The organism is Streptomyces sp. CAI-85 (assembly GCF_013363615.1).
GTDB lineage: Bacteria > Actinomycetota > Actinomycetes > Streptomycetales > Streptomycetaceae > Streptomyces > Streptomyces antibioticus_B.
The window spans coordinates 53,848-109,548 of the sequence record NZ_JAANNX010000013.1; the positions used below are offsets into that span (position 1 = coordinate 53,848).

53 protein-coding genes are annotated in these 55,701 nt (G+C 71.8%); 29 read left to right on the plus strand and 24 right to left on the minus strand.

Going from position 1 to position 55,701, the window contains the following annotated elements; genetic code table 11:
* Positions 1-41: 41 nt before the first annotated feature.
* On the minus strand, positions 42-1,313 hold the full coding sequence (locus G6W55_RS17490) for a threonine/serine exporter family protein (protein WP_175521773.1): 1,272 nt from the start codon (positions 1,311-1,313) through the stop codon (positions 42-44).
* A 149-nt stretch (positions 1,314-1,462) separates the two neighbouring features.
* Here G6W55_RS17490 and G6W55_RS17495 point away from each other — a divergent pair, with 149 nt between their 5' ends.
* Genes G6W55_RS17495 through G6W55_RS17505 form a run of 3 tightly spaced genes read left to right on the plus strand, consistent with a single transcriptional unit; the run spans position 1,463 to position 4,730 of the window.
* Positions 1,463-2,920, plus strand: coding sequence for an APC family permease (locus G6W55_RS17495; protein WP_175521774.1), 1,458 nt, complete (start codon positions 1,463-1,465; stop codon positions 2,918-2,920).
* On the plus strand, positions 2,917-3,354 hold the full coding sequence (locus G6W55_RS17500; protein ID WP_175521775.1) for a hypothetical protein: 438 nt from the start codon (positions 2,917-2,919) through the stop codon (positions 3,352-3,354). Before G6W55_RS17495 ends, G6W55_RS17500 begins: the two co-directional genes overlap by 4 nt.
* A 5-nt stretch (positions 3,355-3,359) precedes the next feature.
* Positions 3,360-4,730 carry a dipeptidase gene (locus G6W55_RS17505; protein WP_175521776.1) on the plus strand — a complete coding sequence of 457 codons (1,371 nt, stop codon included), beginning with the start codon at positions 3,360-3,362 and terminating at the stop codon, positions 4,728-4,730.
* A gap of 40 nt (positions 4,731-4,770) precedes the next feature.
* On the opposite strand, the gene G6W55_RS17510 is transcribed toward G6W55_RS17505, so the two are convergent.
* Positions 4,771-5,457, minus strand: coding sequence for an MOSC domain-containing protein (locus G6W55_RS17510; RefSeq protein ID WP_175521777.1), 687 nt, complete (start codon positions 5,455-5,457; stop codon positions 4,771-4,773).
* A gap of 211 nt (positions 5,458-5,668) precedes the next feature.
* Between G6W55_RS17510 and G6W55_RS17515 the strand changes: the two genes are divergently transcribed.
* Complete coding sequence (locus tag G6W55_RS17515; RefSeq protein ID WP_175521875.1) at positions 5,669-6,376, plus strand: DUF4142 domain-containing protein; 708 nt, start codon at positions 5,669-5,671, stop codon at positions 6,374-6,376.
* Between the two features lie 18 nt (positions 6,377-6,394).
* Here G6W55_RS17515 and G6W55_RS17520 read toward each other — a convergent pair whose 3' ends face one another.
* Positions 6,395-8,071: a glycoside hydrolase family 13 protein gene (locus G6W55_RS17520; RefSeq protein ID WP_175521778.1), complete on the minus strand. Its 1,677-nt coding sequence runs from the start codon at positions 8,069-8,071 to the stop codon at positions 6,395-6,397.
* A gap of 236 nt (positions 8,072-8,307) precedes the next feature.
* Between G6W55_RS17520 and G6W55_RS17525 the strand changes: the two genes are divergently transcribed.
* Positions 8,308-9,261: an LAETG motif-containing sortase-dependent surface protein gene (locus tag G6W55_RS17525; RefSeq protein WP_175521779.1), complete on the plus strand. Its 954-nt coding sequence runs from the start codon at positions 8,308-8,310 to the stop codon at positions 9,259-9,261.
* Positions 9,262-9,309: 48 nt separating this feature from the next.
* Here the strand turns inward: G6W55_RS17525 and G6W55_RS17530 are convergent, their stop codons facing one another.
* On the minus strand, positions 9,310-10,287 hold the full coding sequence (locus G6W55_RS17530) for a nucleoside hydrolase (protein ID WP_175521780.1): 978 nt from the start codon (positions 10,285-10,287) through the stop codon (positions 9,310-9,312).
* A gap of 214 nt (positions 10,288-10,501) precedes the next feature.
* Between G6W55_RS17530 and G6W55_RS17535 the strand changes: the two genes are divergently transcribed.
* On the plus strand, positions 10,502-11,281 hold the full coding sequence (locus tag G6W55_RS17535; RefSeq protein WP_175521781.1) for a hypothetical protein: 780 nt from the start codon (positions 10,502-10,504) through the stop codon (positions 11,279-11,281).
* Between the two features lie 22 nt (positions 11,282-11,303).
* Here the strand turns inward: G6W55_RS17535 and G6W55_RS17540 are convergent, their stop codons facing one another.
* The 4 genes from G6W55_RS17540 to G6W55_RS17555 form a co-directional block, all read right to left on the minus strand.
* Positions 11,304-12,002: a GAF and ANTAR domain-containing protein gene (locus G6W55_RS17540; RefSeq protein WP_175521782.1), complete on the minus strand. Its 699-nt coding sequence runs from the start codon at positions 12,000-12,002 to the stop codon at positions 11,304-11,306.
* A 620-nt stretch (positions 12,003-12,622) separates the two neighbouring features.
* A complete protein-coding gene (locus G6W55_RS17545; protein WP_175521877.1) occupies positions 12,623-13,309 on the minus strand; it encodes a TIGR03943 family putative permease subunit in 687 nt (228 codons plus the stop codon).
* The gene (locus G6W55_RS17550) at positions 13,306-14,307 is read right to left on the minus strand and encodes a permease (protein ID WP_309243748.1); all 1,002 of its coding nucleotides are present in this window, start codon (positions 14,305-14,307) and stop codon (positions 13,306-13,308) included. The genes G6W55_RS17545 and G6W55_RS17550 overlap by 4 nt, the downstream gene beginning before the upstream one ends.
* A 93-nt stretch (positions 14,308-14,400) precedes the next feature.
* Complete coding sequence (locus tag G6W55_RS17555) at positions 14,401-15,744, minus strand: tetratricopeptide repeat protein (protein WP_175521783.1); 1,344 nt, start codon at positions 15,742-15,744, stop codon at positions 14,401-14,403.
* A 138-nt stretch (positions 15,745-15,882) separates the two neighbouring features.
* On the opposite strand from G6W55_RS17555, the gene G6W55_RS17560 reads away from it, so the two are divergent.
* Positions 15,883-16,044, plus strand: a complete 162-nt coding sequence (locus G6W55_RS17560; RefSeq protein WP_167797224.1) for a hypothetical protein — start codon at positions 15,883-15,885, stop codon at positions 16,042-16,044.
* Positions 16,045-16,057: 13 nt separating this feature from the next.
* Here the strand turns inward: G6W55_RS17560 and G6W55_RS39580 are convergent, their stop codons facing one another.
* On the minus strand, positions 16,058-18,175 hold the full coding sequence (locus tag G6W55_RS39580; protein WP_375372455.1) for a hypothetical protein: 2,118 nt from the start codon (positions 18,173-18,175) through the stop codon (positions 16,058-16,060).
* A 153-nt stretch (positions 18,176-18,328) separates the two neighbouring features.
* On the minus strand, positions 18,329-19,534 hold the full coding sequence (locus tag G6W55_RS17575; protein ID WP_175521784.1) for a PP2C family protein-serine/threonine phosphatase: 1,206 nt from the start codon (positions 19,532-19,534) through the stop codon (positions 18,329-18,331).
* A gap of 152 nt (positions 19,535-19,686) precedes the next feature.
* Here G6W55_RS17575 and G6W55_RS17580 point away from each other — a divergent pair, with 152 nt between their 5' ends.
* Positions 19,687-20,127, plus strand: coding sequence for a hypothetical protein (locus tag G6W55_RS17580; RefSeq protein WP_175521785.1), 441 nt, complete (start codon positions 19,687-19,689; stop codon positions 20,125-20,127).
* Between the two features lie 80 nt (positions 20,128-20,207).
* Here the strand turns inward: G6W55_RS17580 and G6W55_RS17585 are convergent, their stop codons facing one another.
* Positions 20,208-20,753, minus strand: a complete 546-nt coding sequence (locus tag G6W55_RS17585) for an SH3 domain-containing protein (RefSeq protein ID WP_175521786.1) — start codon at positions 20,751-20,753, stop codon at positions 20,208-20,210.
* Positions 20,754-20,936: 183 nt separating this feature from the next.
* Between G6W55_RS17585 and G6W55_RS17590 the strand changes: the two genes are divergently transcribed.
* Positions 20,937-21,821: a hypothetical protein gene (locus G6W55_RS17590; protein ID WP_175521787.1), complete on the plus strand. Its 885-nt coding sequence runs from the start codon at positions 20,937-20,939 to the stop codon at positions 21,819-21,821.
* 155 nt (positions 21,822-21,976) lie between these two features.
* Here the strand turns inward: G6W55_RS17590 and G6W55_RS17595 are convergent, their stop codons facing one another.
* Complete coding sequence (locus G6W55_RS17595) at positions 21,977-23,290, minus strand: PLP-dependent aminotransferase family protein (protein WP_175521788.1); 1,314 nt, start codon at positions 23,288-23,290, stop codon at positions 21,977-21,979.
* Between the two features lie 89 nt (positions 23,291-23,379).
* On the opposite strand from G6W55_RS17595, the gene G6W55_RS17600 reads away from it, so the two are divergent.
* Entirely contained in the window at positions 23,380-24,165 is a 786-nt protein-coding gene (locus tag G6W55_RS17600; RefSeq protein ID WP_175521789.1) for an alpha/beta fold hydrolase, read from the plus strand.
* Between the two features lie 35 nt (positions 24,166-24,200).
* Positions 24,201-25,151 carry an endonuclease/exonuclease/phosphatase family protein gene (locus tag G6W55_RS17605; RefSeq protein ID WP_175521790.1) on the plus strand — a complete coding sequence of 317 codons (951 nt, stop codon included), beginning with the start codon at positions 24,201-24,203 and terminating at the stop codon, positions 25,149-25,151.
* Positions 25,152-25,167: 16 nt separating this feature from the next.
* Here G6W55_RS17605 and G6W55_RS17610 read toward each other — a convergent pair whose 3' ends face one another.
* A complete protein-coding gene (locus tag G6W55_RS17610; protein ID WP_175521791.1) occupies positions 25,168-27,240 on the minus strand; it encodes a PhoX family phosphatase in 2,073 nt (690 codons plus the stop codon).
* A gap of 736 nt (positions 27,241-27,976) precedes the next feature.
* Here G6W55_RS17610 and G6W55_RS17615 point away from each other — a divergent pair.
* The 5 genes from G6W55_RS17615 to G6W55_RS17635 all read left to right on the plus strand — a co-directional run bounded on the left by G6W55_RS17615 (position 27,977) and on the right by G6W55_RS17635 (position 31,997).
* Positions 27,977-29,080, plus strand: a complete 1,104-nt coding sequence (locus tag G6W55_RS17615; protein WP_375372456.1) for a VWA domain-containing protein — start codon at positions 27,977-27,979, stop codon at positions 29,078-29,080.
* Positions 29,081-29,198: 118 nt separating this feature from the next.
* On the plus strand, positions 29,199-30,914 hold the full coding sequence (metG, locus tag G6W55_RS17620; RefSeq protein WP_175521793.1) for a methionine--tRNA ligase: 1,716 nt from the start codon (positions 29,199-29,201) through the stop codon (positions 30,912-30,914).
* Between the two features lie 21 nt (positions 30,915-30,935).
* The gene (locus G6W55_RS17625) at positions 30,936-31,154 is read left to right on the plus strand and encodes a type II toxin-antitoxin system VapB family antitoxin (RefSeq protein WP_175521794.1); all 219 of its coding nucleotides are present in this window, start codon (positions 30,936-30,938) and stop codon (positions 31,152-31,154) included.
* A 163-nt stretch (positions 31,155-31,317) separates the two neighbouring features.
* Positions 31,318-31,695: a type II toxin-antitoxin system RelE/ParE family toxin gene (locus G6W55_RS17630; protein ID WP_175521795.1), complete on the plus strand. Its 378-nt coding sequence runs from the start codon at positions 31,318-31,320 to the stop codon at positions 31,693-31,695.
* On the plus strand, positions 31,692-31,997 hold the full coding sequence (locus G6W55_RS17635; RefSeq protein ID WP_175521796.1) for a helix-turn-helix domain-containing protein: 306 nt from the start codon (positions 31,692-31,694) through the stop codon (positions 31,995-31,997). Before G6W55_RS17630 ends, G6W55_RS17635 begins: the two co-directional genes overlap by 4 nt.
* A gap of 13 nt (positions 31,998-32,010) precedes the next feature.
* On the opposite strand, the gene G6W55_RS17640 is transcribed toward G6W55_RS17635, so the two are convergent.
* Genes G6W55_RS17640 through G6W55_RS17650 form a run of 3 tightly spaced genes read right to left on the minus strand, consistent with a single transcriptional unit; the run spans position 32,011 to position 33,271 of the window.
* Positions 32,011-32,193: a DUF397 domain-containing protein gene (locus G6W55_RS17640; RefSeq protein ID WP_175521797.1), complete on the minus strand. Its 183-nt coding sequence runs from the start codon at positions 32,191-32,193 to the stop codon at positions 32,011-32,013.
* The gene (locus tag G6W55_RS17645) at positions 32,190-32,399 is read right to left on the minus strand and encodes a DUF397 domain-containing protein (RefSeq protein ID WP_175521798.1); all 210 of its coding nucleotides are present in this window, start codon (positions 32,397-32,399) and stop codon (positions 32,190-32,192) included. The genes G6W55_RS17640 and G6W55_RS17645 overlap by 4 nt, the downstream gene beginning before the upstream one ends.
* Complete coding sequence (locus tag G6W55_RS17650) at positions 32,396-33,271, minus strand: helix-turn-helix transcriptional regulator (RefSeq protein ID WP_175521799.1); 876 nt, start codon at positions 33,269-33,271, stop codon at positions 32,396-32,398. The genes G6W55_RS17645 and G6W55_RS17650 overlap by 4 nt, the downstream gene beginning before the upstream one ends.
* A gap of 153 nt (positions 33,272-33,424) precedes the next feature.
* On the opposite strand from G6W55_RS17650, the gene G6W55_RS17655 reads away from it, so the two are divergent.
* The 6 genes from G6W55_RS17655 to G6W55_RS17680 all read left to right on the plus strand — a co-directional run bounded on the left by G6W55_RS17655 (position 33,425) and on the right by G6W55_RS17680 (position 36,904).
* On the plus strand, positions 33,425-33,970 hold the full coding sequence (locus G6W55_RS17655; RefSeq protein WP_175521800.1) for an ATP-binding protein: 546 nt from the start codon (positions 33,425-33,427) through the stop codon (positions 33,968-33,970).
* Positions 33,971-34,115: 145 nt separating this feature from the next.
* Positions 34,116-34,982 (plus strand): helix-turn-helix domain-containing protein, encoded by an 867-nt coding sequence (locus tag G6W55_RS17660; RefSeq protein ID WP_175521801.1) that lies wholly within the window; start codon positions 34,116-34,118, stop codon positions 34,980-34,982.
* Between the two features lie 104 nt (positions 34,983-35,086).
* Positions 35,087-35,434: a hypothetical protein gene (locus tag G6W55_RS17665; RefSeq protein WP_175521802.1), complete on the plus strand. Its 348-nt coding sequence runs from the start codon at positions 35,087-35,089 to the stop codon at positions 35,432-35,434.
* Positions 35,431-35,688 (plus strand): hypothetical protein, encoded by a 258-nt coding sequence (locus tag G6W55_RS17670; RefSeq protein ID WP_175521803.1) that lies wholly within the window; start codon positions 35,431-35,433, stop codon positions 35,686-35,688. Before G6W55_RS17665 ends, G6W55_RS17670 begins: the two co-directional genes overlap by 4 nt.
* Before the next feature lie 142 nt (positions 35,689-35,830).
* Positions 35,831-36,196: a PH domain-containing protein gene (locus G6W55_RS17675; RefSeq protein ID WP_030781620.1), complete on the plus strand. Its 366-nt coding sequence runs from the start codon at positions 35,831-35,833 to the stop codon at positions 36,194-36,196.
* A 39-nt stretch (positions 36,197-36,235) separates the two neighbouring features.
* Positions 36,236-36,904, plus strand: a complete 669-nt coding sequence (locus G6W55_RS17680; RefSeq protein WP_175521804.1) for a hypothetical protein — start codon at positions 36,236-36,238, stop codon at positions 36,902-36,904.
* A 79-nt stretch (positions 36,905-36,983) separates the two neighbouring features.
* On the opposite strand, the gene aspS is transcribed toward G6W55_RS17680, so the two are convergent.
* Positions 36,984-38,747: an aspartate--tRNA ligase gene (gene aspS / locus G6W55_RS17685; protein ID WP_085211023.1), complete on the minus strand. Its 1,764-nt coding sequence runs from the start codon at positions 38,745-38,747 to the stop codon at positions 36,984-36,986.
* Between the two features lie 175 nt (positions 38,748-38,922).
* Here aspS and G6W55_RS17690 point away from each other — a divergent pair, with 175 nt between their 5' ends.
* Positions 38,923-41,115, plus strand: a complete 2,193-nt coding sequence (locus G6W55_RS17690; protein WP_175521805.1) for a SpoIIE family protein phosphatase — start codon at positions 38,923-38,925, stop codon at positions 41,113-41,115.
* On the opposite strand, the gene G6W55_RS17695 is transcribed toward G6W55_RS17690, so the two are convergent.
* Positions 41,046-42,131, minus strand: a complete 1,086-nt coding sequence (locus G6W55_RS17695) for an AI-2E family transporter (RefSeq protein ID WP_175521806.1) — start codon at positions 42,129-42,131, stop codon at positions 41,046-41,048. The two genes, G6W55_RS17690 and G6W55_RS17695, sit on opposite strands and share 70 nt — an antisense overlap.
* A 175-nt stretch (positions 42,132-42,306) precedes the next feature.
* Between G6W55_RS17695 and G6W55_RS17700 the strand changes: the two genes are divergently transcribed.
* Entirely contained in the window at positions 42,307-43,209 is a 903-nt protein-coding gene (locus G6W55_RS17700) for a Bro-N domain-containing protein (protein ID WP_175521807.1), read from the plus strand.
* A gap of 72 nt (positions 43,210-43,281) precedes the next feature.
* Here G6W55_RS17700 and G6W55_RS17705 read toward each other — a convergent pair whose 3' ends face one another.
* The 3 genes from G6W55_RS17705 to G6W55_RS17715 all read right to left on the minus strand — a co-directional run bounded on the left by G6W55_RS17705 (position 43,282) and on the right by G6W55_RS17715 (position 47,015).
* Positions 43,282-44,262 (minus strand): pirin family protein, encoded by a 981-nt coding sequence (locus tag G6W55_RS17705; RefSeq protein WP_175521808.1) that lies wholly within the window; start codon positions 44,260-44,262, stop codon positions 43,282-43,284.
* 124 nt (positions 44,263-44,386) lie between these two features.
* On the minus strand, positions 44,387-46,357 hold the full coding sequence (locus G6W55_RS17710; RefSeq protein ID WP_175521809.1) for a YncE family protein: 1,971 nt from the start codon (positions 46,355-46,357) through the stop codon (positions 44,387-44,389).
* A gap of 190 nt (positions 46,358-46,547) precedes the next feature.
* Positions 46,548-47,015, minus strand: coding sequence for an SseB family protein (locus G6W55_RS17715; protein ID WP_030781597.1), 468 nt, complete (start codon positions 47,013-47,015; stop codon positions 46,548-46,550).
* A gap of 185 nt (positions 47,016-47,200) precedes the next feature.
* Between G6W55_RS17715 and G6W55_RS17720 the strand changes: the two genes are divergently transcribed.
* The 3 genes from G6W55_RS17720 to G6W55_RS17730 all read left to right on the plus strand — a co-directional run bounded on the left by G6W55_RS17720 (position 47,201) and on the right by G6W55_RS17730 (position 50,864).
* On the plus strand, positions 47,201-49,027 hold the full coding sequence (locus G6W55_RS17720) for an acyl-CoA dehydrogenase (protein WP_175521810.1): 1,827 nt from the start codon (positions 47,201-47,203) through the stop codon (positions 49,025-49,027).
* 169 nt (positions 49,028-49,196) lie between these two features.
* A complete protein-coding gene (locus G6W55_RS17725; protein WP_175521811.1) occupies positions 49,197-50,501 on the plus strand; it encodes a M18 family aminopeptidase in 1,305 nt (434 codons plus the stop codon).
* Positions 50,502-50,618: 117 nt separating this feature from the next.
* The gene (locus G6W55_RS17730; RefSeq protein ID WP_175521812.1) at positions 50,619-50,864 is read left to right on the plus strand and encodes a DUF6458 family protein; all 246 of its coding nucleotides are present in this window, start codon (positions 50,619-50,621) and stop codon (positions 50,862-50,864) included.
* 23 nt (positions 50,865-50,887) lie between these two features.
* Here G6W55_RS17730 and G6W55_RS17735 read toward each other — a convergent pair whose 3' ends face one another.
* Both G6W55_RS17735 and G6W55_RS17740 read right to left on the minus strand, forming a co-directional pair.
* A complete protein-coding gene (locus G6W55_RS17735) occupies positions 50,888-52,750 on the minus strand; it encodes an NHL domain-containing thioredoxin family protein (protein ID WP_175521813.1) in 1,863 nt (620 codons plus the stop codon).
* 59 nt (positions 52,751-52,809) lie between these two features.
* Positions 52,810-53,202: a cupin domain-containing protein gene (locus tag G6W55_RS17740; protein WP_175521814.1), complete on the minus strand. Its 393-nt coding sequence runs from the start codon at positions 53,200-53,202 to the stop codon at positions 52,810-52,812.
* Between the two features lie 51 nt (positions 53,203-53,253).
* Between G6W55_RS17740 and G6W55_RS17745 the strand changes: the two genes are divergently transcribed.
* Together G6W55_RS17745 and G6W55_RS17750 are read left to right on the plus strand one after the other, a co-directional pair.
* A complete protein-coding gene (locus G6W55_RS17745; protein ID WP_175521815.1) occupies positions 53,254-54,264 on the plus strand; it encodes a GlxA family transcriptional regulator in 1,011 nt (336 codons plus the stop codon).
* On the plus strand, positions 54,261-54,746 hold the full coding sequence (locus tag G6W55_RS17750) for an LURP-one-related/scramblase family protein (RefSeq protein ID WP_175521816.1): 486 nt from the start codon (positions 54,261-54,263) through the stop codon (positions 54,744-54,746). The genes G6W55_RS17745 and G6W55_RS17750 overlap by 4 nt, the downstream gene beginning before the upstream one ends.
* A 45-nt stretch (positions 54,747-54,791) precedes the next feature.
* Here the strand turns inward: G6W55_RS17750 and G6W55_RS17755 are convergent, their stop codons facing one another.
* Positions 54,792-55,586: a carbon-nitrogen family hydrolase gene (locus tag G6W55_RS17755; protein ID WP_175521817.1), complete on the minus strand. Its 795-nt coding sequence runs from the start codon at positions 55,584-55,586 to the stop codon at positions 54,792-54,794.
* Positions 55,587-55,701: the final 115 nt, after the last annotated feature.

Here is a 55,701-nt window from a genome sequence, read left to right on the forward strand (position 1 = left end):
AAGAAGACATCCATCAGCCCCAGACACACCCTCACCCCCCCTCACACCCCCTCATCCCTCCGTCCCCCCAGCGCCGCCCCCGTCACCAGTCCCACCGCGATCGCCGTCACGATCGTCACCAGTTTCAGCAGGTCCGTGAAGCCCGCCACCACGTGGCCGCCGGCCAGGGTGGTCAGGCCGCGCATGCCGAGGGAGCCGACGGTGAGGGTGAAGAAGCCGGGGAGCATCAGGATCAGCGCCGGGGGGCGGTCCGGGCGGCGGCCGATCACCGTGGCCGCCGCCCCCAGCGCCACCGCCGCGAAGAACGTCCCGCCGGTCTCCCCGATCGCCTTGGTCACCAGGGACTGCACCGCGACCGTCAGATAGACCAGCAGCAGCAACGGCCAGAACATCCGCAACGGGATCGCGAACGCCAGCACCGTGCCCAGGGTGAACACGATCCAGCCCAGGAACAGCGCCCAGCGCGGCAGATCCGACTCGGCGGTGACATCGAACAGGGTGCGGGTGGACGTACCGGTGATCAGTACGCCCAGCAGGACTCCCACATAGAGCTGGATCAGCAGGAACGCCGCGTAGACCAGGCGGATCGCGCCCGTCGTGATCAGGCCCGCGGCCAGCTCCGCGGAGGCGGCGCTCAGATAGTCGCCGGGGACGAAGTAGAACAGCGCGGGCAGCATCAGCAGCACCGGACCGCCGTGCGCGGGCGTGCCGGCGAACAGTTCGATCGTGACGACCGAGACGGCCACCGACACGGTGAGCGGGAGTACCAGTGCCAGGCCCCTGAACCGGTCCGCCGCGACGGCGAGCGCGGCGGTGAGGGTGCCGAGCACGGCCGTCGTCCCCACCTCGTACCAGGTGGCCTGCATCAACGGCGCGAAGCCCAGCGCGAACAGCACGATCCCGATCAGCTTCAGCCACCAGGGGTACGGCGGCGGCGCCTTCTCGATGGCGCGCAGTCGGCGGTCCGCCTCCGGCAGGTCCACCTCCCCCCGGCCCACCTCCGTGAGCAGCGGTTTCAGCGCCGCGTCCCGGTCCAGGCGGAACACCTCGGGGAAGCCCCGGACCGTGACGGTCCGGCTCGTGCCGTCCGCCGCCGTCACGGTGACCACCGCGGCCTCCGGCACGAGCAGCACGGTCGCCTCCGCGCCGTAGGCCCGCGCGGTCCGCGCGACCGTCCCCCCGATCAGATGCGCGCCCTCTCCCGAGGACTTCAGGAGGAGCGCGGTGAGCCGGGCGAGGAGGGCCGCGAGATCGGCGGCAGAGGCGGCGGAGGCCGGAGGGCCTGGAGGTACCGGAGAAGCCGGGGGCTGCACAACAGCCAGCGTGCCGCCCCGTCAGCCCCATCGCACCCCGGGCCGACCGGCACCCCCACCCCCCTCACCCGTACGGCCCACCCGCCCTGCGCTCCGCCCCCGCCCGCCACACGCTGGCAGCAGCCGAACCCAGAGATCGGGGAGGACGCATGGCGTCGATGGACGTACCCGCCGGCGGGAAACCGGCCGCCGCGGAGAAGACCCGGGCGAGAACGGTCGATGCCCCCCGGCTGACCTGGCTCACCCTGGCGCTGATGACGACCGCCTCGGTCGCCAGCCTGCGTGCCGCGCCCACCATGGCCGTGTACGGCCTGGCCTGCGTGTTCCTCTATCTGCTCCCCGCCGTGGTGTTCCTGCTGCCGACCGCGCTCGTGTCGGCCGAACTCGCCTCCGGCTGGAACGGCGGTGTCTACCGGTGGGTGAGCGAGGGGCTGTCGAAGCCGCTCGGATTCCTCGCCGTCTGGTGCCAGTTCGCGATGACGATCTTCTACTACCCGAGCCTGCTGGCCTTCGTCGCCAGCACGATCTCGTACGTCATCGACCCCTCCCTCGCCTCCAACGGCGTCTACACCGCCATCGTGATCATGGTCCTGTACTGGACGGGCGTCTGGGTGTCGTCGCGCGGCACCAAGGCGCTTGCGGGGCTGTCCAGTTGGGGTCTGGTGATCGGCACGCTGGTGCCCGGCACGATCCTGGTCGTCCTCGGCATGGTGTTCCTCGCGCAGGGCAACCCGTCCGCCGCGCCGATGACCGCGAGCCATCTGCTGCCGCAGTGGACCGGTCTGGCGAGCCTGGTCCTCATCGTCAACAACTTCCTGTCGTACTCAGGCATGGAGATGAACGCCGTGCACGTGTCCTCGCTGAAGGACCCGGCGAAGGAGTACCCGAAGTCGATGTTCCTGGCGATGGGTCTGGTGCTGCTGATCTTCATCCTCCCGGCGCTGGCCATCAGTTGGGTGGTCCCCGCCGACCAGACCAGCCTCACCGCCGGTGTGATGCAGGCGTTCCACGCGTTCTTCTCGTACTTCCACATCGGCTGGATGACCCCGATCGCCGCCGTGATGCTGATCTCCGCCTCGCTGGCCGGCATGCTCACCTGGCTGGCCGGGCCGTCCAAGGGTCTGCTGGAGATCTCCCGCAGCGAGGGCTATCTGCCGCCGTTCCTCCAGCGCCTCAACAAGCACGGTGTGCAGCAGAACATCCTGGTCACCCAGGGTGTGGTGACCACCGCCATCGCGCTGATGTACGCGCTGATCCCCGGCGTCTCCAACGTCTACTGGATCTTCTCGACCATCACCACGCAGGTGTATCTGATCGTCTATCTGCTGATGTTCGTGGCCGCGGTGCGGCTGCGCAGGAACCAGCCCGAGCACCCGCGCGGCTACCGCGTCCCGGCCCTCACCCTGGTCTGCACGGTCGGCTGGCTGGCCTCGGCCGCCGCGCTCGTCATCGGGTTCGTGCCGCCCTCGCAGTTCGGCGGCAACAGCGTCGGCGCCTATGTCGCGATCGTCGGCGGCGGACTGGTGCTCCTCGGGCTGATCATCCCGGGCGCCTTCCTGAAGTTCCGCAAACCGTCCTGGCGTACGGAGGGCGGTGACGCGTCATGAGCCCCACGAAGTTCGCCTCCGAGCACCGGTGGATCTACGTCGGCGCGATCGTGCTGCTCGTCGCGCTCGCCGTGATCGGGATCATCAACTACGAGAGCGTGAAGAAGACCAACCAGGCCACGGAGAAGGCGAATCAGCTCGCCGACGCGGCCGTCGACGCCGGTTACCCCCGACCCGACACCGACACGATCGTGCGCGCGCTCGGCACCGACGGCGGCATCGTCTGCGAGAACCCGGGCAGCGCCCTGAAGTCGGCGCTGTGGAAGATCAACGTCTCCAACGGGGCCGCGTTCGTGGGGGCCAGGCCCGTCATCGGCGACGGCGCCGCGCTGCGCGCCGAGGCCAAGATCCTGGAGATCTACTGCCCCGACAAGCTCGACTCCTTCCAGGACCGGCTGAACGACCTCAAGACCGACGACACCGTGAGGCGGTGACGACCATGAGCGAACCGTCCGGAAACGGTCAACTGGCCGAGAAGATCGCCGCCTTGATGCCCCGCGCCAAGGCCGACCTCGCCGAACTCGTCGCCATCCCCTCGGTGGCCGACCCCCGCCAGTACCCGCCGGAGGAGTGCGTCCGGGCCGCGCGCTGGGTCGCCGACGCCTTCACCGACGCCGGGCTCAGGGACGTCCACCTGGCCGAGACCCCGGACGGCAGCCACGCCGTCCTCGGCCACCGCCCGCCCCCGCCCGGCGCGCCCACCGTGCTGCTCTACTGCCACTACGACGTGCAGCCGCCGCTCGACGAGGCCGCCTGGAAGAGCCCGCCGTTCACCCTCACCGAACGGCCCGACGGCCGCTGGTACGGGCGGGGCGCCGCCGACTGCAAGGGCAACATCGTCATGCACCTCACGGCGCTGCGCGCGCTCGGCGACGACCTTCCGGTGGGCGTGAAGTTCGTCGCCGAGGGCTCGGAGGAGCAGGGCACGGGCGGTCTGGAGGCGTATGTCACCGAGCACCCCGAGCAGTTCCTCGCCGACGCGCTGCTGGTGTGCGACACCGGCAACGCGGAGGTGGGCACCGGCACCGCCACCGTCAGCCTGCGCGGTCTGACGACCGTCGTCGTCACCGTCGAGACCCTGCGCGGCGAGATCCACTCCGGCATGTTCGGCGGGCCCGCGCCCGACGCGCTGGCCGCCCTGGTGCAGATGCTGTCCACGCTGCGCGACCCGGTGACCGGCTCGACCCGGATCACCGGCCTGGACGGCGACGGCCGCTGGCCCGGCGTCGGCTACGACGAGGAGCAGTTCCGCGCCGACGCCGGGGTCCTGGACGGCGTCACCCTCACCGGCACCGGCACGGTCGCGGACCGGCTGTGGGCGCGGCCCGCCGTGACCGTGCTCGGCATCGACTGCCCGCCGGTCGTCGGCTCGGCGGCCGCCGTCCCGGCCACCGCGCGGGCCCGGGTCAGCCTGCGGATCCCGCCGGGCACGGACCCGGACCTGGCGACCTCGGCCCTCGTCCGGCACCTCACCGAGGCGGCGCCCTGGGGCGCCCGGGTCACCGTGGAACCGGAGGGCAGCGGCTCGCCGTTCCGCGCCGCGACCGACGGCCCCGCCTACGCCGCGCTGGCCACGGCGGTCCGGCAGGTCTACGGCAAGCCGCTCGCGTTCCTCGGCCAGGGCGGGTCGATCCCGCTGTGCAACGTGCTGTCCGCGGCGTTCCCGCGCGCCGAGATCATCCTCATGGGCGTGGAGGAGCCGCGCTGTCTGATCCACGCCCCGGACGAGAGCGTCGACCCGGGCGAGATCGAGCACATGGCGCAGGTGGAGGCGCTGTTCCTGAAGGAGTTCGCGCGGGCCCGGACCTGAGTGCGGGCCCGCACCTGAGGAAGGGCATGAGGCCGACCGCTCACGCCCGGACGCCCACCTCGTCCCCCACCGACACCTTCCCCGGCCGCAGCACCCGGAAGTAGGCGCCGAAGACGACCCCGCCGTCGGCCCGACGATGGCCGGCCAGGGTGCGCAGGGGCTCCGGGCCCGCCTTGCGGCCGGTCTCCTGGTCGACCATGGTGACGGCGCACCGCACCGTGCGCTCGGTGAGGGCCAGTTCGACACCGCCGACGGTGAGCACGGACGCCTCGTCCTCGGTGTGCGGGGCCTCCCAGCCGTCGATCACGAGGTTGGGGCGGAAGCGGTTCATCGGCAGCGGGTCCGAACCGGCCGCGGTCAGCCGGGCGTTGAGGTCGTCGAGGCTGGCCCGGGAGACGACGTGCAGCCGCCCGTGGTTGCCGGCCGGCGGCCGGATCAGCCGGCTCGGCCGCCCCAGGACCCGGGTGAGCCAGGCGTCGACGTCGTCGTGCCCGGCCCGCACCGGCTCATGGCCCGGGAAGCGCAGGGTCAGTTCGCCGTCGAGCAGTTCGGGGGCGACGAGGGCCAGGCGGGGATCCGCGCCCTGCCAGCGCAGCTCGCCGTTCCCGTCGGCGACGGCGTAGCGGCGGTCGTCGGTGAGTCCGGTCGGGGTGACCGCCGCCTCCGTGAGCGTGACCCCCGCGCACCCCTTCACGGGGTAGTACGTGATTCCGGTCAATCCGGCCATTTCATTCCCCCTCGTCGTGCCCCCGGTCACCCCGGCGACCCCGCGCTTCCGCACGTCCCGACAAGTTTTTACGATTCCCTGTGAATCACACGAGGTTCCCGTCCGTACTTCTCGATGTCCGACCACGCCGGGGACCCTCCACCGGCCTGCTCGCCGACCGGACCAAGGAGGAACGGTGCCACTTTCGCGGAACACGATGGGAACCATCTTCGTGGGTGGAGCCATGTCTCTGACATTGGCCGCGCTCGCGTACCCGTCGATGCTCGGACTGGACACCGTGTCGTCCTCGAACGACAGGATCATCGCCAACACCCAGTGGGGCCCGCTGACCGAGGGCGACCGTGACTTCGTGGTGAAGGTGCGGGCGGCCGGTCTGTGGGAGTACCCGCTGGGCCAGGTCGGGCTCCAGAAGGGGCAGAGCAAGGAAGTCCGCACCGCCAGTGAGCATCTGATCGACGGGCACGCGGCACTGGACGAGAGCACCCGCAAGATCGCGCCGATGCTGAACATCACGCTGCCCAACGTGGCGAGCCCGCAGCAGGAGGCGTTCGTCGTCCAGCTCAAGGCGGAGAGCGGCAAGCAGTTCGACGTCGACTTCGCCAACATCCTGCGGATGACGCACGGCTCGATCTTCAACACCATCGCCAAGGTCCGGTCCACGACCAAGAACAGCCTGGTCCGCGCCCTCGCCGACCAGGCCAACGACACCGTGCTCGACCACATCACCGTGATGGAGAAGACCGGTCTGGTCGACTACGACTCGACGATCTTCCAGCAGACCACCCCGCCGAAGCTGCCGCAGTCCGACATGACCCCGCCGGCCCCGCCCGCGGGCCAGCCGCAGGTCGTGCTGACCGCGCCGCCCACCGCGACGTCCACGCCCCTGGACCTGAGCGCCGCGGTGAACCAGAAGCAGTAGCACGGCCGGGGGCGGGCCCTAGGCCAGCCACACCGTGGTGTCCGGCTCCAGATGTCCGTCGTCGCCGAGGGGCGCGCTGCTCAGCAGCACCTCCCCCGGCGGCAGCGGCACCGGCGCGGCCGACAGGTTGGCGACACAGCGCCAGGCGTCGGAGCGGGCGAAGGCCAGCACTCCCGCCGGGGTGTCCGGGTGCCAGACCAGTTCCTCGCCGTCGAGCAGCTTGCGGCGCAGCCGCAGGGCCGTGCGGTAGAACTCCAGGGTCGAGCCCTCCACGCCGTCCTGCGCCTGGACGGCGTAGCGCGCGAAGGACGGCGGCTGCGGCAGCCAGGCCCCGGCCGCGCCGAAGCCGTACGAGGGTCCCGTCGTCGTCCACGGCAGCGGCACCCGGCAGCCGTCGCGGCCCTTGCGGGTGCGCCCGGTCTGTTCCCACACCGGGTCCTGGAGGACCTCGACGGGCAGATCGGCAACCTCGGGCAGTCCCAGCTCCTCGCCCTGGTAGACGTACGACGATCCGGGCAGCGCCAGCATCAGGAGCGTGGCGGCGCGGGCGCGGCGCAGGCCGGCCAGGTCGTCGAGGGGCGGGGTGCGGCCGTCGGCGAGCAGCCAGGCGTTCTCGTCGGTGCCGGGCGGCAGGGACAGGCGGGAGGCGTGGCGTACGACGTCGTGGTTGGAGAGGACCCAGGTGGCGGAGGCGCCGACGGCGCGGGCCGTGGCGAGGGAGTCGGTGACGACCCGGCGGATCGCCTCGGCGTCCCAAGGGGCCTGGAGATACTCGAAGTTGAACGCCTGGTCGAGTTCGTCGGGGCGGGCGTACAGGGCGCGGCGGGCGCCCGGCACCCAGGCTTCGGCGACCGCGGTGCGGGGCGGGGAGTAGGCGTCCAGGACGCGGCGCCAGTCGCGGTAGATCTCGTGGACCTCGTCGCGGTCGTAGAACGGGTGGGTGCCCGGGGGGAGTTCGGCGAGCGCGTTCTCGCCGGTGAGGGGGCCGAGGTCGCGGAGCGGTTCGGCGAGGTCCTTGGCGAGGGCGTGGGCGACGTCGACGCGGAAGCCGTCGACGCCCCGGTCGGCCCAGAAGCGCAGGGTGGTGCGGACGTCCTCGCGGACCTCCTCCAGGCCCCAGTTGAGGTCGGGCTGTTCGCGGGCGAAGAGATGCAGGTACCACTGGCCGTCAGGGACCCGGTGCCAGGCGCTGCCGCCGAACACGGACTGCCAGTCGGTGGGCGGGAGTTCACCGGACGGACCGCGTCCGTCACGGAAGACGTAGCGCTCGCGGGCCGGGGACCCGGGTCCCGCGGCCAGGGCCTCCTGGAACCAGGGGTGCTGGTGGGAGGTGTGGTTGGGGACGATGTCGACGATCACCTTCAGGCCGAGGCGGTGGGCCTCGGCGGCGAGCGCGTCGAAGTCGGCGAGGGTGCCCAGGCGCGGGTCGACATCGCGCGGGTCGGCGACGTCGTAGCCGCCGTCGGCCAGTTCGGAGGGGTAGAAGGGGCTGAGCCAGAGCGCGTCGACGCCGAGCGCGGCGAGGTGGGGGAGGCGGTCGGTGACACCGCGCAGATCGCCGAGGCCGTCCCCGTCGGCGTCGGCGAAGCTGCGGGGGTAGACCTGGTAGACGACGGCCTGGCGCCACCAGTCGGGGTCGCGGGACGACAGGTCGGTGAGTGGAAGCGTCTTCGGATCTGCCTTGGGAAGTGCCATGGGGAGAAGACTGTCCACATTGCCGGGAAAGCGAACGTCCGCACGCTGCGGAGTGAATCGTTCCGCACGTGATGAAAACGTGAGGAAAACTTGAACCACCCGGCGTTTGGCTCGTGTTGACAGCCGGTTGTCCAGGACACGACGATGAGCGCACATCGTGGCGCCTGTGCATCCTGGGCCCCGTGTTTCCTGTGATCTGACCAATCACCCCTGGCATTCGCCAAGATGGGATCCGCATGTCCATAGCGAGTCGTGTCACCGTGCGTCGCCTGCTGGGGACGAGCGCCGCGACGCTCACCCTCTGCGCCGCCTCCGTCGCCGCCGCCTCCGGCGCCTTCGCCCACGGCACCCCGGGCGGGGACGGCTGGAAGTCAGGCGGGCACTACAAGCCCGGCACCGGTGCGGGAACCGAGACGGCGACCGACCGCTGCCAGTTCTCGCTCGACGGCAAGAACTTCTTCGACTCCGTGCGGGTCGACGACCAGAACCTCAAGCCCGGTGAGGACGGCAAGGTCCACATCGCGGTCCGCACCGCGCACCGCGCCGACGGCTGCACCGCCTCCCTGGCCTCCTACCTCGCCCACGGCGCCACCTTCGCCACCTCCGGCGAGCAGGTGTTCGTGGACTTCGACTCGGTGACCGTGAAGCCCGGCAAGACCGAGACCCTCGACATCTCCGTGCCGGACGCCGGCTGCTTCGCGCAGATCGACCTCTACCGGGGCGCCGTGAAGTTCGACGGCAAGCTCGACGCGCAGGACGGCTTCGAGCACGGCGAGCTGCCCAAGGGTCCGGACCGGCCGGTCATCAAGGACAAGCTGATCGCCGCCTGGAACGGCGGGACGAAGGACTGCACGGTCACCGAGCAGCCGCCGACGACCCCGCCGGCCGACGACGAGTCGCCCTCGGCGCCGTCCTCGTCGGAGCCGCCCGCCGAGACCCCCTCGGACACCCCGTCCGACACGCCGTCGGACACCCCCTCCGGGTCCCCCTCGGAGTCGCAGCCGGCCACGCCGACGCCGAGCGAGTCCGGTGACGCGCCCGCGCCGACGCCCAACGGCGGCGGCGGTGGCCTCGCGGAGACCGGCGCCGACAGCAACACCCCGGTGATCGCCGGTGGCGCCGCGGCGCTGCTGATCGGCGGAGCGGCGATCGTCGTCGCGACCCGCCGCCGCAAGGCGAACCGCGCGTAACGCCCTTTCGACGCCCTCCCCCACCGCGGGGGAGGGCGTCGACGTGTCTCAGGGGCGACGGCCCTCGACCGCGGCCAGGTACAGCTTCACGTACCGCTCTACGTCCACGTCCAGGGCCACGTCCACCAGGTGACGGTCCCGGGTGCCGTGGTGGAGTTCGTCCTCGCCGGGACGGGGGCGGCGGTCCACGACCGTCTGCCCGCGGGCCGGGCCGGGCGCGAGGGACACCTCCACCGGCAGCGCGGCCGTCGTCAGACCCGCCGGGTCGACGACCGCGCAGACCGCGCCCGCGTCCCCGAGACCGCCCCGCGGATCGTCGCCGTCCGGCTCGGGGGCGGAAGGGCGGTGGGCCAGCAGGTCGCCCGCCAGCCGGGCGCCCGGCTCCGCGCTCGCCCGCAGCCGGCGCACGTCCGCGCCGGGGACCGTGACCCGCTGGAAGACGTCCAGGCCGTACATGGTGATCGGCACCCCGGCGGTCAGCAGGATCGCGGCCGCCTCCGGGTCGTGCCACACGTTGAACTCCGCGACCGGCGTGGCGTTCCCGGTGGCCACCGCGCCGCCCATGAACACGATCCGCTCGATGTTGCGGGTGACTTCCGGATGGGTGCGCAGCAGCAGCGCGATGTTCGTCAGCGGGGCCGTCGGGATCAGCGTCACCGGGTGCGGAGAGGCGAGGATCTCGCGGCGCAGCAGGGTGACCGCGTCCACGTCCGCGGCGGCGCGGGCCGGCGCCGGGAGACCGGGGATGTCGCCCATGCCGTCCTCGCCGTGCACATGGCGGGCCGAGCGGGCCGGTTCGATGAGCGGGCGTTCGGCGCCGCGGGCCACCGGGACGTCCCCGGCGCCCGCGATCTCCAGGACCGTCAGCGTGTTGCGGACCACCCCGGCCACGTCCGTGTTGCCGGCCACACAGGTCACCGCCCGCAGGTCAAGACCCGGATGGCGTACGGCGAACAGCAGGGCGAGGGCGTCGTCGACCCCGGTGTCGCAGTCGATGATCACGGGGACGGGCCGGTCGTCGCTCACCTGGGGCTCCTTCTGCCGTGCACGGTCCAAAGAGGCGCAGTGCCGTCGTGCCGACCCTATGCGCGCCGCTCGTTTTCCACCGCCCGCAGCAACGGCCGTAACCCGTACGGACCGCCGCGCTGGTCAGGTCGGGCGGGTGGTGTTGCGGTGAGAGCACGCGCACGGGCCCGTGCCCGTACGCCCCCGTCCGCGCGCGCTTCAGGAGGCAGCCCCGATGACCCGTCGCACCCTCCTCACCTGCGTCGCCCTCGGACTGCTCACCCCCCTCACCGGCTGCGCCACCCTCGGCCTCGAACACCCGCCGACCGCGACGCCCGCCGCGCCCACCACCTCGGCCCCGCCCGGCCGGTCCGTCGCGCCGACCACCCCGTCCGTGCTCACCGAGGCGCAGGCGCGGGAGGCGCTCATCACCGACACCGACCTCGGCGCCCCCTGGACCCCGACGCGCGGCGCCGCGACCTGGCGGGACGAACTGCTGAAGGCGACGACCGACGCGCCCGAGTGCCGGAAGCTGCTCGACGCGCTCTACACCGACGAACTGCTCGGCGCACCGGCGCGCGCGGCCGTCGGGCTCGACGACCCCGTCACCGGCGCCCAGCTCCGCTACCAGCTCGCCGACCGGCGGCCCGCCGACGCCGACCGGGCGCTGGCCTGGCTGCGCACCCTGCCCGGCACCTGCGCCCGCTTCACCGCCCGCGCGCCGCACGACACCGTCCTCGACGTGCAGGTCTCCGAACTGCCGCTACCCGAGGTCGGCGACGCCCGCCAGGGTCTCCGAATCTCCCTGACGAACTGGGCCACCACCGAGGACAACCCCGACGGCGAGCCCACCGCCCTCACCCTCGACGTGGCCGCCGTCCGCGCCGGCGAGGACGCGTTCGCGCTGACCAACGGCGGCCTCGGCGACGTACCGAACGAGGCCACCCAGGCGGCGGTCCAACTCGGCGTACGACGGCTCGCGGACGTGCGGAAGCAGGGGCGGGTACAGGTCTGAGGACTCCGGGGGTGTCCGGGTCTCAGTCGGGGTCCAGACGCAGACGGCGGGCGAGCAGCTCGCGGGCCACGGCCGGCACCGTACGGCCACGCGCGAAGGCGTGACCGCGCAGCAGATCGAGCGCGGTCTCGGGACCGACGCCGCGCTGTGCCATCACCATCCCGACGGCCTGGTGAATCTGGTCGTGGTCCATGGCTTGCGGGCTCGACCACGGCCCACCCCCCTCCTCCCCGAACGGCAGGGCGACCAGCGCGGCGGTCATCACACCCGCCACGGACCACGCGGTCCGCACCTCACCGGCGGCCAGTTCGCCGGGGGTGTCCCGGTGCAGATCGAGGGTGCCCACGCAGACGGTGCCGTCCCCCAGCGGCAGCGCGTAGACGGCACCGACGCCGGCGGCCGTCGCCTGGTGGGCGTAGAGCGGCCAGCGGGCGGTGTCCCGGGCACCGGAGAGATCCGTCGCGAAGACGGCCGCCCCGGTCCGCGCGGCCTCCAGACACGGCCCGTCGCCGAGGGTGCCCTCCAGCTCCATCAACTCGGCGGCCCGCACCCCGCTCGCCCCCAGCGGCAACGGCACCCCGGCCCCGTACAACGCCACCCCCGCCCCGGCCACGGGCAACAACCGCACGGCGGCCACACACAACCGCCCGGGCACCTCACCCGGCGCCACCCCCCGCGTCTCCTCGGCAACCACCTCGGAGACCCGATCACCCACGGCCATCACCACCTCTGCGTCCGCGTGCCGGGTACCCCTGGCGACGGGCGGGAACCGGACGGGGGCGGGGTCCTGCGAGCGGCGGCGCGCCCACGGGGGCACGGCGGAGCCTGCGGCGCCCGGTGCGGGCGATCGCGAGGTGGGGGCGCAGCCGGCCGGGGCCGGGCGGCACGGGGCGCTGTCCACGCCGCTCCGCCCGCGGGGGCGCGGCACCCGAAACGGGGCAGGCTTGCCGGACGTCGTCCGACGGGACCCTCCGCCGTCCGCCCGCGAGGCGCCGGGGGACGGGCGGCGTCCGGGCCGGCGCCGGAACGCGGTCCGACCCGCCCCGCCTTCGTCCGCCGCAGGGCACGGTGGGCACGCGACGTCCGGGCCGGGCGATCGTGACGTGCGGGTGCCGGCTGCCCGCGACGGGCGGGCGCGCCGGAGGTGCGGGGGTGGCCCGACGGCACCGCTGGCGGGGTGAGCCGCCGGGCGTCGGGAGCGGGACGTGCCGGGCCATGGCCCCCGGCAGCCCCGACGGGGCCCCGTTCCTGGCGGCGTGAGCCCGGCGGAACCCCTGGCGGGCACGTGGCCCAACAGCCCCGGCCCCGACGGGAAGAGCGGATCGGCCCCCGCGCGCGGGACTACGGCTTCTCGTACGGGTTCGTCGGTTCCGGGACCCTCGTGACCGTCTTCGCGTTCAGTACGGGTGGCCAGGCCGTGGGGGAGCCCAGGGTGCCCTTGGGGTGCCAGGTGCCGGTGATGGTGACCCAGGTGTCGGTGGGTGGGGCGGGCGTGCCTCGGATCTCGGCCTTGGCCGTGGTGGCGTCGGCGGCGCAGCAGGAGACGACGAGGCGGGTGACGTACCAGGTGCCGTCGTCGTCGCGGGTGACGAAGCCGGTCAGCCGGACGGTGCGGCCCTTGAGGGAGCGGCCGCTGTCGTAGACCGCGCGGGAGCCGTACTCGGCGACCGTGAGGGTGACCGGGTCCCCGGCGGGCAGCGCCGGGAAGGTGCCGACCCCCTGCGCGGCCCGCCGGGCGGCCTCGCGGTCGGCGCTGTAGGAGCCGAGGGCGGGTGGTGGGAAGAGAAGCAGGGCGAGGGCGGGGAGGGTGAGCAGCCAGGCCAGCCGGGAGCCGCCGTGGGAGTGGGTGTGGGCGGGGCGGAGGGCCGCCGTGGTCAGGGCCAGCAGGATCAGCGCCGCGCCGGACGCGATCAGGTACGGGCGCAGACCCGCCTGGACGTACCGCAGATACAGGTTCCCGAAGAGAGTCACCCGCAGGACCGCCGCCCCGATGAGGAGCAGCAGGAACGGGCCGCCGTACCGCCTCACAGCAGCCACCAGCCCACGAGCGCGCTGGACGCCACCGCCACCACCCACGTCACCGACGCGAACCGGACCGCGAAGGCCCGGCCGAAGGTGCCGGCCTGGAGGGCGACGAGCTTGAGGTCGACCATCGGCCCCACCACCATGAACGCCAGCCGCGCGGTCGCGGGGAACGCGCTGAGCGAGGCCGCCACGAACGCGTCGGCCTCGCTGCACACGCACAGCACCACGGCGAGCAGCGCCAGCAGCGGGACGGCGAGCCACGCGGAGCCGGTGAACACGTCGAGGACCGCGCGCGGTACGGCGATGTTGAAGGTGGCGGCGGCCGCCGAGCCGAGCACGAGGAAGCCCCCGGCGTGCAGGAAGTCGTGCTGGAGGCCGTCGGCGAAGGCCCGGACGCCGGTGGTGTGCGGGGCTTCGCGGCCGGGGATCCGCAGCCACCGCTCCCGCCCGAACCGGGCCCAGAGCCAGCCCATCACCACGGCCGTGCCGAGCGAGGCGAGCAGCCGGGCGAGGACCATCTCCGGCTGCCCCGGGAAGGCGAGGGAGGTGGCGACCAGCACCACCGGGTTGATCGCGGGCGCGGAGAGGAGGAACGCGAGGGCGGCCGCCGGGGCCACCCCGCGCCGCATCAGGCTCCCGGCCACCGGCACGGACGCGCACTCGCAGCCGGGCAGCACCACCCCGGCGACCCCGGCGACGGGCACGGCGAGCGCCGGACTGCGGGGGAGCAGCCGCCGGAACACCCGCTCGGGCACGAACGCGCCGATCGCCGCGGAGACGACCGTACCGAGGAGCAGGAACGGCACACCCTGGACGACGACCGCGGTGAACACCGTCCACCAGGCGGCGACGGGCGGGGTGTACAGGTCGAGCGCGAGCACCGGCCCCAGCACGGAGCCGACCGTCGCGACGACCACGAGCGCCGTCCCGCCGAGCACGGCGTACACGAGCGCGCGCAGGACGGATCTCAGTCCGAGGGCCACCGCCCGTTGGTTCAGCACACGCGGACGCTAGTGCCGTCGGCTGTGCGCCGGTCCGGTTTTCCGGGAGAACGGCCTGTGCGGCGCCGCAGTCCGGTACCGGCGGAGGGCGTCCTACAGCGGGGGCTGGGCCGGTGCCGGGCCCAGGGTGGTGGTGCCGGGGGCCGTGCGGTGGCCGAGGCCGGTGCGGTAGGCGTCAAGGGCCGCCTCGACCCGGCCCGTACGGCGCAGCAGATCGCCCAGCAGCCGGCACAGGTCGGCGAGGTCACCGGCCGCGCCGGCGCGTTCCAGCAGGCTCAGGGCGCGGACGTAGTGCTCCTCGGCGGCCTCCGTGTCCCGGGCGTCCTCGGCGATGATGCCGAGCAGCCGGTGCGCGGCGGCGGAGTGCATGGCGCCGCGCTCGGAGGAGAGGTCGCCGAGGACCCGCTGAAGCAGCGCGGCGGCCTCCGCGGACTTGCCGCGGCGGTGCAGCACGTCGGCCAGTTCCACGGCGGCCTGGCTGCCGTAGAGCGTGGCGCGGGTGGCGGTCAGCATCTCCTGCGCCTGCCGCAGTTCGTCCTCGGCGAGTGCGAGCTGGCCGTTCTGGGCGTAGACGTATCCGCGCATCCAGTGGCAGTTGGCGAGTTCGGTGCGGAGCTGGAGCTGCCGGTACAGCTCGGCGGCCTTGGCGAGGGAGGCGTCGGCCTCGGCGAGCCGGCCCTCGGCGAGCAGGGTGCGGGCCACCGAGCGGTGCATACGGGCGACGAGCGCGGGGTCGGCGACCTGGGGCGCGAGGGCGAGCGCGAACTCGGCGGCCTGCGCGGCGCGGGCGTGGGCGCCCATGTCCATGTACGGGCCGATGACGGAGGCGTAGAGCAGGAGCAGCGCGTCGGGGTCGTGGAGACCGCCGCGGTTCAGCTCGTCGAGGGCGGATTCAAGGAGGTAGACGGAGTAACGGAGTTCACCGGCGAGGTAGTGGGCGACGGCCCGGCCGCGCAGGGCGGGGACCCGGCAGGGCAGGGGGGCGTCGGCGAGCCGGGCCTCGGCGCGTTCGAAGTGCTCCCGGGCCGCCTCCAGGTCGCCGGTGTCGATGCCGCACTCCCCGAGTCCGAGCAGCGCGGTGGCCTCCTCCTCGGCGAGGTCGTTGGCGCGGGCCTCGGTGAGCAGGGCCTCGTACTGGCGGGCGGCGTCCTCGGCGTCACCGGTGGCGAGGGTGCGCTGGGCCTCGGTGAGCCGCAGCCGCAGATCGGTGACGAGGCGTGCGGAGCGGCCGGTGGAGAGTTCCTCGAAGTCCACGCCGAGGCGTTCGGCGATGTGCTTGAGCGCCTCGTCGGAGGGGCGGACCCGGCCGGCCTCCAGGGTGGAGATGTAGGCGGGGGTGTAGGTCGGTTCGGCCAACTGCCGCTGGGTGAGACCACGGCCGACGCGGAGCTGTTGCACGCGCCTTCCTATGACCTCCGGTTCGTCTCGCTCGGCCACGCCTTGACTCCCCCAACTGCCCCGGTGCCTCTTGCCGTTGGACTATCGCAGCCTCTAGGTTAAACGGCGAATTAAACATGCTTAACACACGAGTGTTGCCCGCTGTGGACCCGCCGACATCGACGTTGTGAGGTTGCCGTGCACGGACGCCCGTCCGCCTCCGAGGGACACTGCTACGCGAGGGCCGTCGCCGCCGCCGTCCTGGCCGTCGCCGCCCTGGTCACGGCCGCGAACGCGGTACCGGTGGGCACGACGGCGACGACACCCCCGACGGCCCAGCAGCCGGACCGGAACCGCTAGGTCGCGTGGGGTCTCACCCCTGGATCTGCAACTCCCTGAGCTGCCGCCGCACATGGTCCAGGGCACCCCGGCGCCGGCCGGGCACCCGCCCGCGCAGCTCGGCGAGGGCCGGACCCAGCTCCCTGGCCCGCACGGGGTCGGTGACCCGGCCCCACTGATGATGCGCCCGGTCGACGGCCGCCTCCACCGCGGCCGCGTCGACGGCCTGCCCGGCGTCCAGCCGCGCCGCGGCGACAGCGAGCCAGGCCCGGCAACTCCGCACGGCGTCCCCCGCGAACATGGCGAGATCGGCCCGCACCTCGCTCCAGTGCAAGACGGCCTCGGACCCACCCCCGTACGCGGCGAGAGCCGCGGCCTCACACCGCGCGGCAAGGGCATCGGCATCCACGTGCCGCCCATCGCGAACGGCCAGGGCGATGGCGGTGTGGGGGTCGAGGGGGTCTTGACCAAGGCCGGCGAGGGTGGGGCCGGGGGCCCGAGCGGGGGCGGGGGGCTCGGTGGGAGCAGTGGCTCGGCCAGGGCGAGAAGCCGAGGCGGGGGCGGCTTGGACGGGAAGGGAAACCCCGGCGGGAGCAACGGGCTGGGCCGGGACGGAACTCCCCGCGGAGGCAACGGCCCGCACCTCGGCGGAACGCCGGGCGGCTACGGGGGACTGTCCAGGAACGGAAGCCTCAGGGGCCCCGGCGGGGACAGCGGCTTGGACGGGAAGGGAAACCCCGGCGGAAACAACGGGCTGGGCCGGGACGCAACTCCCCGCGGAGGCAACGGGCCGCGCCTCGGCGGAGCGCCGGGCGGGTGCGGGGGACTGTCCAGGAACGGAAGCCTCAGGGGCCCCGGCGGGGACAGCGGCTTGGCCAGGGCGGGAAGCCGCGGCGGGAACAACGGGCTGGGCCGGGACGGAACTCCCCGCGGAGGCAACGGCCCGCACCTCGGCGGAACGCCGGGCGGGTGCGGCGGGCTGTCCAGGGGCGGAAGGCCCGGCGGGGGCAGCGGGCCGGGCCGGGACGGGGGGCCAGGGCTCGGAAGGCGCGGCCATGGAAGAACCGGCGGGCGGAACAACGCCGGCCGGAACGCCAGCGGTGGAAGCAATGCTGGCCGGAACGCCGACGGCGGGAGCAACACCGGCCGGAGCACCGGCGGTTGGACCACCGGCGGTTGGACCACCGGCGGCCGGAGCACCGGCGGCGGGAGCAACGCCGCCCGGAGCGCCGGCGGTTGGAGTGGTAACGGACGCGGCGGCCGGAGTGCCCGCGCCTCCGACACCCGTGGCGGCGGCGTGGGCCGTGGGCGGGACGTCGGTGGCGGGAGCTTCTACGCCCGCAGCCGAAGCCCCGGCGGCCGCGAGGCCGTCTGCTGGGGTGCCCGGGGCCGGACCACCCGCCGCGGGGGCGCCGTTCGCCGAACCGCCCGTCGGCTCGCCGGCAGTCGTCCGTACACCTGTGAACGTCGGTCGGCCCGGTACCGGCGCAGACGTCACCGGTACCGCGAAGCCCCCCGCCCCCGTGCCGCCGTGGAGGAGGAGGTCCCCGACCTCGCCCTCGGCGGCGATGCGGGTCAGGGCCGTCTGGTGGAGGTGGTCCAGGGGAGGGCGGCCGCCGCTGCGGAGGATCGTCGCCAGGGCCTTCATGTACGTGGGGGCGGCGACCGTACGGCGGGCCGGGGGCGGGGCGATCCTGCCGTAGACCGAGACGCCCGGCCCGCACTCCAGGACGTGCCCCCGCAGCCAGCCCCAGGTCTCCGCGTCGGCGTGCAGGTCGACCAGCAGCGTGGTCGTGCCCGGGGTGCGCAGCCGTAGCTCCTCGCGCAGCCAGTGCCAGGGCAGGGCGGTGTAGCGGACCGTGGAGGCGGTGGTGCGGGCCAGCGCCAGATGCGGCAGGTGCTGACGGCGGTCGAGCTGGAGCTGCCCGGTGATGAAGAGCGTGAGCGGTCCCGGCGCCGCCGCGGCGGCCCGCAGCCGGGTCAGCACGGCCTGCGGTTCCAGCGGATCGGCCAGCTCGACCACGTTCGCGGTGTCGGTGCCGGCCAGGATCGCGGGCGGTACGGCCGCGAGCACGGGGAGGACGGACGCCGCGTCCACCAGACACCCCTTGCCCGCGGGCGAGGCCGCCAGCAGCAGCACGGTCCCGGGCATGATCCCCTCCCCCTGTCGATCACGTACCTCAGCACCGTAACCGCTGTCGCCGCGCCGAGGGGCCCCGAGGACCGCAAACCTCCCCGTACGGGAACTTCGCCGCCCAGGATCAGCCAGGCGTCGGCCCAGGATCAGCGCGGCGTCAACCCGCCCTCACCCCGCCCCCGATTCCGGCCCCGGCGGGAGCCCCGTCGTACGGACCGCGAAGATCGTCGTGTCGTCGGCCAGCCGCCCCCGGCAGTGCCGCAGGGTGCCGTCGCGGACGTGGGTGACCAGGCGGGCCGGTTCGGCGGTGCGCGGGTCACGGGCGACGGCCTCCGTGAGCCGGTCGCTCAGCGGATAGAACGTCCCCGACGCGTCCCGCGCCTCCGTCACCCCGTCCGTGACCAGGAGAACCGTCTCCCCGGGATCGATCCGCACCCGCAGCACGGCCGGCCGAGCCGTCCGACCGACCAGGTCGCCGAGGCCCAGCGGCAGACCGTCCCCGGACGGCAGACGCCGTACGCCGTGGGTGCCGACGGCGAGCGCGGGCTCGTGGCCGAAACCCACGATGTGCACGGACGTCCGGTCGTGCGGCGGGAAGCCCAGCAGGACGGCGGTGGCGAAGCGGTCCCCGTCGGCGCGCCCCAGCGCGGTCGTGTGCACCCGGTGCCGGCGCATCCGCGTCTCCAGCCGGTCGGCGACCGTCGCGAGGTCCTCCTCGTGGTAGGCCGCCTCCCGGAACGTGCCGAGCAGCGCGGCCGCCGCCTCCACCGCGCCCAGCCCCTTGCCCTGGACGTCCCCGAGGAGCACCCGGGTGCCGTGCGGGCCGGGCTGGATGTCGTAGAAGTCGCCGCCCACCCGGGCCTCGGCGTCGGCGGCGAGATAGACGGCCGCGTGGTCCAGGCCGCCCCAGACGGGAGGCAGCGGGCGCAGCACCGTACGGCGGGTGGTCTCGGCGATGTCCATCATGTGCAGCATCCGCCGCTCCCCGCGCACCCGGAACGCGGCGGCCAGGACGGACAGGATCGAGCCGATCACGACGAGCGTGAAGTCGGCGGGCCCGGCCCGGTACTGGTCCGGCCAGGCGGCGTCCGCGACGACGTAGGTGATCAGCGCGAGCACCGCGAACAGGATCGTCGTCCACATCCCGCACAGCGCGGCGGCGATGGCGGAGACGAACACGCACCAGGAGACGACCCGGAACTCGCCGGTGGTGTTCCAGTCGGTGAAGGCGATGGCGACGAGCGTGGCGAGCGGCACCAGCCAGGTGACGCTGCGGCCCCGGAACCGCAGGAGCTGATGGCGTTGCAGGACGTCCCGGCTCCGGGCCCGGGCCCGCGGGCTGCGGTCGTGCGGGTCGTGGCCCCCGGCCTCCATGTGGTCAGCGAAGCACGGTGTCGGACCGGCCGCATCCGGGCACCCGGCCCGGGATCCGACTTGCCGCCGCCTCCGCCCAGGTGTGCCCTGGAAGGACAGGGAGGGAGACGGGGGCGAGGAGAAGCCGGGGGCGAGGAGAGAGGAGTGCTCCCATGGCTCATGCGGCACCCGTGATGCGGGCACCGTCCCGGACGGGCAGGACACCCGACGTCTTCAGCGACCGGACCCACCGGATCGCGGCGTGGGCGGTCCCTGTCACGCTCGGGCTGATCTACGGCTACTGGGTCGCGGCCAACAACCGCTCCGGCGAGGCCATCACCGGCTGGAACGTCCTGCTCGGCTTCGTGAGCGCGATCGTGTTCGCGGCGCTGTGGATGGGCATCCACGCGCTGGCCCCGCATGTCATCCGGGAGGTGCACGCCCTGATCTGGGCGGCGTTCGCGGGCTGCGCGTTCGGTTTCCTGTACAGCGAGACCGGTGCCAGTGTGCTGCGCTCGGTGGGCATGGGCGTGGCCATCGGCGCGAGCACCTTCGGAGTGCTCTTCTACCGCTACTACACGCACGAGGACGCGGAGGGTCATCGCGTCCGCTAGGACCGTCCGCGGCGACGGTCACGCACCACATGGGCCCCGGCGTTGTACGCCGGGGCCCATGTGTTCCCTCATCCCTCCACTCACCGGGTGACCGGGATCCACTCCCAGCCGCCCGACGAGGTTCCGGAAGCGCTGAACTCGAAGGAGCCCGAGACGCTGAACGAGCCGGAGGCCACGAGGCTCCACGCGTCGTTCCAGAACGGGTCGGTCCAGTTGACCCAGTGGCCGTCCTTCCACTGCGGGCACGGGTCGTCGCAGGCCGGGACGTGCGCGCGGCCGACGTCGACGAACGCGGCCGACGCCCAGCCCTCGGCGCCGATCATCCAGTACCAGTACGGGTTGCCGTTGACGCTCTGTCCCTTCACCATGCAGCGCACCCGGTCGTGGCTGCCCGGCGCGAGCTGAGCGGCCAGCGGTGCGTGGGTGGTGGGGGCCTGACGCAGGCTGAGGTTGGTGGAGGAGACGACGGTGCCTCGTACGGAGGCGCCGTTCACGCTGCTGCCGTGTCCTTCGGTGTAGGTGGTCGGTGAAGCTTCCGCCGCGGTGGTGCCCAGCGCCGTTGCGGCGAGGGTGCCACCGGTGAGCAGGGCCGCGGCCAGAGTCCGCAGGGCCGGAGTGGTGCGCATGATCGACCTCCTTCTCCCCAGAACCAGGTAACACCCGTTCGGGTGAAGCCTCCACCCGAGGCGGTGTGGAGGGCCCGAAACCCCAGCTCCGACGGGGTGCGGGCCGCCTCGCACCCGGGCGGCCCAGCACCGCTCGCGCGGTCCGGCGGGGGGCTGTTGCCTGGGAGGGTGTCCCGAAACCGGGTGTCCCGAAGCCGCAGGACCGCCGTCTCGGCCGTCCTGACCGCTCTGGCCTGCCTGCTGGTGCCGTTCGGCACGCTGGCGGTCTGGGCGGTGCACGGCCTGGGCCACACCGGACGGTACGTCACCACGGTGGCGCCGCTGGCCTCCGAGCCCGCGGTCCGCGACGCCGTGGCGGACACGGTCGGTGATGATCTGGCCCAGGCTTCCGGTATGGACCGGGACCTGGTGCGGGACGCGGTCCGCTCCTTCACCGGCACCCCGGCCTTCCGCGCCGCGTGGGACGCGGCCAACACGGCCGCGCACACCGCCGTCCTCCGGGCCCTGCGCACCGACGACGAGCGCGCCGCCACCCTCGATCTGGCCTCGGTCACCGCCCCGTTGCGGGACCGTCTCGCCGCCGACCACGTGCCCTTCGCCGACCGCTTCCCGGTCGAACACCGCGAAGTGGTGCTGGTACCCCCCGACGAACTGCCCGCCCTGCGAAAGGGCTACCACGTGCTCGACATCGCCTCCTACTGGCTGCCCGCGGCGGCCGTCCTCTTCGCGGTCACGGGAATCGCCGTCGCCGCGTGCCGCCGCCGCGCGCTCACCGCGACAGCGCTGGGCACCGCGCTCGGCGGCGCGTTCCTCGCCCTCGCCGTCGCGATCGGCCGCCACCTCACCCTCACCGACCTCCCCGACCCGTCCCACCGCGCGGTGACGGCAGCGGTCTACGACACCCTGACGTCCCCCCTCCGCACCACGTCCTGGCTCCTCCTGACCCTGGGCCTGACGACAGCGGCAACCACCTGGCTGACAACCCACGTCCCGCTCCGCCGCCCCCACCCCCCAACCCCCCCGATCCCCACGGCCCCACCCCCGGAACCAACCCGAGTCCACGCCTGACCCCACACCCGCCCAAGCCACCCGCACGACCGACGGAACCCGCAGCCGCCGACGGCGAGTCGCCCATCGAGAAACCCGCACCTGATCAAGGAACCCGCACGGGTGGTGCGGGTGGGAAACTCCGAAGCCGAAGGCGAAGCCGAGGCCGAGCCGCCTCAACACGGCCCCGCAGAGGCCAGCGCCGCAAGCCTCCTCAACGCCCCGGCCAGTTCAGGCAGCGGCGCCGACGCCAGGCCGAGCCTGACCGCGGTCGGCGTGCGGCGCGGGGCAACCGCAAAGGCCGTGCCGGGGGTGAGAGAGATGCCGTGGGTGGCCGCGGCCGCGGCAAAGGTGTCCGCCCGCCAGGGCGCAGGCAACTCCCACCAGGCGAAGTAGGCATGCGGCCCCGTACGAACCCCCACACCCCCCAGACACTCCGCGAGAACCCCCTGCCGCCGCCCCACGTCCACCCGCTTCCGAGCAACCAGCTCGGCAACCGTCCCGTCCTCGATCCACCGCACCCCCGCCTCCAACGCGAACCCCGCCGCACCCCACCCACCCGACCGCACCGCCGCCGCCACGGCATCACCCCGATCCTCCGGTACGACGAGGAACCCGACCGTCAGCCCCGGCGCCACCCGCTTGGACAGCCCGTCCACGACATACGTGAGCCCCGGCGCGTACACGGCGAGCGGCACCGCATCCGGCCGCAGGAAGGACCAGATACGGTCCTCGACCACCGGAAGGCCCAAGTCGGTCACCAGACACCCCAGTTCGGACAGCCGACGCTCCGAAGTGACCAGCGACGTCGGATTGTGCAACGCCGGCTGGAGATACAGCGCCGAGAGAGACGCGGCACGATGCGCTGCGGCGATCGCGTCCGGCCGCACCCCCTCCTCATCGCTCGGCAGCGGCACCAGCACGATCCCCAGCCGCGCCGCGATCTCCTTGACCAGCGGATACGTCAGCTCCTCCACCCCCACCCGACCGCCGGGCCGGACCAGAGAGGCAAGCGCGGCGGCGATCGCCTGACGGGCGTTGCCGGTGAAGAGGATCCGCCCGGGCAGCCCGAGAAGGCTCGCGGCGGCCGCCCGGGCCTCCGCCGTACCGTCCGCCGCGGCGGGCCGCATCGCCCGCGCGAACACGTCCGGCCGCAGCAGCGGCGCGAGCGCGGGGGCGAGCAGCTCCGACTGCCCCGGCGCGGAAGGGTAGTTCAGCTCCAGGTTGACGGTGGGCGCGGAGGCCGTCGGCTCCACGAGCCCCCGCCCGTGCGGTTCCGGCGGCGCGGCCCGGACGAACGTGCCGCGTCCGACCTCGCCCACCACCAGCCCCCTGCGCACGAGTTCGCCGTAGACCCGCCCCGCCGTCGAGGGGGCGATGCCGTGGCGGCGGGCGAACCACCGCTGCGGGGGCAGCCGTTGGCCGGGCCGCAGCAGCCCGGCGGCGATGTCCTCCGCGATGCGGTCGGCGATGACCCGGAAATCCCGCATACGTGCCCGCACCCCACCGTCGTCGTCGATTGCACCGAGGGCAAAGATCTTATTGCACCGAGAAGAACGGCCGACCTAGGGTCACGGACATGGCATCACCCCCCTTCCTCGCATACGAGGACAAAGGCCCGCACTCATCTCTCCCGCCCCTCGTCCTCGTCCACGGCCACCCCTTCGACCGCAGCATGTGGGCCCCGCAGATCGAGACGTTCTCCGCCGAACGCCGCGTCGTCGCGCCCGACCTGCGCGGCTACGGCGCCTCCCCGGTCGTCCCCGGCGTGACACCCCTCTCCCGCTTCGCCGACGACGTCCGCGAACTCCTCGACACGCTCGGCGTGGACACCTTCGTCCTGGCCGGACTGTCCATGGGCGGCCAGATCGCCATGGAGTGCTACGACCGTTTCGGCGACCGCGTGCGCGGGCTCGTCCTCGCCGACACCTTCCCGGCGGCGGAGACGAGCGCCGGGAAGATCGCGCGCCGCGAGACGGCCGACCGGCTGCTCGCGGAGGGCATGCGGGGCTACGCCGACGAGGTGCTGGAGAAGATGGTCGCGCCCTACGCAGACCCCGACGTGAAGGCGCACGTCCACCGCATGATGACGGCCACCTCCCCGGAGGGCGCCGCGGCCGCCCTCCTCGGCCGCGCCGAACGCCCCGACTACCGCGCCCTGCTGACCCGCGTCACCGTGCCCGCCCTGGTCGTGGTCGGCGCCGACGACGAGTTCACCCCCGTCTCCGACGCCGAGGCCATGCACGCCGCCCTGCCCGACTCCGAGCTGTGCGTGATCCCGGGCGCCGCCCATCTGCCCAACCTGGAGCGGCCCGCGGAGTTCGACGCGGCGCTGGGCCGGTTCCTGGCCGGGATCGGGGCATAGCCTTTCGCCAGGACGAAGAGGCGCGGGGGAGACTGATGGGTCACCGGACACGGCTGCTCGCCGTCTGGTGCGCGGCCGCGCCGCTCGGCGCGGTGAGCGTGATCGTCGGCTGCCGGCTCGCCGACACCGACGCCGTCACCCCCGTACCGCAGACGCTGGCCTTCCTGCCCTGGCTGCTGGTCCCCGCCGCCCTGGCCGTGGCGCTCACCCTGCTCGCCCGCTGGTGGAGCGGACTGATCTGGGGCGTCGTGGTCCTCGCCCTGCTCGCCTGGTGCGTCCGGCCGTACGGCCCCGGCGGCGAGCCCGGCGGACCGGCGCTCGCCCGGCTGCGCGTCCTCACCTCCAACGTGGAGTTCGGCTGGGCCACCGGCGCCCTGATCCCGCTGATCCGGAGCACCGGGCCCGACATCGTGTTCGTCCAGGAGTGCGAGTACACCTGCCAGGCCCGCCTGAAACGGGAGGTCGGCGGCACCTACCCGTACCGGAGTGCGGTGGAGGGGGACACCTCCGTCGGGTCGGTCATCCTCAGCCGCTTCCCGCTGACGTCCGCCGCCGGCGTCCCCGGCCGGATGGGCATGCCGGGGGCGGTCGCCGACGTCGACGGGCACGCCGTACGGCTCCAGCTCGCCCACCCCAAGCCGCCGCTGCCCCGTCAGGTCTCCCTCTGGAAGGAGGAGCTGGGCCGGCTGCGCGCCTTCGCCGCCCGGCACGACGACGGCCCGCTGGTCCTGGCCGGCGACTTCAACGCCTCCCAGGACCACGCCGCCTTCCGCCGCATCCTCGACACCGGGCTGCGCGACGCGGCCCGGCTGTCCGGCGCGGGCCGCGAACCGAGCTGGCCGAGCGACACCGCGCCGCCCTTCGGCGCGCAGATCGACCATGTGCTGGTGTCCGAGGAGTTCTCGGCGAGCCGGGCCCGCTTCCTCGACCCGGCCGGCACCGACCACCGCTCCCTGCTGGTGGACCTCACCCTGCACGCGGCCTGACCGGCCGCCGGGCGCGTCAGACGCCGATGTCCCGGCCGTCCACCCGCCACACCGCCACCACCGCCGGGCGGACGATCTTCCCCGGCCCGTCCGGCCAGACGCTCGCGGGCTTCTCCACGGACGCGCCGTTCACCTCGCCCGGGTGCTGGACGGCGACCAGGACCCGCCGGTCCTGCACGAGCGGACCGCAGGTCTCGGCGCCGACCGGCACCGTCAGGAACTGCTTCAGCTCCCCGCGCCGCGGGCCGCGCGTGGCCACGCCGAACAGGCCGTCGTGCGAGCCGAGCTGGGCGCCGTCGGTGGAGATCCACAGGTTGCCGTGCGGGTCGAAGGCCACGTTGTCCGGGCAGGAGATCGGGCTGACGGCGTCCTTGGGGAAGCCCGCGAAGTAGGTGGCGGGGTCCTTCGGGTCACCGGCGACCAGGAACAGCGACCAGGCGAACCGGGTGCTCTCGGCCCGGTTGCGGTGCTCGGTCAGCTCCAGGATGTGCCCGTGCTTGTTGGCGTTGCGCGGGTTGGCCTCGTCGGCGGCCGGGTTCGTACCGGTGCCGCGGTTGGTGTTGTTGGTGAGGGCCACGTACACCTTGCCGGTGTGCGGGTTGGGCTCGATGTCCTCGGGCCGGTCCATCTTGGTGGCGCCCACCTTGTCACCGGCGAGGCGGGTGAAGACGTACACCTCCTCGGCGGTCATCCCCGGCACGTGCGAGACGGCGCCGCGCGCGGTGGCGGTGGCCAGCGGGATCCACTCCCCGCTGCCGTCGAACTCGCCGTCGGCCGGGAGCCGGCCGCTGCCGTCGACCTCGACGGCGGGGGAGTCGCCGGTGAGCCGGGCGACGTAGAGGGTGCCCTCGTCGAGGAGCGTGGAGTTGTGCTCGCGCGCGGCCCGCGAACCGCCCCTCTTCATCCGCTTGCTGCCGACGAACTTGTAGAAGTAGTCGAACCGCTCGTCGTCGCCGGTGTAGACGACGGGCCGCCCGTCGTCGGTGAGCCGCACGGTCGCGCCCTCGTGCTTGACCCGGCCGAGCGCGGTGCGCTTGCGGGGCGTGGAGGTCGGGTCGTACGGGTCCAGCTCGACGACATAGCCGAAGCGGTGCGACTCATTGGGCTCCCGGGCGACGTCGAAGCGCCGGTCGAAGCGTTCCCACTTGCGCTCGGTGGCGCCGGTGCCGAGGCCGTAGCGCTTGTCGGTGGCGCGGGTGGCGTTGGCGAAGTACTGGTTGAAGTTCTCCTCGCCGTGCAGCGTGGTGCCCCAGGGGGTGGTGCCGCCGGAGCAGTTGTTCAGGGTGCCGAGGACCGTGCGGCCGGTCGGGTCGGCGGACGTCCTGAGCAGCTCGGACCCCGCGGCGGGGCCGGTCAGCCGGAACGTGGTGGTGGCCGTGACGCGCCGGTTCAGCGGATGCCGCGGTACGGCGGTCAGGGCGCCCGTCCTGCGGTCCTCCTCCACGACGACGACCCCCAGCCCGTGCGCGGCCCAGGCGATCTCGACCTGCTCGCGGGTCGGGTTCTCGGGGTCGTAGCCCCGGAACATCAGCACCTCGTCGGTGTACTCGTGGTTGGCGACGAGGAGCTGGCGCCGGTGCTCGCCCGGGAGCGGCAGCAGCGCGAGGAAGTCGTTGTTGTACCCGAACTGTCCGGCCTGGGCCGCCGCGGTCTGCTTCTCCGGGTCGAAGGCGGGCGCCCCGCGCAGGATGGGCTCACCCCAGCGGACGACGACGTTCTGCCGGTACCCGTCGGGCACGGTGACGGCGTCGGCGGTGTTGGGGGCGACGGAGGAGTACCGAAGCCCCCGGGCGGGTTGAGGAGTGATGGCCGGTTTGTGCCGTTTCCCTTCCCCCTCTCCCCCGTGCGCGGCGGCGGGAACGGCGGCCCCCGCCCCCACCCCCGCGGCGACGGAGACGACGGCGGCGGCCCGCACGACCGCCCGACGGCTCAGGGCACCCGCGATGACGTCACCGACGTACTCGTTGTCGCTGGTGTTGGGCACCTCGTGGAAGCAGGCGTCGCCACAGCGGAAGCGACAGGTCAGGGCGGATCGACCGCCGGGATGCGAATCGGACGGCGTTCCGATGAGCGGCAGCAGCTTGCGCACCTTTGTTCTCCCCTTGCGTGCCCGTGATGTGAGCGTGACGTTAGGGGGGTGGTCGTGCGCGGGCGCGGACGCGAGGTGAACGAGGGGTGAATGCCCTTGTTCGACAAGGGTGTTGGACCGTCCCCGGACACGTCCGGAAGGCGGTGTTGACACACGCCTGTCCCCCTTGCTCACCCCTGCCGAAGATCGCCACGAGAGGCCGCTAACCTTACGTGTCCGTCCTGGCCAGGGATTGAGGCTTCAACTCACGCGAAGGGTTGCGCGCATGGGCATTCTCACTCGCCTTCGGAACGCTTTCGGCCGCTCACGCAAGGAGCGCGACCTCGGGGCGGAGGAAGTCCCTTCGCAGGGCCGCCCCCCGGCGGAGGAGGAAACCCCGACCCCCACGGTCCCGGAACCCCGCACGGAGTCCCCCGACACCCACGACCTCGTCTCAGCAGCCTTCGACAAGGTAACGGTCCCGCCCCAGACGCCTGCGGCTGAGCCCGAGGCCAAGGCGGAGACGCCGGCTGAGCCCGAGGCAGAGGCGGCGGCCACGGCTGAGGTTGAGCCCGAGCCCGAAGCCGAGGCCGAGGCCGAGGCCGAGGCCGAGGTAAAGGCTGAGGCAGAGGCGGAGACTACGGCTGAGCCCGAGGCTGCGGCAGAGCCCGAGGCAGAGGTAGAGGCGGAGGCTACTGCCGAGCCCAAGGCCCAGCCCGAGCCCGAGGCAAAGACCGAGGCAGAGCCTGAGGCCGAGGTGGAAGCTGCGGCGGAGGCGGAGGCAGAGGCTGCTTCCGAGCCTGAGGCCGAAGCCGAGCCCGAGCCGACGCCCGCCCCGGAGCCGGCCGCCGAGCCGGTGGCGGAGGCCGTGACGCCCGAGCCCGAGCCGACCGCCGAGGTCCCGCCTGCGGCGGAGGAGCCGGAGCCGGTCGCCGAGGTCACTCCTGCGGAAGAGGCAGCACCGGAGCCGGAGGCGGAGCCGACGGCTGGGGCCACGGACCCGGCGGCCGCCGACGGCGAGTCGCCCTCCGAGGAGCCCGCACCCGACAACCCCACCCGCACGGGTGGTGCGGGTGGGAACGACCAGGCCGAAGGCGAAGCCGAGGCCGAAGCACAGACCACCGAACCCGCACCCGCCGACGGCGAGACGCCCCCGGAGGAGCCCGCACCCGACAACGCAACCCGCACGGGTGGTGCGGGTGGGAACACCGAGGCCGAAGGCGAAGCCGAGGCCGAGACACAGGCACAGGTCACCGACCCCGCCGCAAAAGCCCTCGCCGCAGCGCAGCTAACCGGCACAAAGGCCACCGTCTACCTCGTCCTCGACCGCTCCGCCTCCATGCGCCCGTACTACAAGGACGGCTCCGCCCAGGCCCTCGCCGACCAGACCCTCGCCCTCGCCGCCCACCTCGACCCCGCCGCCACGGTCCACGTCGTCTTCTTCTCGACGGAGGTCGACGGCACCGCCGACCTGACCCAGGCCGACCCCGAGAACAGGATCGACGAGCTGCACGCCGGCCTGGGCCGCATGGGCCGTACCAGCTACCACGCCGCCGTCGAGGCCGTCGTAAGCCACCACGAGAAGTCGAACGACCCCAAGGGCCCCGCCCTGGTCGTGTTCCAGACGGACGGCGCCCCGGACGCCAAGACCCCGGCCACCCAGTCCCTCAACGACGCCGCGAAGAACCACCCCACCGTGTTCTTCTCCTTCGTCGCCTTCGGTGAGCACGACAACAAGGCGTTCGACTACCTCCGCAAGCTCAAGACCCCCAACGCGTCCTTCTTCCACGCGGGCCCCACCCCCCGCGAGCTGACGGACACCGAGCTGTACGAGGGCGTCCTCGCAGGCTGGCGCCCGTAACCCCAGCGCTACTCCGATGCCGCCCGCATCCCACCCCGTAAAACGGGAGGCGGGCGGCATACACACGTCGGCTACGATTTCAAGGTTCGTACCCGTAGCGACCTGGGAGCAGCCCCCGATGGCTCGACACCTCATCACCAGCGCCCTTCCGTACATCAACGGAATCAAGCACCTGGGCAACATGGTGGGGTCCATGCTCCCGGCGGACGTGTACTCCCGGTACCTCCGCCAGCGCGGCCACGACGTCCTGTACATCTGCGCCACGGACGAGCACGGCACCCCCGCCGAGCTGGCCGCGAAGGAGCAGGGCCTGCCGGTCGACGAGTTCTGCGCGCAGGCGCACGACGCGCAGAAGGCCGTCTACGACGGCTTCGCACTCGCGTTCGACTACTTCGGCCGCAGCTCCAGCCCGCAGAACGTCGAGATCACCCAGCACTTCGCCCGCCGCCTCAACGAGAACGGTTTCATCGAGGAGCGCGCGATCCGGCAGGTCTACAGCCCCGCCGACGGCCGTTTCCTCCCGGACCGCTACGTCGAGGGCACGTGCCCGCACTGCGGCTACGACAAGGCCCGCGGCGACCAGTGCGAGAACTGCACCCGGGTGCTCGACCCCACCGACCTGATCAACCCGCGCTCGGCGATCTCCGGCTCCACGGACCTGGAGGTCCGCGAGACCAAGCACCTCTTCCTCCTCCAGTCCAAGCTTCAGCACGAGGTCGAGGCGTGGGTGTCCCGGCACGAGGCCGACTGGCCGCAGCTCGCCTCCTCCATCGCCCGCAAGTGGCTGAACGAGGGGCTGCACGACCGCGCGATCACCCGTGACCTGGACTGGGGCGTGCCCGTCCCGGCGGACACCTGGCCGGAGCTGGCCGCCGAGGGCAAGGTCTTCTACGTCTGGTTCGACGCCCCGATCGAGTACATCGGCGCGACGAAGGAGTGGTCCGACCTCGACCCGGAGAACCGCGACTGGAAGTCGTGGTGGTACGAGGCCGACGACACCGTGCGCTACACGGAGTTCATGGCGAAGGACAACGTCCCCTTCCACACCGTGATGTTCCCGGCCACCGAGCTGGGCGTGCGCGAGCCGTGGAAGAAGGTCGACTACGTCAAGGCGTTCAACTGGCTGACGTACTACGGCGGGAAGTTCTCCACCTCCCAGAAGCGCGGTGTCTTCACCGACCAGGCCCTGGACATCCTCCCGGCCGACTACTGGCGCTACTTCCTCATCGCCAACGCGCCCGAGTCGGACGACTCGTCGTTCACCTGGGAGCACTTCACGGCCACGGTCAACAAGGACCTCGCCGACACCCTGGGCAACTTCGTCAACCGCGTCCTGTCCTTCTCCAAGAAGCGTTTCGGCGAGGAGGTCCCGCAGGGCAGCGCGGCCGGTGAGGCGGAGGCGAAGCTCGGCGAGCAGATCGCCGAACTCCTCGCCGAGTACGAGGCCCAGATGGAGGCCCTCCAGTTCCGCAAGGCGGCCGCCGCCCTGCGTGCGCTCTGGTCCGCGGGCAACTCCTACCTGGAGGAGAAGGCCCCCTGGCTGGAGATCAAGACGGACAAGGACGGCGCGGCTCTGACCCTGCGCACGGCGATGAACCTCATCCACCTGTACTCGGTGGTCTCCGAGCCGTTCATCCCGGCCAGCGCGAAGGTGATGCGCGAGGCGTTCGCCCTGTCCGACGACACGGCGACCTGGGTCTCCCCGGAGGAGGCGAAGGCCCTGGCCGCCGTCCCCGCCGGCACGGCGTTCACCGTCCCGCCGGTCCTGTTCGCCAAGCTGACGGACGACGACCTGGCGGCCTACAAGGAGCGATTCGGCGGCCAGGAAGCCTGACGCCGCAGAGCCGGAGGCCACATGTCCAGGATCCTCGTCGACATCGACGACGACATGCTGGCCTTCGCTCAGCAGCAGCTCGGTACCAAGACCAAGCGGGAGACCATCAACCGCGCGCTGACCATGGCGGCAGCTATCAGTGCGGACGACCGGGCCCGAGTCCTGCGCTGGCTCCAGGAGAACGCCGAAGACTTTCTCGACTTCGACGTTCTCGAAGATCGGGAGCGCTCCGGCCTATAACCGCCGTCCGGCGACTGCTGCGTGGCCAACTCGGCGCGCCCTGGCCCGACCGCGTGGCGCGAGGTCTCGTCGCCATCTGCCCACCGGTCGAGGCCGAACCGATGCCCGCCAGCGGTCATACCCGCCCTTGCCCATACCGTCGACGATATATATCGTCGACGGTATGAAAGGTTCGCGGTACACCATCGAACTCGAACCCGAGGTCGAGAAGTGGCTGGACACCCTGACCCCGCACGACCACGGCCGGGTGATGTTCTACGCCGACCTCCTGGCCGACTTCGACGGCATACTCGACGAGCCCTACACCCGTCACCTCGGCGGCAAGGTACGAGAGCTCCGGTTCCGTCTCGGACGGCAGCACCACCGCATCACCTACTGGCTCGCACCGGGCCGGCGCATCGTGCTTCTCACCGTCTTCACCAAGACACAACCGCAGGAGAACGCCGAGGTGGAGCGGGCCCTGGCCGCCCAGAAGAAGTGCGAGGCCGAGCACCCGCCCGCCCATACCGTCTACGACCGCTTCCCGGAGGACACCCCATGAGCCACACTCGTTGGGAAATCACCGATGCCGACCGGGCACGTGAGGGATACCAGGAAGCCCGTCGCGCCTACCTGTTCGGCAAGGCAATCCGTGACCGCCGCACCGCCCTGGGGCTGACCCAGACCCAACTCGCCGAACGCGCGGGCATGACCCAGGCCGCCATCTCACGCCTGGAGCACGGCGGCTCCACACCGACCATCCCCCTCCTCGAACGCCTGGCCTCCGCTCTCGACTCCACCCTGCACCTGGACATCACGCCCGACAGCGACCTCTCGGTGGCCTTCACTTCCCGGGCAGCCTGACAAAGTTGCAGTATCAGCTCCCGGACACGTACTCCACAAAGCCCGCCCATGCCTCCGGCGTGAGAGCGAGGCGTGGGCTGACGTCCGGGTACTTGGAGTCGCGGACGTGGATGGTGCCGGGAGTGTGGGCGACCTCGACACAGGACTCGCCGTCAGTGCCGCCGCTGTAGCTGCTCTTGAACCACACGCCGCTCATGACGACGCGTACGCCACGAAGTCCGTCCAAGCGTCCGGCGCCAGCGCGAGGCGGGGGCTGGCGTCCCGGTGCTTGGAGTCGCGGACGTGGATGGTGCCGGGGGTGGCGGCGACCTCAACACAGGAGTTGCCGTCGCCGCTGCTGCTGTAGCTGCTCTTGAACCACGCCAGCTCGGAGCCGTCGCCGGTGATGGGGTTGCCGCTCATGTTTCTCCAAGCATCTGCTCGATGAACGCCCGCGACTCTCGGGGCGTGAGCGCCTGGGCCCGGATCATGCTATAGCGCAGGTCAAGGATGCGGATCTGCTTCGGATCGGTCACTGGGCGGCCGTTGAACGCCCCTTCGGAACGCCCCACCGCCGTACCGTCCGGGAACTTCAGCACCTCGACGATCCCGCCCGTGCCGAAGTGCTCCTCGATGTCTGTCGGCATCACCTGGATAGACACGTTCCGCAACTCCCCCAGCTCAAGCAGACGTTCGAGCTGTCGACGCCACACCATTCTGCCCCCGACCGGCCGCCGGAGCGTCGACTCTTCCTGGACGAAGCTGAGCGTCGGCGCTGGTGCTCTGTCGAAGATCGGACGGCGAGCCATGCGGGCGGCCACCATGCGTTCCGTCTCCTCGTCCGAGTACGCGGGAAGCCACGCGCCGAACAGCGCCCGCATGTGGTCCTCGGTCTGCAACAGACCAGCGACGTTGCTGTTCTCGTACACCCCGATCTCGACCGCCCGTGCCTCCATCTGCGCCAAGTCCCGCACCTTCTTCGGATACCGGACCTTGGCCACGTCCTCCTTCATCGCCGCAAGCAAACCCCCCGCCCCCAACACCTCGTCCGCCCTGTCCAGATACTCGGGCCGGGGAATCCGTTTCCCGCTCTCGATCTTGTAGACGAGGTCCTCTCCGTACCCCACCGCGTCGCCGAACTCGCCGGCCCGCATCCCCACCGCCTCCCGCCGCAACTTCAACTGCCGCCCCACGGTGGCGACTACGGCCACACCCCACTCGTCGTCCGGATCCACCTCCCACCCCGGCTCGTCCGCCTCCGTCCTGAGCCGCCGTACCTCGCCGTCCACCGACATGCGCACCCCTCCGTAATGCCGCCACGTACCGCGACGCCCTACCCGCCCGCACCGCCCCGACAGCCCGGACACACCGGACAAGCGCTGGACAGTCACCGTACGCAACGACGTCGTCACTACTCACGCTAAGCGCATCCGGCCACGCTGAGTGACGTGATTCCAGAATCGGCCCAACCCGACTGCCACTTCCGCAACTTCAGCGTCCTGCTGTCGCCCACCCCGCGCGGCGCCCGCCTCGCCCGCCTCCTCGCCACCGAGCAACTGCGTTCCTGGGGCCTGCCCCAAGACCCGGCCGCGAACATCGTCGCCGAGCTGGCGAACAACGCGGCCGGCCACGGCAAGGTCTCCGGGCGCAACTTCCGGCTCCTGCTGTACGTCATCGGCGGAACGCTCCGCATCGAGGTGACCGACACACGCGGTGACCGGCTCCCGGAGCCCCGGGAGGCGGCCCCCGACAGCGAGACCGGACGCGGACTCTCCCTCGTGGCCGCTCTCGCGGACCGCTGGGGAGTCGCCCCGGGTCTTCGCCCGCGCAAAACGGTATGGGCCGAACTCACCCTCCCCGCACCGGAATCACCGAAGCCTGGAACTCCACACCCCGGTCCGACCTGCGCCTCCTATGAACTACCCACTGGAGATAAAGCACCCCACCAAGCCCCACCCCTCCCTCCCGCGGCGCAAACTCACTCCCGCGAGTGAATATGCCCAACTGGGCTGGATTCGGACCCGGTTGCCTGCCTTACGCTCACCGCAGCAAGAAGCAATCCCAGACATGCGTCGGCCCCCGCCGGGAGTAGCGATCCCTGCGAGGGCCTGACCACCGAGGAAGTTAGGCCCTTCCTGAATGGATACCGAAAACCCTAGCGCGCCCGCGTCCGCCAAGTCCCGTAACCCGGGCAAAAACCACACCCACGGGCGCCCCAACTCCGGCGTGATCCACGAACACGTCCGCCTCACCGAGAACTTCACGGTGATCGGCAACGACCTCGCCCAGCACCGGGAGCTGTCGCTGCTGGCGATCGGGCTGGCCTGCTACATCCAGTCCGTGCGGCCGGGCACGGCGATCGACATCAAGAGCCTCGCCGGCCGCTTCCCGGAAGGCCCCACCCGTATCGCGGCGGCACTCCGCGAACTGGAGACCCACGGCTACCTGCGCCGCAGCCGCTTACGGGCGCCGACCGGGCGGATCGTCACCCGCACGGTCTCCAGCAACAGGCCGGGCCACAGGCCCGCCGCCGACACCCCCGACAGGCCCGTCCGACGCACGGCACCGGAGAAGCCGCCCCCTCGCAAGCGACTGCTCCCACCCGTGCCGAAGCCCGGGTACAGCTCCCCCGAGCTGCTCAGGATGGCCGTCGACGTCCTCGCCGGGCTCCGCCGTCACGACCCCCGTCTGCTCCTCTCCGCCACCGACGCCGAGCATCTCGCGCCCGGTGTCGCCGCCTGGCTGGAGCGCGACCTCACCCCCACCGCCGTACGCCACGCGCTGACCGAGAACCTGCCGCTGGAACCCCTGATCCGCCCGGCCGCCCTCCTGGCCCACCGCCTCACGGCCCAACTCCCGCCCCCACCCCCGTTCCGCCCACCGGCCCCACCACCCCCGGAGCGCAGACACCCTCTCCAGACCTGCGACCGCTGCGACCGCGCCTTCCGCGCCCCGGAACCGGGCCACTGCCGCGACTGCCGAACGTCCACGAACGAGGCAGCATGAACACACAGATGCTCGTCATCCCCTCGGATGCCTCGGCACCAGCCGAGCTCCCCGCGCTCCCGCCCGGCCCGGATACCCTGGCAGGGGTACTCCTGGAGGACACCATGAGCACACTGGCCGACCACGGACGCGAACTGATCCCCCGCCCCGAGCAGACTCCCGACGCTCTGCGCGCGGCTCTCGCCGTCGTGGCCCCGGGCCGCCTGGAGGAGATGCAGGCCACGAAGGACGAGGCCTTCGCCAAGGCCGTCGAGTGGCAGTCCCTGAGCCCCGTGCAGAGCTGGGTCCTCCTATGGGCCAGGGACATCGAGATCGCCCGCCGCCCCGACCTGTCCTCCCGTCTCGAACGGGCGCGGGGCACCCTGGAGAACGAAGACCCCGCCGTCGCTCGGCAGGCTCTCCAGGAGCTGACCGCCGTACTGGACGAGGCCATGAAGGCAGTGCGCGGTTGAGCTGGAAGTGGGAGTACGCCTTCGGAGCGGAGGAAGCGGCCCGCACCGCTCCCGCCGATTTCCTCGCCAGAGTGGAAAGCACGGCGGACGAGCTGGTCAGAGCCGCCGAAGCGGTCCACGTCCACGGACGGGCCCATAGAGGCTTCGATCCGAAGGGCGGCGACGTCATCGTCCCCGGCGGCATGTTCACGTACCAGGTCGTCGTACGCAGCGAACGTGTCTACGTCGTCCAGATCACCTGCCTGGGTTTCTGAACCGCCGCCGTCGCCGCGAACTGAGGCGCCTCGTACAACGTCGTTGTCGGTGTGGGCGATCCGGACCGGGACGGCAGAACGGACCCGGGTGCCCCCGACACCACAGGCATGCTGTCCGGTACCGGTATCTGAAGGAGATGTCATGGCGCTCTTCGGCAACGCCCATCCCATCGACAACCACCAGGCCCAGCAGGACTACGCGCGGCTGTTCGGCCACGGCGAGACCGTGCACGCCGCGTTCCTGCTGATCCGCGACACCATACTGTTCACCGACCGCCGGCTGATCCTGATCGACAAGCAGGGGATCACCGGGAAGAAGGTCGAGTACCACTCGGTGCCGTACCGGAGCATCACGCACTTCGCCGTGGAGACCGCAGGCACCTTCGACCTCGACGCCGAGCTGAAGATCTGGGTCTCCGGCTCCTCCGTGCCGATCGAGAAGACCTTCACCAAGGGTGTGGACATCTACGAGGTGCAGGCGATCCTCACGCAGTTCGTGGCGCGCTGATCCCGGCGGGCCGGGGCCCACCCGCACTACGCTCCGGTCATGCCGCCCCACCTGCTCGAACCGCCCCTCCAGCTCATCGCCGACGTCCTCGACGCGGCACCCGCGCCCTTCTCGCTCGCCGGCGGGTACGCGCTGGAGGCCCACGGTCTGCCGCGCCGCCCGCACGCGAACGTGGACCTGGCGACGGAGAGCGCCGCACCGATGCCCCGGCTGGCCGAGGCCCTGGCGGCGGCGCTCATCGACGGGGGCCGGGAGGCGGCCGTACGGGACACGGACCCGCTCTCCGCGCACCTGGAGGTGTCGGGCCTGGGGCTCGCGCTCCACAAGGAGACCCTGTGGTCCCCGCCCGTCCCCACCCCGTACGGTCCGGCGCTCGCCCTCCCGGACGCCGTCGGCACCAAGATCCGCGCCCTGTACGACCGCGGGCTGGCCGTCGACCTGATCGACGCCCGGTCCGCCGCCGCCCGCTTCACCCACCCCGACCTGGAGGAACTGGGCCGCCGGCACGCCCGCGACGACTTCGACCTCCCCACCCTCCAGGCCCGGCTGACCGGCACGGACCACTACCCGGACGCGGCGTTCACGGCCTACGGTCTGACGGAACCCGAGATCGCCGCCCTCCGGTCCTGGGCCCAGGAATGGTCGACGGACATCGCCGAACGCCTCCTGGAGGAGGGAGCCTCCCCGGACGAACCGGAGGTGCAGTGATCTTCACCCTTCCGCATCCGCACGCGAAAGGGGCCGGAAATCGATGACGATTTCCGGCCCCTCCGTGAAGCGGGTGCGGTTACTTCGGCTGGGGCTTGCGCACCGTCAGGTGCAGCTCCTTGAGGCGGGCCTCCTCCAGCTCCGTCGGCGCGCCCATCATCAGGTCCTGGGCGTTGCCGTTGAGCGGGAAGGCGATCGTCTCGCGGATGTTCGGCTCGTCCGCGAGGAGCATGACGATCCGGTCGACGCCGGGGGCGATACCGCCGTGCGGCGGGGCGCCGAAGCGGAACGCGCGCAGCATGCCCGCGAACTTCTCCTCGACGGTGTCCCGGTCGTAGCCGGCGATCTCGAACGCCTTGAGCATGATCTCCGGCTCGTGGTTCCGGATCGCGCCGGAGGACAGCTCGACGCCGTTGCAGACGATGTCGTACTGCCAGCCCAGGATGTCCAGCGGGTCCTGGGTCTCCAGGGCCTCGAGACCGCCCTGCGGCATGGAGAACGGGTTGTGCGAGAAGTCGATGGCGCCGGTGTCCTCGTCCTTCTCGTACATCGGGAAGTCGACGATCCAGCAGAAGCGGAAGACGCCGTCCTCGAAGTGCCCGGCGCGCTTGGCGGCCTCGACCCGCACCGCGCCCATGATCTTCGAGACCTCGTCGAACTCGCCCGCGCCGAAGAACACGGCGTGCCCGGCGGCCAGCGACAGACGCTTGGTCAGCTCGGCGACGTTCTCCTCGGTGAGGAACTTGGCGATCGGGCCGGTCAGCGAGCCGTCCTCGGCGACACGGACCCAGGCCAGGCCCTTCGCGCCCTGCGAGACCGCGAAGTCACCGAGCTGGTCGAAGAACTTGCGGGGCTGGGCGGAGACGTCCGGCACCGGCAGCGCGCGCACATGCTTGCCGGCGAACGCCTTGAACTCCGAGCCCTCGAACACGTCGGTGATGTCGACCAGTTCGAGCTGGGCGCGCAGGTCCGGCTTGTCGGAGCCGTACTTCAGCATCGCCTCGCGGAACGGGATGCGCGGGAACGGCGAGGTGACATGACGGCCGCCGCCGAACTCCTCGAACAGCTCGGTCATGAGCTGCTCGATCGGCCGGAAGACGTCCTCCTGCTCGACGAAGCTCATCTCGACGTCGAGCTGGTAGAACTCGCCCGGCGAACGGTCCGCGCGCGCGTCCTCGTCGCGGAAACAGGGCGCGATCTGGAAGTAGCGGTCGAAGCCCGAGATCATCAGCAACTGCTTGAACTGCTGCGGCGCCTGGGGGAGGGCGTAGAACTTGCCCGGGTTCAGCCGGGAGGGGACGACGAAGTCACGGGCGCCCTCGGGGGAGGTCGCGGACAGGATCGGCGTCGCCATCTCGTTGAAGCCCAGCGCCGTCATCTTGTGCCGGATCGCCGAGATGACCGCCGTGCGCAGCATGATGTTCTTGTGCATGCGCTCGCGGCGCAGGTCCAGGAAGCGGTACTCCAGGCGCCGCTCCTCGTTGACCCCGTCCTCGGCGTTGATCGTGAAGGGGAGCGGGGCGGCCGCGCCCAGCAGCTCGACCTCGCCGACCTCGACCTCGATCTCGCCGGTGGGCAGCTCCGGGTTGACGTTCTCGGTGCCCCGGGAGACGACCTTGCCGTCGATCCGGACCGTGGACTCCTTGGTCACCTTGTCCAGGGCCTCGTAGGCGGGCGTGCCGGGACGGGCGACGAGCTGCGTGATGCCGTAGTGATCGCGCAGATCGATGAAGAGGATGCCGCCCAGGTCGCGCCGATTGTGCAGCCAGCCACTCAGCCGGACGTCGGTGCCGACGTCAGAGGAGCGGAGCTCGCCGCAGGTGTGGGACCTGTACCGATGCATCGTCGTTCATCCAGTCTTCGCGGATCGGGGATCATGTCGGGGCATGTGTGGGGCACGTTTCACGTGAAACAACCCCAGCCTACCGGCCGGGCCGAGATCGCCTCTCCTCAATAGACCGAGGGTGATCCGGGGCGATCGGTGGCATTTGCTGTTCCCGTCTTCATAAAGTGGGGCAATGCGCACTGACGAGCCCCTGCCCGCCGTGGGAGAGGTGCTCGCCTCCCTCGCGACCGGTATCTGGCACTGGAGCACGGCCACCGGGCTGGTCACGGTCGACGCCGAGGCCGCCCGACTGCTCGGGCTGCCCGCCGAGGGGGCGGTCCTCACCGAGGCCCAGACCCGGGCCCGGCTCCACCCCGTCGACTGGAACGAGATCACCGGAGTCGTCCAGCTCGCGGTGGCCGAGGCGACCCTCGCGGAGGTGCGCATCCGGATCATGGACGAGCGCGGCCATGTGATCCGGGTGGTGCGCAGCCGCTCCAAGCCGTCCTTCGACCCGGTGAAACGGGCGTACGAACTGATCGGCACCCTCCAGGAGGTCACCGAGCCCCGGCCGGGCACCCCCGCCGGGCGGACGGCCGTCACCGGTGACTGGCGGCGCTCGCGGGAGGCGTTCCTGCTGGACGCGGGCCGGGCGCTGGCGGAGGCTCGTGACACGGAGGAGGTGCTGCGGGTCGCGGCCGGGCTGTCGATGCCGGGCTTCTCCCCGGACGGTCTGGCCGTCTTCGGTGTGGAGGGCGACCGGCTCACGGTGATCGGCCACCACGGGCAGCGCCCCGGCGACGAGAACCCCTTCACCCATATGCCGGTGAACACCGACTATCCGGCCGCCGAGGTGGTGCGCACCGGCCGGGCCGTGTATCTGTCCTCGCCGGGTCAGTACAAGGAGCGCTATCCGCTGACCTGGCCGATGGCCTCGCACTTCGGCCGGCAGTCGTGGGCGTTCCTGCCGCTGACCGTGGCCGGCCGCACGATGGGCGCCTGGATGGCGGCCTTCACCTACCCGGTGGCGTTCACCCCCGACGAACGGTCCGTGCTCACCACCGTGGCCCGGATGCTCGCCCAGGCCCTGACCAGGGCGGGTGCCGCCGAGACCCAGCGCGAGCTGACCGACGGTCTCCAGCGCTCCATGCTGCCGACGCTCGGCCCGGAGATACCGGGTCTGACCCTGGCCGCCCGCTACATACCGACCGGCGGCGGCCTCCAGGTCGGCGGCGACTGGTACGACATGATCCCGCTGCCCGGCGGCACCTCCCGTTCGAGGTCTGGGGCGGACCGGTTCGCGCTGGTCATCGGGGACGTCCAGGGCCATGACGTGCGCGCCGCCGGGCTGATGGGCCAGCTCCGCATAGCGCTGCGCGCGTACGCGGCCGAGGGCCACCGCCCCGACGCCGTCCTCTCCCGCGCCTCCCACTTCTTCCACGGCCTCACCGACGCCGACCCCGGCGGCGAGGTGCGCTTCGCGACCTGTCTGTACGTCGAGGTCGACCCGGCGACGGGGGTGCTGGAGTTCGCCCGCGCCGGGCATCTCGACCCGGCCGTGCGGATGACCGACGGCACGGTGCTGCTCCGCGCCACGGCCGGCGGGCTGCCGCTGGGCATCGACCCCGACGCCGACTACCCCACCACCCGGCTCGCCCTGGAACCCGGCGAGGCGCTGATGCTGTGCACGGACGGCCTCCTGGAGACCGGCGGGCACGACCTCGACACCGGCTGGCTGCGCATCCGCAAGATCCTGGAGACCCACGAGGGGGACCTGGAGACCCTGGCCGACTCCCTGGTGCAGGCCGTGCACGGGCCGTCCTCCCACCACACCACCGGGCCGCTGGCCGACCGGCGCGAGGACGACATCGCCCTGCTGCTGCTCTTCCGGCAGGGCGCGGCGGGCGTCGGCCTCGACTCCGGCCCGGCGGCACGGCAGCAGGTGCGGCGCACGATGCTCACCGTGGCGCAGGCCGAGCCCGAGCGGGTCGCGGTGGGCCGGCAGCAGCTCCGTGAGCTGCTGCACGACTGGAACAGCGACGACCAGGTGGACTCGGCGGTGCTGCTGGTCTCCGAGATGCTGACGAACGTGCTGGTCCACACGGACGCCGACGCGCTGCTCGTCGCCGAGGTGACCGGGGTGTCCGGGGAGCGCCGGATCCGGGTGGAGGTGACGGACACCAGCGACGATCTGCCGCACAAGCGCCGGCCGGGCGAGCTGGCCTCCTCCGGGCGGGGGCTGATGCTCATCGAGCTGCTCGCGGACACCTGGGGGGTCGCGCCTCGGGGCGAGGGCAAGAGCATCTGGTTCGAGCTCTACGAGCCGCCGGCCTCCGCCGCGGCGCCGGAGGTGCCGGGGGTGCCCGATGCGCCCGAGGTGCCGTAGCGGGTCCGCAGTTCGTGCAGGACGCCGAAGGCGGCGGCGGTGAGCGGTACGGCGAGCAGCATGCCGAGGATGCCGGCGACCGAGGCCCCGGCCGTGATCGCGAGCATCACGGCCGCGGGATGCATCTGCACGGTGCGGCTCTGGATCATCGGCTGGAGCACATGCCCCTCCAGCACCTGTACGGCCAGCACCACCCCGAGCGCCCACAGCGCGATCACGAACCCCCGTTCGGCGAGCGCGACCAGCACCGCGACGGCGCCGGACAGGAACGCGCCGAGATAGGGGATGTACGCCAGCACGAACACCAGGGCGCCCAGGCCGACGGCGCCGGGGACGTCGAGGACGAGCAGCCCGACGGTGATGCACAGGGCGTCGATGAGGGCGATGATCGTCGTCCCCCGCATGAACCCCTCCACCGCCTGGAAGGCCCGCCGGGCCATGGCCTCCGCGGTGTCGGCGGTGCCCGGCGGGGCGAAGGAGCGCAGCGCGCCGACGGCCCGGTCGGAGTCCCGCAGGAAGAAGAAGACGAGCAGCAGCGCGAGCACGGCCATGGCGAGCCCCTCGCCGACCACGCTCACCCCGCTGATCACATTGGAGGCGGCGGTCCCCCCGAACCGGCTCAGCAGCTCCCGCGAGTTGGCGGCGAGGTCGTCGAGCGAGGTCCCGGCGGCCCCGAAATGCTCCGCGATCCCCTCGGCGGCGTGCCGCAAGGAGGCGATGATCTCGTCACCGGTGTCGATGAGCGCGGCGACGACGATGTACACGGCACCCCCGACAACAGCAACGACGGCGACACAGGTCAACCCGGCCGCCACGGCCCTGGGCACCCGGGCCTTCACCATCCGCCGGTACAACGGCCCCAACAAAGCGGTCCCCAGCAACGCGAGCAGCACAGGCGTAACAGCAGTACTGAACACCGCACAGAGCCGAATCCCCACCCACCCGACCCCGGACGCCACCAGCACGACAACACACCACGCGGCAAACCGACGCACAGGCACGGGAAGCAGCAGCACCCACCCAGCGGACCACGCTTCGCCCCCGCTGTCCTGCCCGAACGTGCCGACCGGGTGACGGGGCGTCACATCTGGGCAGAATCGATACATCTGTTCCCCTAACAGATGATTGTCCTTGATAACCCCACCTGTTGCCTCCGGGTGTGCCTACGTTCCGACCAGGAGGTGATGCTCGATGTACGAGCAGAACAACATCCCGTCGGACGAGTCGACGGGGCAACGGCAGGACGCGATCGACATCAACGACTTCGTGTTCGCGGCCACGGGGGCGCGGGTGCGAAGGCTGACGATGCCGGATGGGGAGCACTGGTTCGTGGCGGCCGACGTGGCCACGGAACTGGGGTACGCGAACACCCGCCAAGCACTCGACTGGCATGTTGCGGCAACTTTCCAGTCCACCCTCGACGATCTTGCTCGAACCGTCTATGGAGCAGACGGTTCGAGCAAGATTGCAGGTCACGGCCTCAAGAAGTCGATGAGGATGGTGACCCTGCAAGGTCTTGTAGCCCTCGTCAACGGCTGCACCAAGCCCGAGTGCGACTCCTTCAAAGCCTGGGTCTCGGAAGTCATCGCCACCATCCAGCGCGACGGCTCCTACTCCCTCGAACCCGCCGCCGTGCAGCCTGCCCCCTCGGGCAGTACCGCGTACGTCATGCCGGATCAGGTGGCCGATGCCATCGTGCGGCTGGAGGAGCGGAACATCCGGGCGGACGAGATGATCCTGGCGTTCCAGAAGGAGCAGAACGATCTGCTGCGGCAGATGACCGACGCGCTGAAGGACATCGCGGGCGCCCTCAGGAGTCCCGGCCCACGGAGTCCGGAAGTGACTCCCGCGGATCTGCTGGCCACCTGGCGGACGAAGAACCTGATCGTCACGGACGATGTCCACTCAGTCGCCGCGGTGCTCGCCCCGGCCCTGCTGCGCGGTGAGGCCCACTACCGGATCGAGGAGATCGCCACCCGTACGGGGCTGCCGCACGAGCGGGTGCACGACTGCCTGCGCATGCTGCTCAAGCGCGGCTGCATGCGTCAGACCGGCTGTGCTGCCGACGGGGCGCCGGTGTACGTGCTGCCGTAGTGACCGCATGACAGAAGCCCGACGTCGCAAAACAAGGTTGCGGCGTCGGGCCTCGTCGTACCGTACCGGGTTTCAGGCCTCCTGCGGGCCTTCCTCCGTCATTCCGTGGACTGCCGGGATCGTGCCCAGACGGCCCTTCTGGAAGTCCTCGAACGCCTGCATGAGTTCGTCCTTGGTGTTCATGACGAACGGGCCGTAGTGGGCCATCGGCTCGCGGATGGGGCGGCCGCCGAGGAGGACGACCTCCAGGTCCGGGGTGTGGGAGTCCTGCTTGTCGTCCGCGCGGACCGTCAGCGAACCGCCCGCCCCGAACACCGCGGTCTGGCCGAGGTGGATCGGACGCCGTTCCGCGCCGACCGTGCCCTTGCCCGCCAGCACGTACGCCAGGCCGTTGAAGTCCTCGCGCCAGGGCAGCGTCAGTTCCGCGCCCGGTGCCAGCGTCGCGTGCACCATCGTGATCGGCGTGTGCGTGATGCCGGGACCGGCGTGGCCGTCCAGCTCACCGGCGATGACGCGCAGCAGCGCGCCGCCGTCGGGCGTGGTCAGCAACTGCACGCTGCCGCCGCGGATGTCCTGGTAGCGCGGCGCCATCATCTTGTCCTTGGCCGGCAGGTTCACCCAGAGCTGGAGGCCGTGGAAGAGCCCGCCCGAGACGACGAGGTGCTCCGGCGGCGCCTCGATGTGGAGCAGACCGGAGCCGGCCGTCATCCACTGGGTGTCGCCGTCGGTGATGGTGCCGCCACCGCCGTTGGAGTCCTGGTGGTCGAAGATCCCGTCGATGATGTAGGTGACGGTCTCGAAGCCGCGGTGCGGATGCCAGGGGGTGCCCTTCGGCTCCCCGGGCGCGTACTCCACCTCACCCATCTGGTCCATCATGATGAACGGGTCGAGGTGGCGGTAGTGGATCCCCGCGAACGCCCGGCGCACCGGGAAGCCCTCGCCCTCGAAACCGCTCGGCGCGGTCGTGACGCCGAGGACGGGACGGGACACGGCATCGGCCGGCGCGGCGACGCGCGGCAGCGTCAGCGGGTTCTCGACGGTCACTGCGGGCATGGTCGGTACCTCCTTGGGCGACTGCATCCGAGTTTAGTTGAGCGTTGAACTTCTTGCCACCCCACAACGACGGAAGCCCGGAGGACATTCCCTCCGGGCCCACCGCCGCCGGTCATCAGATCGGTCAGTTGCTGAAGTACAGGTACTTCCACGCCCCGTAGGTCGTGGAGTTCACGCTGTCGCCGGACGAGCCGTTGACGTACACCGAGCGCATCCGGGCCCGGACCCCCGACTCACCGGGCGCCCCGAGGCTCACGGCCGACTTCCCGTTCGTACCGACGGGGAAGTACTCGGAGTCCAGGGAGTACCAAGAACCCTGGTAGTAGACCTGGAGGTCGAAGCGCTGCTGGCGGCCCGGGTAGTAGGTCATGCTCGTGGTGAGCAGCGGGTCCGTGTTCTTGTGGAACCAGTAGTACGACGTCGAGCCGATCTTGGCCGTCTTGTAGTGCTTGGAGACGGCGGTGGAGACCTTGACCCGGGCGTACGCCGTGGCCTTCACCGTCTTCGGCGCGTTGCGGGAGTCGCCCGCGAAGACCGCGGTGACGGTGGTGTCGCGGGTCATGTCGACCGTCGCGACGATGTTGCCGCTGGAGTTGACCTTGGCCTTCTTGACCAGCTTCTTCGGCTTGTCGCCGCCGAAGGGGTCCGCCCAGATCTCGACCGTGCGGTTCTTGTAGGTCTTCCCGAGGTGCGCGGTGAACTTGACGTCGGTGCCGTAGTTGTACAGCTTGCCGTTGTTGTTCAGGCTCAGGGACGTGGCGGTGCGGGAGACCGTGACCTTGTCGGACGCGGAGACCGCGAGGTGCGCGGAGTCACCGGCGTAGGACACCTTGTAGGTGACCGTGCCGCCGGCCGGCGGGGTGTCCGTGAAGGAGTACGTGCCGTCCGCCTTGACCGTGACGGCGGACAGCGCCTTGCCGCTCGGGCTGTCGAGGTCGGTGCGGGTGACGGCCAGCTTGACGCCCGCGGGCAGCGCCACCGTCGCGGAGATCTTGCCGGTGACGGTGATCTTCTTGGCGCGGGTCGCGGAGCTGGGCGCGTTGACGCTGAGCGTCGGCACGTTCATCGTCGGCTGGGTGAGGGCCTGGAGCGTGTACGTGCCGCCGCTCGGCACGAGCGCGAAGATCCGCGAGGAGTCCGGCGCCCAGCGCACGCTCACGGGGGCGTAGAAGTCGGAGGACGAGCCGACGGTGTAGGTGCGCAGCGGCTTGGTGGCGTTCGGCCGGTAGACCGAGACCTTGCCCGCGGCGACCTGGGCGACCGTGCCGTCCCGCGCGATGTCGGCGGCCCAGGCGCCGGGGTAGGCGCCGGCCTTGGTGAGGGTGCCGTTGGCGTAGGCGTGCCGGTCGTAGCCGTTGACGAGCACCTGGTCGGCGCCCGCGACGAGGTCGATGTCCCCGACGCCGTCGTTCAGCGCGTACGAGGTGTCGTGCCAGGCGACCACCTGGGCGGTGCCGCTCGACACGTCGAGGACGGCCTCGGTGCCCGTGGAGTCACCGGTCTCGCCGACGGCCAGCAGGCCCGGCCGCAGCGGGTCGGTGTCCAGCAGGGCCTGGCCCCACATCCCGGACCCGGTGCCCTCGGCCGGGATCTGCGCCATGGCCACCGGGCCGGCGCCGGTCTCCGGGTCGCCCGCCGGGTCCGCCGTCGGGTCGATGGAGCCGAGGTCGCCGTCCCACTGGTCGCCGTAGGAGAACCACACCTTGCCGCCGGCGAAGGCCAGGTGGCGCGGGCCGGTTCCGGTCGGGACGGCGTAGGTCGCCCTGACGTCCAGCGTGGCCGGGTCGAGCGCGAGGATCTGGTGCGTGTTGGGCAGGGCCGCGTAGAGCGTGGTGCCGTCGTCCGACAGGGCCAGGTCGCTGACGCTGCCGAGCCCGGTGGTGATGTCGACCCGGTTGCCGTTGTAGTCCGAGGCGAGAATCCGGCCGTTCGCCGCGTCGCCGACGAACACCCGCTTGAGCGTGCCGTCCACGACGAGACCGCCGGTGTTGGTGACGACGGTGGCGGTGGCCGAGGCGGTCCCCGCCACCACGACGCTCAGCGCCGCCGAGCTGAAGAGGACCGCGAGCGCCGTCGCGGCCGAAGTGCTGCGCATACGCACAGTGATGAACCCCCACAGAAGACCCGGGTTGGCCGGGTGATTGAGAGAGCGCCGCGCGACGTCCGGAAACGACCGTCCTCGACGACGGTCCCCGGGGCGCGGCTGCCTGACCGCAGCCTATGGCATGGCTGTGACAATCGGGGAGGGGGTTTTCGGGGCACCGGACAGCCACGGAGGCGTTCGGTCAGCCGTACATCCGGCGCATCGCGAATTCCACCATCTGTTCGACGGCCTTGGCGTCGAAGACCATCCGGTGCTCGCCCTCCATGTCGAGGACGAAGCCGTACCCGGTGGGCAGCAGGTCGATGACCTCGGCGCCGGTGATGACGAAGTACTTGGACTCCTTGCCCGCGTACCGGCGCAGCTCCTTGAGGGAGGTGAACATCGGGATCACCGGCTGCTGGGTGTTGTGCAGGGCGAGGAACCCGGGGTTGTCGCCGCGCGGGCAGTACACCTTGGACGTGGCGAAGACCTGCTGGAAGTCCTCCGCGGCCAGTTGCCCGGTGGTGAAGGCGCGCACCGCGTCCGCGAGCGAGGGCGGGGACGGCTCGGGATACAGGGGCGGCTGCTGCCCGTAGGCACCGGCCATCGGCTGCTGCGGTGGCGGCGCGTACTGCTGCTGGGCACCCATGTTCTGGTCGTAGCCGTACATGCGCGCAAGCGTACCGAGCGCGCCGGGCCCGTGGGGCGGCGCGGGGCACCGGTGGGAACCGTCACAGATGGCGGGTGCGGGGTTGCGACTTATTACCGACGGGTAGCATCATCGGAGCTACTAGTTGGTAAGTGAACTGGCGCGAGGATCAAGTGCCTCGCCGATCTCTCTACGGAGCCGTCGTTATGGGGCACTACAAGCCGAATCTCCGCGACATCGAGTTCAACCTCTTCGAAGTGCTGGGGCGCGACAAGCTGTACGGCAGCGGCCCCTTCGAGGAGATGGACACCGAGACCGCGAAGAGCATCCTGGAGGAGCTGACCCGCCTCGCGGAGAACGAGCTGGCGGAGTCCTTCACCGACGCCGACCGCAACCCCCCGGTCTTCGACCCGGCCACCAACACCGCGCCCGTCCCGGCGTCCTTCAAGAAGAGCTACCAGGCCTTCATGGACTCCGAGTACTGGCGTCTCGGCCTGCCCGAGGGCATCGGCGGCACGACCGCCCCGCCGTCGCTGATCTGGGCGTACGCCGAGCTGATCCTGGGCGCGAACCCGGCCGTGTGGATGTACTCCTCCGGCCCGGCGTTCGCCGGCATCCTCTACGACGAGGGCAACGACGTCCAGAAGAAGATCGCCCAGGTCGCCGTCGAGAAGCAGTGGGGCTCCACCATGGTCCTCACCGAGCCGGACGCCGGCTCGGACGTGGGCGCCGGCCGCACCAAGGCCGTGCCGCAGGAGGACGGCTCCTGGCACATCGAGGGCGTGAAGCGCTTCATCACCTCCGGTGAGCACGACATGTCGGAGAACATCCTCCACTACGTCCTCGCCCGCCCCGAGGGCGCCGGCCCCGGCACCAAGGGCCTCTCCCTCTTCCTCGTGCCGAAGTTCCTCTTCGACTTCGAGACCGGCGAGCTGGGCGAGCGCAACGGCGTCTACGCCACCAACGTCGAGCACAAGATGGGCCTCAAGGCGTCCAACACCTGCGAGATGACCTTCGGCGACAACCACCCCGCCAAGGGCTGGCTGATCGGCGACAAGCACGACGGCATCCGCCAGATGTTCCGCATCATCGAGTTCGCCCGCATGATGGTCGGCACGAAGGCGATCTCCACGCTGTCGACGGGCTACCTCAACGCGCTGGAGTACGCCAAGGAGCGCGTCCAGGGCCCCGACCTGGCCAACTTCATGGACAAGGCCGCGCCCAAGGTCACCATCACCCACCACCCCGACGTGCGCCGCTCGCTGATGACGCAGAAGGCGTACGCCGAGGGCATGCGCGCCCTGGTCCTCTACACCGCCTCCGTGCAGGACACCATCGCGGTCAAGGAAGCGGCCGGCGAGGACACCAAGGCCGACCACGCGCTCAACGACCTGCTCCTGCCGATCGTCAAGGGCTACGGCTCCGAGAAGGGCTACGAGCAGCTCGCCCAGTCGCTCCAGACCTTCGGCGGCTCCGGGTTCCTCCAGGAGTACCCGATCGAGCAGTACATCCGCGACGCCAAGATCGACACCCTGTACGAGGGCACCACCGCCATCCAGGGCCAGGACTTCTTCTTCCGGAAGATCGTCCGCAACCAGGGCGCCGCGCTGAACTCCCTCGCCGAGGACATCAAGAAGTTCCTGGCGCTCGGCACCGGCGGCGAGGAACTGGCGGGCGCCCGCGAGCACCTCGCCAAGGCCGCCGTCGAGCTGGAGGCCATCGTCGGCCTGATGCTGACCGACCTCGCCGCGACCGAGCAGGACGTCAAGAACATCTACAAGGTGGGCCTGAACAGCACCCGCCTGCTGCTCGCCTCCGGTGACGTGGTCGTCGGCTACCTGCTCCTCAAGGGCGCGGCCGTCGCCGCCGAGAAGCTCCAGACCGCGTCCGCGAAGGACAAGGCGTTCTACACCGGCAAGATCGCGGCGGCGAAGTTCTTCGCGGCCAACGTCCTCCCGGGCGTCACCCTGGCCCGCAAGATCGCCGCCGGCGTCGAGCTGGACCTGATGGAACTGGACGAGGCCGCGTTCTGACCTCTTCCCGGCCACGGTCCGCTCGCGATCTGATCCATCCGGCCACGGGGACCGGGACGGCGTGCCAAAATGCCGCCCGGTCACCGGCGCGGTGACTCTCCACACCGTCCTCACGAGGGCCCGCTCCCGGCACCGGGGGCGGGCTCTCGTCCGTCGTTAAGGTGAACCCATGAGCGCACCCGCCCGCTTCGACCGCGGCCACACCGACGACCTCATGTCCTTCCTCTCGGCGAGCCCGTCGCCGTACCACGCCGTGGCCAACGCGGCCGAGCGGCTGGAGAAGGCCGGTTTCCGGCAGGTCGTGGAGACGGACGCCTGGGACGACACCTCCTCCACCGGCGGCCGCTACGTGCTGCGCGGCGGCGCGATCGTGGCCTGGTACGTCCCCGAGGGCGCCGGGGCGCACACCCCCTTCCGGATCATCGGCGCGCACACCGACTCCCCCAACCTGCGGGTCAAGCCGATCCCCGACACCGGAGCGCACGGCTGGCGGCAGATCGCCGTCGAGATCTACGGCGGACCCCTGCTCAACTCCTGGCTCGACCGCGACCTGGGCATCGCCGGCCGGCTCACCCTGCGGGACGGCTCCACCCGCCTGGTGGACACCGGCCGCCCCCTGCTGCGCGTGCCCCAGCTCGCCATCCACCTCGACCGGGCGGTCAACACCGACGGGCTCAAGCTCGACAAACAGCGCCACCTCCAGCCCGTCTGGGGCCTCGGCGGCGACGTCCGCGCCGGCGACCTGATCGCCTTCCTCGCCGGGGAGGCCGGGCTGCCCGCCAGCGAGGTCACCGGCTGGGACCTGATGACCCACCCCGTGGAACCGCCCGCCTACCTGGGCCGCGACCAGGAGCTGCTGGCCGGACCGCGCATGGACAACCTGCTGTCCGTGCACGCCGGCACGGCGGCCCTCGCGGCCGTGGCGACCGCCGGCGCCGAACTGCCGTACATCCCCGTGCTGGCCGCCTTCGACCACGAGGAGAACGGCTCGCAGTCCGACACCGGCGCGGACGGCCCCCTGCTCGGCAGCGTGCTGGAACGTTCAGTCTTCGCGCGCGGCGGATCGTACGAGGACCGGGCCAGAGCCTTCGCCGGCACCGTCTGTCTCTCCTCCGACACCGGACACGCGGTCCACCCCAACTACGCCGAGCGGCACGACCCGACGCACCACCCGCGCGTCAACGGCGGCCCCATCCTCAAGGTCAACGTCAACAACCGCTACGCCACGGACGGTTCGGGCCGGGCGGTGTTCGCCGCGGCCTGCGAGAAGGCGGGCGTGCCGTTCCAGTCGTTCGTCTCCAACAACTCCATGCCCTGCGGCACCACGATCGGCCCGATCACCGCCGCCCGGCACGGCATCCGCACCGTCGACATCGGCGTGGCCATCCTGTCCATGCACAGCGCTCGGGAGTTGTGCGGCGACGCCGACCCCTATCTGCTGGCGAACGCCCTGGTGGCCTTCCTCCAGGGGTAGTTGGGGGAGACCTGGGCCGGCTCCCTGTCTAGTCCGGCCGCGCCGGGGTACCCGCTGGAGCGAAGACCGCGGACCGGAACCGCCGGACCGTAACGGACCGGACAGGGAGACAACACCATGGGCCTCGGCGGGTGCATCATCCTGATCGCCGCAGGAGCGATCCTCACCTTCGCGACCGACTGGGACATGCAGGGGGTCAACCTCGACATGGTCGGCGTCATCCTGATGATCGTCGGCCTGATCGGCGTCACCACCTTCAGCAGCATCGCCCGGCGCCGCCGGGTGATGGTCCCCCCGACGACCACGACCGTGGTCGACGACCGCCGCCCCGGCGACGGCTACCACAACGGCTACGGCGGCTGACCCGCCGTAGGGCCGCGGGGCCGTCAGCCGGCCGGGGCGGGGGCATCGGAGGCATCGGCATCGGGGGCGTCCATGCCCGCCAGGACCAACGGCAGCCGGTCCGCCGCCCCTTCGACGAGGCGGACCGGAACTCCCCAGTCCTGCTGGTGGACATGGCAGGCCGGGTACTCGACCGCGGGATCGTCGTCGCAGGACGCCGCCATCGCCGAGACGTGCAGCACCCCCTCCGTGACCGCCGGGTCCAGCACCAGCGCCCGGGTGAGATCCGTACCGGCCCCCTCGCCCGCGCGCAGCAGCCCGGGCGGGGTCGCGGACACCAGCAGCCGGGTGGCGGGGCCGTACCGGGTGTCCAGCTTCTGACCGCCCGGGGCCCGGAAGACGACGTCCAGCGTCACCGCGCCCGGCGCCACCTCGGTCGCCTCACGCCGGGTGCGGTGGGCGACCGCCTCGACCCGCACCGCCTCCTCCGGCAGCCGCAGCCGCGTCAGCCGGTGCCGGGCCGACTCCACGACCACGAGATCCTCACCGACGAGCACCGCGTCACTGGGCTCCCGCAGATCCGTGGCCAGCGTGCCGACCTCACCGGTCGCCGGGTCGTAGCGGCGCAGCGCGTGGTTGTAGGTGTCGCTGACCGCCACCGAGCCGTCGGGCAGGACCGTGACGCCCAGCGGATGCTGGAGCAGCGCCTGACCGGCCGCCCCGTCCCGGTGCCCGAAGTCGAACAGCCCGGTGCCGACGGCGGTGCGCACGACGCCCGCGCGGTCCACCCAGCGCAGCGCGGACGTCTCCGAGTCGGCGACCCACAGCCGCTCCCCGTCGACGGACACCGCGAGCCCCGACGGCTGCGCGAACCACGCCTCGGCGGCCGGACCGTCGACCAGCCCCTCGTTGGTCGTACCGGCGGCGACGGCCACCGTCCCGTCGGCCGGGTCATAGGCCCACAACTGATGCACCCCGGCCATCGCGATCCACACCCGCCCGTCGAAAACCGCCACGTCCCACGGCGAGGAGAGAGCGGTCTCCCGGGCCGGACCGGACACCGGCGACCCCTGCCACCACTGCTTCCCGGTGCCCGCCAGGGTCGTCACCTCCCCGGAGCCGAGTTCCAGGCGGCGCAGGGCGTGGTTGACGGTGTCGGCGACGACCACCGACGCGTCGTCGAGCAGCGCGAGCCCCTGGGGTTCGCTGAAGGAGGCGACACCGGCCGGACCGTCCGCGAAGCCGCGCTCCCCGGAACCGATCCGCCGCACCACCGTCTCCCCGTCCGCCTCCAGCTCCACGAGCTGATGCCGGGTGGTGTCGCTGACCAGGAACGTCCCGCCCGGCAGGACGACCGCCTTGCCCGGGAAGCGCAACGCCGTCGGCTCCGGCTCCGGCGCCACGTACGGCCCGTCACCGCGCCGCAGCGTGCCCTTCGCCCCGTGCTCCGCCTCCAGCTCGGCGACCAGCCGCTCGATCGCGTGCGCATGCCCCTCACCGGCGTGCTGCGCGACGACGTACCCCTCCGGGTCGATCACCACGAGCGTCGGCCACGCGCGCACGGCGTATTGCTTCCAGGTGGCCAGCTCCGGATCGTCCAGCACCGGATGCTCCACCCCGTACCGCTCCACCGCGTCCATCACGGCCCGGTGCTCGGCCTCATGCACGAACTTCGGCGAGTGCACCCCGACGACGACCACGGTGTCCCGGTGCTTCTCCTCCAACTCCCGCAGCTCGTCGAGGACGTGCAGACAGTTGATGCAGCAGAACGTCCAGAAGTCCAGCACGACGATGCGTCCGCGCAGGTCGGCCAGGGTGTACTGGCGCCCGCCCGTGTTCAGCCAGCCGCCCTTGCCGGTCAGCTCGGGGGCGCGGACGCGGACGCGGCGGGGAGAGGAGTCGTTCATGACCTCCAGGGTGCCACCCGCCACTGACAGTCACGTCACTCGCCTCGGGTCACCGGCTGTCACGTCAACGCGTGCCCCGTCGTCGCGTCCACGTGGGACGGGATCTCGTCGTGGTGGTCGCCGACCGTGGAGGTGCCGGTGGGTTCGAGGAGGAGGATCTCGGTGGGGACCGGGGCGTAGGGCTTGTGCTCGGTGCCGCGGGGGACCGTGAAGACCGAGCCCTTGGGGAGGACGACCGTGCGCTCGCCGGCCGGGTCGCGCAGGCCGATGTGGAGTTCGCCGTCGAGGACCAGGAAGAACTCGTCGGTGTGGTCGTGGGTGTGCCAGAGGTGTTCGCCCTCCACCTTGGCGACCCGGACGTCGTAGTCGTTGACGGTGGTCACGATGCGGGGGCTCCACTGCTGGGTGAAGGAGGCGAGGGCGGCGTCGAGCGCGACGGGTTCGTTGGTCATGTGCCCATCGTGGGGTGGCCCGCGGGGACCTGCGAGTGCTAGGAATCGCATATGCCGCAAGAATCCTCGCAGCAATCGCACGAGCCTCGGCAGCCGCACCGGGTCGTGCTCGTCGTCGACGAGAACTCCAACCCGTTCGAGATGAGCTGCGCCATCGAGGTCTTCGGGCTGCGCCGGCCCGAGCTGGGGCGGGAGCTGTACGACTTCCTGCTGTGCGCGGACGGGCCGGTCACCCGGATGCGGGACGGTTTCTTCACGCTCACCGGGGTCGCCGGTCTGGAGGCGGCCGAGGACGCGGACACGCTGATCGTGCCGAACCGGCCCGACACCGAGACCCCGCGCTCCCCGCGCGTCCTGAACGCCGTACGGCGGGCACACGCGCGTGGCGCGCGGCTGGTCGGCTTCTGCTCGGGCGCGTTCACGATGGCCGAGGCCGGGATCCTGGACGGCCGGCGGGCCGCCTGTCACTGGATGTGGGCGGAGTCGTTCCGGACCCGCTTCCCGCGCGTGTGCCTGGAACCGGACGTCCTGTTCGTCGACGACGGCGACATCCTCACCGCCTCGGGCAGCGCCTCCGCGCTCGACCTCGGCCTGCACATCGTCCGGCGCGACCACGGCGCCGAGATCGCCAACGCCGTCTCCCGGCGGCTGGTGTTCGCCGCGCACCGGGACGGCGGCCAGCGGCAGTTCGTGGAACGCCCGCTGCCCGACGTGCCGGACGAGTCGCTGGCACCCCTGCTGGCGTGGGCGCAGGAGCGGCTGGGGGAGCCACTGACGGTGGCCGGGCTCGCGGCCCGCGCGGCGGTGAGCCCGGCCACCCTGCACCGCCGCTTCCGGGCGCAGCTCGGCACGACCCCGCTGGCCTGGCTGACGGGCGAACGGGTGGCGCTCGCCTGCCGGCTGATCGAGCGCGGGGAGGAGCGGCTCGACGTGGTGGCGGCGCGCAGCGGTCTGGGCACCGCGGCCAACCTCCGCGCGCGCGTGCGGCGCGAGACGGGGCTCAGCCCGTCGGCCTACAGACGGCGTTTCGGACCGGCCGCCGGGGAAGCCGTCAGGACATGAGATTCCTCGTACGCGACCGGCTGCTGTCCTTCGGCGACGACTACTGGATCGAGAACGACCAGGGCGACAAGGTCTTCCTGGTCGACGGAAAGGCGATCCGGCTGCGCGACACCTTCGAGCTGAAGGACACGCGGGGGCGGGTCCTCATCGACATCCGCCAGAAGATGCTGGCGCTGCGGGACACCATGGTGATCGAGCGGGACGGCGAGCCGCTGGCCACGGTCCGCCGCAAACGGCTGTCCCTGCTGCGCAACCACTACCGGGTGTCCCTGGCCGACGGCCGCACGGAACTCGACGTCAGCGGGAAGATCCTGGACCGGGAGTTCGCCGTCGAGTACGACGGTGAGCTGCTCGCCGTGATCTCCCGGCGCTGGCTGCGGGTGCGGGAGACGTACGGCGTGGACGTCGTACGGGACGACGCGGACCCGGCGCTGCTGATCGCGGTGACGGTGTGCGTGATCCATCTCGCCGAGAAGGAGTGAGGCGTCGGCCGAGGCGAGAGGCGTGCCGGCCGCCCGGGGCACCCGCTAGCGGCGGGGCCGTTCCACGCCCAGGACGCGGTCCTTCAGCGCCGGGAACTGCTCGCGGGTCTCGGCCGTCCGCGCCGGATCGAACTCCACCATGAGGGTCTCCTCGCCCGGGCCCGCCTCGGCGAGGACCTCGCCCCACGGATCCACCACGATCGAGTGACCCGCCTGCGGAACTCCGGCGTGCGTCCCGGCCGTTCCACATGCGAGCACGAACGCCTGGTTCTCGACCGCCCGCGCCCGGGCCAGCAGCGTCCAGTGCGCCCGGCGGCGCTCCGGCCAGCCCGCCGGGAGGACGAAGGTCTCCGCACCGGCGTCCACCAGACCGCGGAAGAGTTCGGGGAATCGGAGGTCGTAGCAGGTGCCCAGACCGAGGGTGGTGTCCGGCAGACGGACCGTCACCAGTTCCTGTCCCGCGCCCATCAGCACCGCCTCGCCCTTGTCGAAGCCGAAGCGGTGGATCTTGCGATAGGCCGCGGCCAGCTCACCGGAGGGGGAGAAGACGAGCGAGGTGTTGTAGAGCGGGCCCTCGGGGTCACGCTCGGGGATCGAGCCGGCGTGCAGCCAGACGCCCGCGTCGCTCGCGGCCTCGGCCATCGCCTCGAAGGTGGGCCCTTCGAGGGGTTCCGCCTCGCGCGCGAACTCCTCGTAGGCGAAGGCGCCCGTCGTCCACAGCTCGGGCAGCACGACCAGATCGGCCCCGGCCTGTTCCCGTACCAGTCCGGCGACCCGGCGTCGTCGCAACTCGACCGATTCGCCCTCGTTCACGGCAACTTGGAGCAAGGAAGCGCGCACACTACCACCGTCCTGGCGTTCGGCCCGCGCCGACGGGCCTACGATCGTCACACGAAAGCACTGCCGGGGTGCCTCTCAGCAGCGTAACTTAGCCTCCCGAGACACCCGCCGAGTG

What these genes read in the sequence shown, in the direction of transcription:
- G6W55_RS17675 (WP_030781620.1), top strand. Translation starts at nt 35,831, where the DNA reads ATGGCGCTCTTCGGCAACGCCCATCCCATCGACAACCACCAGGCCCAG.
- G6W55_RS17495 (WP_175521774.1), top strand. Translation starts at nt 1,463, where the DNA reads ATGGCGTCGATGGACGTACCCGCCGGCGGGAAACCGGCCGCCGCGGAG.
- G6W55_RS17720 (WP_175521810.1), top strand. Translation starts at nt 47,201, where the DNA reads ATGGGGCACTACAAGCCGAATCTCCGCGACATCGAGTTCAACCTCTTC.
- G6W55_RS17505 (WP_175521776.1), top strand. Translation starts at nt 3,360, where the DNA reads ATGAGCGAACCGTCCGGAAACGGTCAACTGGCCGAGAAGATCGCCGCC.
- G6W55_RS17705 (WP_175521808.1), bottom strand. Translation starts at nt 44,262, where the DNA reads ATGCCCGCAGTGACCGTCGAGAACCCGCTGACGCTGCCGCGCGTCGCC.
- G6W55_RS17750 (WP_175521816.1), top strand. Translation starts at nt 54,261, where the DNA reads ATGAGATTCCTCGTACGCGACCGGCTGCTGTCCTTCGGCGACGACTAC.
- metG (WP_175521793.1), top strand. Translation starts at nt 29,199, where the DNA reads ATGGCTCGACACCTCATCACCAGCGCCCTTCCGTACATCAACGGAATC.
- G6W55_RS17525 (WP_175521779.1), top strand. Translation starts at nt 8,308, where the DNA reads ATGTCCATAGCGAGTCGTGTCACCGTGCGTCGCCTGCTGGGGACGAGC.
- G6W55_RS17605 (WP_175521790.1), top strand. Translation starts at nt 24,201, where the DNA reads ATGGGTCACCGGACACGGCTGCTCGCCGTCTGGTGCGCGGCCGCGCCG.
- G6W55_RS17700 (WP_175521807.1), top strand. Translation starts at nt 42,307, where the DNA reads ATGTACGAGCAGAACAACATCCCGTCGGACGAGTCGACGGGGCAACGG.
- G6W55_RS17625 (WP_175521794.1), top strand. Translation starts at nt 30,936, where the DNA reads ATGTCCAGGATCCTCGTCGACATCGACGACGACATGCTGGCCTTCGCT.
- G6W55_RS39580 (WP_375372455.1), bottom strand. Translation starts at nt 18,175, where the DNA reads ATGCCCGGGACCGTGCTGCTGCTGGCGGCCTCGCCCGCGGGCAAGGGG.
- G6W55_RS17735 (WP_175521813.1), bottom strand. Translation starts at nt 52,750, where the DNA reads ATGAACGACTCCTCTCCCCGCCGCGTCCGCGTCCGCGCCCCCGAGCTG.
- aspS (WP_085211023.1), bottom strand. Translation starts at nt 38,747, where the DNA reads ATGCATCGGTACAGGTCCCACACCTGCGGCGAGCTCCGCTCCTCTGAC.
- G6W55_RS17535 (WP_175521781.1), top strand. Translation starts at nt 10,502, where the DNA reads ATGACCCGTCGCACCCTCCTCACCTGCGTCGCCCTCGGACTGCTCACC.
- G6W55_RS17645 (WP_175521798.1), bottom strand. Translation starts at nt 32,399, where the DNA reads ATGAGCGGCAACCCCATCACCGGCGACGGCTCCGAGCTGGCGTGGTTC.
- G6W55_RS17660 (WP_175521801.1), top strand. Translation starts at nt 34,116, where the DNA reads ATGGATACCGAAAACCCTAGCGCGCCCGCGTCCGCCAAGTCCCGTAAC.
- G6W55_RS17730 (WP_175521812.1), top strand. Translation starts at nt 50,619, where the DNA reads ATGGGCCTCGGCGGGTGCATCATCCTGATCGCCGCAGGAGCGATCCTC.
- G6W55_RS17540 (WP_175521782.1), bottom strand. Translation starts at nt 12,002, where the DNA reads ATGGCCGTGGGTGATCGGGTCTCCGAGGTGGTTGCCGAGGAGACGCGG.
- G6W55_RS17680 (WP_175521804.1), top strand. Translation starts at nt 36,236, where the DNA reads ATGCCGCCCCACCTGCTCGAACCGCCCCTCCAGCTCATCGCCGACGTC.
- G6W55_RS17640 (WP_175521797.1), bottom strand. Translation starts at nt 32,193, where the DNA reads ATGAGCGGCGTGTGGTTCAAGAGCAGCTACAGCGGCGGCACTGACGGC.
- G6W55_RS17650 (WP_175521799.1), bottom strand. Translation starts at nt 33,271, where the DNA reads ATGTCGGTGGACGGCGAGGTACGGCGGCTCAGGACGGAGGCGGACGAG.
- G6W55_RS17510 (WP_175521777.1), bottom strand. Translation starts at nt 5,457, where the DNA reads ATGGCCGGATTGACCGGAATCACGTACTACCCCGTGAAGGGGTGCGCG.
- G6W55_RS17585 (WP_175521786.1), bottom strand. Translation starts at nt 20,753, where the DNA reads ATGCGCACCACTCCGGCCCTGCGGACTCTGGCCGCGGCCCTGCTCACC.
- G6W55_RS17740 (WP_175521814.1), bottom strand. Translation starts at nt 53,202, where the DNA reads ATGACCAACGAACCCGTCGCGCTCGACGCCGCCCTCGCCTCCTTCACC.
- G6W55_RS17710 (WP_175521809.1), bottom strand. Translation starts at nt 46,357, where the DNA reads ATGCGCAGCACTTCGGCCGCGACGGCGCTCGCGGTCCTCTTCAGCTCG.
- G6W55_RS17595 (WP_175521788.1), bottom strand. Translation starts at nt 23,290, where the DNA reads ATGCGGGATTTCCGGGTCATCGCCGACCGCATCGCGGAGGACATCGCC.
- G6W55_RS17580 (WP_175521785.1), top strand. Translation starts at nt 19,687, where the DNA reads ATGGCTCATGCGGCACCCGTGATGCGGGCACCGTCCCGGACGGGCAGG.
- G6W55_RS17715 (WP_030781597.1), bottom strand. Translation starts at nt 47,015, where the DNA reads ATGTACGGCTACGACCAGAACATGGGTGCCCAGCAGCAGTACGCGCCG.
- G6W55_RS17665 (WP_175521802.1), top strand. Translation starts at nt 35,087, where the DNA reads ATGAGCACACTGGCCGACCACGGACGCGAACTGATCCCCCGCCCCGAG.
- G6W55_RS17635 (WP_175521796.1), top strand. Translation starts at nt 31,692, where the DNA reads ATGAGCCACACTCGTTGGGAAATCACCGATGCCGACCGGGCACGTGAG.
- G6W55_RS17600 (WP_175521789.1), top strand. Translation starts at nt 23,380, where the DNA reads ATGGCATCACCCCCCTTCCTCGCATACGAGGACAAAGGCCCGCACTCA.
- G6W55_RS17500 (WP_175521775.1), top strand. Translation starts at nt 2,917, where the DNA reads ATGAGCCCCACGAAGTTCGCCTCCGAGCACCGGTGGATCTACGTCGGC.
- G6W55_RS17690 (WP_175521805.1), top strand. Translation starts at nt 38,923, where the DNA reads ATGCGCACTGACGAGCCCCTGCCCGCCGTGGGAGAGGTGCTCGCCTCC.
- G6W55_RS17725 (WP_175521811.1), top strand. Translation starts at nt 49,197, where the DNA reads ATGAGCGCACCCGCCCGCTTCGACCGCGGCCACACCGACGACCTCATG.
- G6W55_RS17630 (WP_175521795.1), top strand. Translation starts at nt 31,318, where the DNA reads ATGAAAGGTTCGCGGTACACCATCGAACTCGAACCCGAGGTCGAGAAG.
- G6W55_RS17745 (WP_175521815.1), top strand. Translation starts at nt 53,254, where the DNA reads ATGCCGCAAGAATCCTCGCAGCAATCGCACGAGCCTCGGCAGCCGCAC.
- G6W55_RS17575 (WP_175521784.1), bottom strand. Translation starts at nt 19,534, where the DNA reads ATGGAGGCCGGGGGCCACGACCCGCACGACCGCAGCCCGCGGGCCCGG.
- G6W55_RS17520 (WP_175521778.1), bottom strand. Translation starts at nt 8,071, where the DNA reads ATGGCACTTCCCAAGGCAGATCCGAAGACGCTTCCACTCACCGACCTG.